The organism is Geodermatophilus sp. URMC 61 (assembly GCF_052931555.1).
This window is the reverse complement of the sequence record NZ_JBRFHZ010000002.1, coordinates 3023645-3080610: the sequence shown is the minus strand read 5'-3', so window position 1 is coordinate 3080610 and position 56966 is coordinate 3023645. Positions and strand designations below refer to the sequence as shown.

Here is a 56966-nt window from a genome sequence, read left to right as displayed (position 1 = left end):
CGCAGACCCTGCCGCAGTACCGGCCCAGGCAGATGGCCGTGACCGTCGACGGTGTGCTGCCCGAGGGGGTGTCGTCGAAGGACGTCATCCTGGCGGTCATCGCGAGGATCGGCACCAACGGCGCCGCCGGCCACGTCATCGAGTACCGCGGCAGCGCCATCGAGGCCCTCTCGATGGAGGCCCGGATGACGATCTGCAACATGTCGATCGAGGCCGGCGCCCGCGCCGGGCTGATCGCCCCGGACCAGACCACCTTCGACTTCCTGCAGGGCCGCCCGCACGCCCCGCAGGGTGCCGACTGGGACGCTGCGGTCGAGTACTGGAAGACCCTGCGCACCGACGAGGGCGCGGTCTTCGACACCGAGGTGGTCCTGGACGCCGCCGAGCTCACGCCGTACGTCACCTGGGGCACCAACCCCGGCCAGGGCCTGCCGATCGCGGAGTCGGTCCCGGACCCCGCGGCGATCCCCGACGAGGGGGAGCGCCGCGCCGCCGAGCAGGCGCTGGCCTACATGGGGCTGACCCCCGGCACGCCGCTGCGCGAGATCGAGGTCGACACCGTCTTCCTGGGTTCGTGCACCAACGGCCGCATCGAGGACCTGCGCATCGCCGCCGAGCTGCTGCGCGGCAAGAGGATCGACGCCAACACCCGCATGCTGGTCGTCCCCGGGTCGGTCGGCGTGAAGCTGCAGGCCGAGGCCGAGGGCCTGGACCGGGTGTTCACCGAGGCCGGCGCCGAGTGGCGCGGCGCCGGGTGCTCGATGTGCCTGGGCATGAACCCCGACCAGCTCAAGCCGGGGGAGCGGTCGGCCTCGACCAGCAACCGCAACTTCCAGGGCCGGCAGGGCAAGGGCGGGCGCACCCACCTGGTGTCCCCGTCGGTCGCCGCGGCCACCGCGCTGACCGGGCGGCTCACCGCCCCCGCCGACCTGCAGCCGGCCGAGCCCGCCGGCGTCTGAGACAGGAGCCCCAGATGCAGCCCTTCACCACGCACACCGGCACGGCCGCCCCGCTGCGCCGCAGCGCCGTCGACACCGACCAGATCATCCCGGCCGAGTACCTGAAGCGGATCACCCGCACCGGGTTCGAGGACGGCCTGTTCGTCGCCTGGCGGAAGAACGAGCCGGACTTCGTGCTCAACCAGCCGCAGTACGCCGACGCCTCGATCCTCGTCGCCGGCCCCGACTTCGGCACCGGCTCCTCCCGCGAGCACGCCGTCTGGGCGCTGATGGACGGCGGCTTCCGCGTCGTCATCAGCTCGCGGTTCGCCGACATCTTCAAGAACAACTCGACCAAGGCCGGGCTGCTCACCGTCGTCCTGCCGCAGGCCGAGGTCGAGGCGCTGTGGGCGGCGGCGGAGGCCGACCCCACCACGCCGGTGACCGTTGACCTGCAGGAGCGGCGGGTCTCCTACGGCGAGCGCAGCCTGTCGTTCGAGATCGACGACTACACCCGCTGGCGGCTGCTGGAGGGCCTCGACGACGTCGGGCTCACCGAGCGGAACCTGGCCGACATCGAGGCCTTCGAGGCCCGCCGCCCGGCCTGGCTGCCGAAGGCGCTCCCCGCCCTGCCCGCCTGAGGGAGCGGCTGTGCACCGGGTGCGGCGGTTGCCGACCTGCCCGGTGGCGGCGGCCCCGACCAGGGCTCCGTGGGTGGTCGGGAGGGTCTCGTGGTCGCGTACCGACGGCGGCACGTGGACGGCCAGGGGGACCCCGACACCTCGTACCGACGCCGTCGACGGAGACGCGTCAGTGGTGGTGGCCGTGCCGGCCGAGGGTCTGCACGGCGGTCGCGCCGGGGCGGGTCCACTGCGGCACGGGGCGGCTGGTCGGGCCCCAGGTGGCGTTCCCGTCGGCGTCCGAGCGCCAGTACCAGCACGCGTCGCGCCCCTCGGGCCAGCCCTCGGGGTTGTCCTCCCACGCCTCGCCGCGGCCGTAGGGCGTCCTGTCGAGCAGCCCGAAGGACCCGGCGACCGGCTCGTTGCCGCGGCCCGTCGTGGAGTAGGTGAGGAACACGCGGTCGCCGTCGCGCAGGAAGCAGGTGAGGTAGCCCATCTCCCCGCCGACCGGTTCCCCCACGTCGCGCACCGAGTACCAGGGCTGGGTGTAGCCCATGAACTCGACGTAGGCGGCCACCTCGTCCCACCGGCCCGTGGTCAGGACGGCGAACGAGACGCCGCGGGCGTTGAGGTACACGGTGTCCCTCAGCTGCCAGGTCGTCATGGTGCAGCCCTCGCACTGCCCCTGGTGCGGCGCGCCGTCGTACCACATGTGCTTGTAGACCACGAGCTCGTCGCGGCCCTGGAACAGGTGCAGGAAGGGGACCGGGCCGTCCGGTCCGACGACCTCGACCGTCCCGTCCAGCTCCACCATCGGCAGCCGGCGGCGGGCCGCGGCGAGGGCGTCGCCCTCGCGGGTGTGGGCCTTCTCGCGGACCAGGAGCTCGTTGCGGGCGGTCTGCCAGGTGGCCAGGTCGACGACGGGCGGGCGGCCGGGCAGTGCGGTGGTCGGGTCGTCCGGCGTGGTCGTCATGGTGTCCTCCCTGGGGTCTCGTGCCGGGCAACGGCGTGCGACGTCCGACGACGGTCACCAGAACTGACTCGCGACCCGGCCCGAACTCATCGCGGCAGGGGGCGTCCTCGGCCGAGCCGGCACGGACTCCGCCGGGCCGACGCGTCCACGGACGCGCTCCGAGGAGGATCCCGTCCTCCCCGTCCCTCCGCAGGCCCGGGGTGGGACCCGGGACGGGGCCTTCAGCGCAGGCCGGTGAAGGCCGGGTCCTCGGCGGCGCCGGCCGAGAAGTCCCGGTAGTAGTCGGCCGAGAGCGCGCCCGGCCGTCCGCCCAGCACCCACGTGCTGCCCTTCGCCGAGGGCGGGTGCACCGCGCCGGGCACGCCGGCGAAGCGGACACCGAGGGCTGCCAGCGCCGAGGGGATCGCGCCGCCCTGGCTGCAGACCACGGCCACCCCCGGGGCGTCGTGGTCCGCCCGCTCCAGCAGCTGCTCGATCGCGGCGAGGCCCGCCTGCGGGTCGGCGGCGAACTCCTCCTCGCCGAGCTCGGGCAGCGGGCTGATGCCGCGGCCGAGCCGGTCGGCCAGCGGCTCGAGGGTCTGCCGGCAGCGGACCCGCTCGGCGGTCAGCAGCTCCACGGGAGCGAACAGCGGCAGCACCCGCGCCAGCCGCGCCGCCTGGCGGCGCCCCTTGCCGTCCAGCGGGCGCAGCTCGTCGGGGCCGTCCCAGTCGGACTTGCTGCCGGCCTTGGCGTGCCGGACCAACAGCAGCGAGGGCTGCCGCGGGACGTCGGCGCGCGCCAGGTCGGCCAGCACGGCGCGGTCGTGGGCGTGGCTGACCAGCGCGCAGGCCTCCTCGACCGGCAGCCAGCGCAGCTCGTCGACCTCGTCGTTGGGCTCGAACGCCCCGCCGACGACCCGCATCAGCCAGTAGTCGACCCGCTTGGGGCCCTCCGGCACCTCGTACTCGGTGCGCACGCTGCGCCGTCCGACGACGACGTCCAGGCCGGTCTCCTCGGCCACCTCGCGCACCGCGGTCTCCAGCAGGTGCTCGTCCTCGTCGGGCTTGCCCTTGGGCAGTGACCAGTCGTCGTACTTCGGCCGGTGCACCAGCGCGGTCTCGATGCCGCCGTCCGCCGGGCGCCACAGGGCGCCACCGGCAGCACGGATCAGGTCGCCCGTCTCAGCCGACATGGTCGACCGCCGCCATCAGCCGGGCCTGGTAATCGCGCTCCCCGGTGCGGGTCCAGGCCCCGTCGCTGCCCAGCTCCCAGCAGCGCACGCCCTCGGCCATCGCCGCGTCGAACGTCTCCTGCAGCTCCCGCTCGGCGGTCTCGTCGCACACCCGCAGCAGCACCTCGACGCGGCGGTCGAGGTTGCGGTGCATGAGGTCGGAGCTGCCGAGCCACCACTCGCCGTCCCCGCCGCCGGCGAACCAGATCACCCGCGAGTGCTCGAGGAACCGGCCCACGATCGAGCGCACCCGCACGTTCTCCGACAGCCCGGGGACGCCGGGCCGCAGCGAGCAGATGCCGCGGATGAGCAGCTCCACCGGGACGCCGGCCGACGACGCCTCGTACAGGGCGTCGATGAGCTCCTCGTCGACCAGCGCGTTCACCTTGATCCGGATGCCCGCGGGCCGGCCCTCGCGGGCGTGGCGAGCCTCCCGGCGGATCTTCTCCACCAACCCCGGGCGGATGCCGTGGGGGGCGACCATGAGCCGCCGGTAGGTGGTCTGCCGCGAGTAGCCGGTGAGGGTGTTGAACAGGTCGGTGAGGTCGGCGCCCACCCGTGGGTCGGCGGTGAGGATGCCGAGGTCCTCGTAGAGCCGGGCGGTCTTCGGGTTGTAGTTGCCGGTGCCGATGTGGCAGTACCGGCGGATCACGCCGCCCTCGCGGCGGACGACGAGGGCGGTCTTGCAGTGCGTCTTGAGTCCGACCAGGCCGTAGACGACGTGGCAGCCGGCGCGCTCCAGCGAGCGGGCCCAGCTGATGTTGGCCTCCTCGTCGAAGCGTGCCTTGATCTCGACCAGGACCACGACCTGCTTCCCGGCCTCGGCGGCGTCGATGAGCGCGTTGACGATCGGCGAGTCGCCCGACGTCCGGTACAGCGTCTGCTTGATCGCCAGCACGTTCGGGTCGGCGGCGGCCTGCTCGATGAAGCGCTGCACACTGGTCGCGAACGAGTGGTACGGGTGGTGGACGAGCACGTCGCCCTCCCGCAGCGTCGCGAACACGCTCTTGGGCGTCTCGCCCTCCGACAGCCGCGGGTGGGTGGCCGGCACGAACGGCTCGTCCTTGAGCTCCGGCCGGTCGAGGCCGTAGAGCTCCCACAGCGCGGCGAGGTCGAGCAGGCCGGGCACGTGGACCACGTCGGAGCCGTCCACCTCCAGCTCGCTCATGAGCACGTCGAGGATCCGCTGGTCCATCGGCTCGGCGACCTCCAGCCGCACCGCCGGGCCGAAGCGACGGCGGGCCAGCTCGCGCTCCAGGGCCTGCAGCAGGTCCTCGTCGCGGTCCTCCTCGACCTCGAGGTCGGCGTTGCGGGTCACCCGGAAGAGGTGGTGGTCGATCACGTCGAGGCCGGGGAACAGCTGCGGGAGGTGCGCGGCGATCAGGTCCTCGAGCGGCAGGAAGGTGGCATCGCGGTCGGAGCTCGCGACCCGCACGAACCGGGGCACGTTGTTGGGCACCTTCAGCCGGGCGAAGCGCGGCCCGCCGGTGTCGGGGTCGCGCACCTGGACGGCGAGGTTCAGCGACAGCCCGCTGATGTACGGGAAGGGGTGTGCCGGGTCGACCGCCAGCGGGGTCAGCACCGGGAACACCTGGTCGCGGAAGTACTCCCGCAACCGCTTGGACTCGTGCTCGGCCAGCTCGCCCCAGTGCACGATCCGGATCCCGGCCTCCTCCAGGCGCGGGCTGATGTCCTTGGTGAAGACGTCGGCGTGCCGGTGCACCAGGTCGCGGGTCCGCTCGGTGACCCGGGCCAGCTGCTCGCGGATCGTCAGCCCGTCGGGGGAGCGCACCGTCAGCCCGGTGCTCTGGCGACGCTTCAGGCCGGCGATGCGGACCATGTAGAACTCGTCGAGGTTGCCGGCGAAGATCGCCAGGAACTTCACCCGCTCCAGCAGGGGCAGGGAGTCGTCCTCCGCCAGCTCCAGCACACGGGCGTTGAAGTCCAGCCACGACAGCTCGCGGTTGATGTACCGGTCGGAGGGGGCACCGGATCTGGTCGAGGGCACGGGCTCATCGTGCCGCAGTCGGGTTGCCGGTGGGTGCCCAGCAGCCGGTCAGCCGGGCGGCCGGGCGGCTCTGCCCAGCAGCGCCGCGGTGTGCGGGCCGACGCCCAGCGCGAGCGCGGCCTCGAGGTCGCCGGGGGTGTCGACGTCCCGCTGCAGACCCGGCCAGCCGCCGGCCAGCGGGACGGCGCCGCCGGCCGCGTGCCGCCGCGCCGACCCGGCCCCGAAGGCGGGGGAGAGGTCGGTGCCGACGGCGGTGAGCAGCGTCGTCCCGGTGCCCTGCGCGTCGGCCACGAAGCAGCGCGCCGACACCTGCGCCGCGGCGAGGGCGGCGGTCAGCTCCTCCGGGCGCAGCGCCGGCAGGTCGGAGGAGAGCGCGGCCACCGCGGCGGCCCCGGTGACGCGCGCGCCGTGGGCGAGCGCCGGGTTGAGGCCCCGGTCGGGCTCGTCGGGCACCGTGCGCGCGCCCAGCCGGGTCACCGTCCCGGCGGCCGCGGGGTCGTCGGTGACGACGAGGACGCCGGCGACGGCGGGCGAGGCCAGCGCCGCGGTCACGGTGTCGGCCAGCAGCGCCAGGACCAGCCGGTCGTGCGCGGCCTCCGGCGGACCGGCCAGGCCCGCGGGCAGCGGCGTGAGGCGGGTCTTGGCCAGCGCCAGCCGCTTCGCCGGGACGACGACCGACCACGCGCGCACGGCGACAATGTGAGCACACCGGCGCGGGGACGCCGACGGGCCGGACCGGACCCCGGTGCGCCCCGCGGACCGGTGCAGGCCACGATGGCCTCTCAGGACGTCCCGGCCCGACCAGGGCCGGGAGGGCAGGGAGGGAGGAACCGGTGACGCAGGACGGATCCCCGGGGACCGGGGTGTCGCGCCGCACCGGGACCCCGACGTCGCGGTGGCGCACCCGCCGGCCGCTGCCGCCGGCCCTGGCGCTGTGCGTCGCGGTGGTCTACCCGGTCACGGTGCTGCTGTTCCGGATGCGCTACCGGTACGCCGAGCGCTTCCCCCGCACCGGCCCGGTCCTCCTGGTGGCCAACCACGTGTCGGTGCTCGACCCGCTGGCCTGCGCCCGGCTGGTCTGGGACTGCGGCCGCGTGCCGCACTTCCTGGCCAAGGAGTCGGTCTTCACCGGGCTCGCGGGTCGGATCCTGCGCGCCGCCGGACAGATCCCGGTGGCCCGCGGCCGGGCCGACGCGCGCACCTCGCTGGCGGCCGCCGAGGCCGACCTCGCCGCCGGCAACGTCGTGGTCATCTACCCCGAGGGTTCGGTGACCCGCGACCCCGACTGGTGGCCCATGGAGGCCCGGACCGGGGTGGCGCGACTGGCCCTGACCACCGACGCCGTCGTCCTGCCGGTGGCCCAGTTCGGGCCGCAGCGGCTGCACGACTACCACACCAAGAAGCTGCACCCGCGGCTGCGCACGACCGCCGACTACCTGGTCGGCGAGCCGGTGGACCTCACCGACCTGCGCGCGCAGGTGCGCGCGGGCCGTCCCCTGACCGGGGACCTGCTGCGGGAGGTGACCGACCGGATGATGGCCTCCGTCCGTGACCAGCTGGCCGAGCTCCGCGGTGAGCCGGCGCCCACCACGACCACCCCCCACCCCCGGCGCACGCTGCCCGGCGACCTGCCCGGGAGCGCCGCGTGAGCCCCGGCGCCGGCACGCGGGCCGCCGTCCTGGGAGCCGGCTCCTGGGGGACGACCTTCGCCAAGGTGCTCGCCGACGCCGGCTGTGCGGTGGCGCTGCACGCCCGCCGCCCCGAGCTGGCGTACGCGATCGGCGAGACCCGGGAGAACCCCGACTACCTGCCCGGCATCCGGCTGCCCGACCGGTTGCGCGCGACGGCCGACGCCGCCGAGGCGCTCGCCGACGCCGAGATCGTGGTGCTCGCCGTCCCCTCCCAGTCGCTGCGGGACAACCTCACCGAGTGGGCGCCGCTGCTGCCCCCCGACGCGGTGCTGCTCTCGCTGATGAAGGGCGTCGAGCTGGGCACCACCAAGCGGATGAGCCAGGTGATCAGCGAGGTCACCGGCGCCGGGCCCGACCGGGTCGCCGCGCTCTCGGGCCCCAACCTGGCCCGCGAGATCGCCGAGGAGCAGCCGGCCGCGACCGTGGTGGCCTGCGAGGACCACGACCGTGCGGCGCAGGTGCAGGCCGCCTGCCACACCCCCTACTTCCGCCCGTACACCAACCAGGACCTGGTGGGCTGCGAGCTCGGCGGCGCGGTCAAGAACGTCATCGCGCTGGCCTGCGGCATCACCGAGGGCATGGGCTTCGGCGACAACACGCGGGCCTCGCTGATCACCCGCGGTCTGGCCGAGACCGCCCGGCTGGGCGCGGCCCTGGGTGCCGAGCCCGCCACGTTCGCCGGGCTGGCCGGCCTGGGCGACCTGGTCGCCACCTGCAGCTCCCCGCTGTCGCGCAACCGCACCTTCGGTGAGCGGCTGGGGCGCGGCATGTCGGTGGAGGAGGTGCAGCGGACCACCCGGCAGGTCGCCGAGGGGGTGAAGAGCTGCCAGCCCGTGCTGGACCTGGCGCGGGCGCACGGGGTCGACATGCCGCTGACCGAGGCCGTCGTCCGGGTGTGCCACGACGGTGTCCCGGTGGCGCAGATCGTGAAGGACATCATGTCCAGGGAAGCGAAGCCCGAGTGAGCGAGCTGCCGGAGGCGTGGGGCGACGGCACCCGCTCGGTGCGGGCCGGGGAGGAGCCGGCCCGGCCGGGTGCGCCGCTGCGCCCCTCACCGGTCTTCGCGGCTCCGTTCCACCTCGGGGACCGACCGCCGCGCGCCGGCGGGGCGGATGCCTACGCGCGGACCGAGCACCCCACCCTGCGGGCGTTCGAGGCAGCCGTGGGCGAGCTGGACGGCGGCCGCTGCCTCTCGTTCGCGACCGGCATGGCCGCGATCACGGCCGCGCTCATGGCCTGCGCGGGCGCGGGGGACCGGGTGGTCCTCCCCGCCGACGGCTACTACACGACCCGGCTGCTGGGACGCGAGGAGCTCGACCGGCTGGGCCTGCGGGTGGAGTACGTGCCCACCCCGGAGATCGAGGGTGTCGCCGCCCGTGGGGAGCTCCGGGGTGCCCGGCTGGTGCTGCTGGAGACGCCCAGCAACCCGCAGCTCGACGTCTGCGACGTCGTCGCGGTGGCCGAGGCGGCCCGGGACGCCGGCGCGCTGCTCGCCGTCGACAACACCACCGCCACCCCGCTGGGCCAGCGTCCGCTGGCCCTCGGTGCCGACCTCACCATCGGGGCGGACACCAAGGCGCTGACCGGGCACAGCGACCTGCTGCTCGGGCACGTGAGCACCACCGACGACGCGGTGTACGCGCGCCTGAAGAGCTGGCGGGACCACACCGGCGCGACCCCGGGGCCGTTCGAGGCGTGGCTGGGTCACCGCTCGATGGCCACGCTCGACCTGCGGCTGACCCGCCAGGCGGACAACGCCCGTGCCGTCGCCGAGCTGCTGGCCGCCCATCCCGGGGTGACCGGCGTCCGGTGGCCGTGGCGGCCGCAGGACCCCTCGTTCGCGTTGGCCTCGAGACAGATGGCCCGTCCGGTCGGCGTCGTCTCGGCGGTGCTGCCCGACGCGGCCGCCGTCGCACGGCTGGTGGCCGCCAGCCGGCTGTGGGCGGCGGCCACCAGCTTCGGCGGCCTGCACAGCACGCTGGACCGGCGGGCCCAGTGGGGCGGGGACGCCGTCCCGCCGGGCTTCGTCCGGTTCTCCTGCGGCATCGAGGACACCGCCGACGTGGTCACCGACCTCGCCACCGCGCTGGACACCGCCCTGGGCCAAGCCTGATGACGTGCTGGAACGGCCACCCTTCAGGGGCCCGCGCCGAGCTCGCGAGGCGTGGGGGGAAGGGTGGTCCTTATCCGGCCGCGGCGAACTCGCCCCGCCGGCGGCGGGCCCCCCGGGCGGTCAGCCACAGGCTCACCCCGACGTAGTAGCCGAGGTACGCCAGCGACAGGGCCACCACCACCGGGTGCGGGTCGGGCACCTGCACCAGCAGGACGGCGTAGGTGATCAACCAGACGACCGTCAGCGCCAGGCTCAGCCCGCGCAGGGCCTTCGTCCGCGACGGGTAGAGGTAGCGCACCGGCACGAACACCAGCGCCGAGCACACGACGAGCACCGTGGCGACCACGGCCGGGCCCAGGTCGAGCACGACGGCGTAGAAGGCGACCACGTTCCAGTAGCTCGGGAAGCCGAGGAAGGCGTGGTCCTCGGTCTTCGCGTCGACCCGGCAGAACTGGTAGCAGGAGGCCAGCAGCGGCAGTGCGGCGACGACCCAGCCCGCGGCGCCGCCGGGCAGCGACCCGGTCGTCCACAGCAGCACCACCGGCGCGAAGGCGTAGGTGAGGTAGTCGACGATGTCGTCGAGCCGGGCGCCGTCGAACCAGGGGATCGTCTCCTTGACCCGCAGCCGGCGGGCCAGCATCCCGTCGGTGCCGTCGACGACGAGGGCCACCAGGCCCAGCCACAGGGCGGTCACCGCGTCGCCGTCGAACGCGGCCAGCACGATGAGCAGCCCGAGCACCGAGCCGATCGCGGTGTAGAGGTGGACGGCGGCCCCCGCCAGGCGCAGCCTGCGCGAGGTCGTCGCCGTTCCGGCTGCGTCCATCGGGGTCGAGGTTCCCACATCCGGACGCGCCCGGTCCCTCCGCCCGTCGTCCGGGCGCGCCGGAGGGCCTCCACTAGGGTCGGCCGCGATGAGCGGACAGGCGGGCAAGCGGCGGATCGCGGTCGTCTTCGGCGGCCGCAGCGCGGAACACCCCATCTCCTGCGTCTCCGCCGGGGCCGTCCTCGCGGCGCTGGACCGGGACCGGTACGACGTCGTCCCCGTGGGCATCACCCGCGACGGTGGCTGGGTGCTGCCCGACCCGGGGCAGCGGTTGGCGATCGTCGACGGCGAGCTGCCGGAGGTCGTCGGCGGGACCCCGGTGACGCTGGTCGGCGACCCGAGCGGGCGCGGCCTGCAGCGCCTGGACGGCACGGGCGAGCGGATCGGCCTGGACGTCGTCTTCCCGGTGCTGCACGGCGCCTACGGCGAGGACGGCACGATCCAGGGGCTGCTGGAGATGAGCGGCATCCCCTACGTGGGCTCGGGCGTCTTCGCCAGCGCGGCGTCGATGGACAAGGAGTTCACCAAGAAGCTGCTCACCGCCGCCGGGCTGCCGCAGGGCGAGCACGTGGTGCTGCGCGACCCCTCCGGGGCGCTGTCGGCCGACCCCGCGGTGCTCGACGCCGCCACCCGGGAGCGCCTGGGCCTGCCGGTGTTCGTCAAGCCCTCGCGGGCCGGTTCCAGCATCGGGATCACGAAGGTCACCGACTGGGCGCAGTTCCCCCAGGCCGTCGCGACGGCCGCCGCCGTCGACGCCAAGGTGGTCGTCGAGGCCGCCGTCCCGGGGCGGGAGATCGAGTGCGGCGTCCTGGCCACGCCCGGCGGCGGGCTCCCGCAGGCGAGCCTCCCGGCGGAGATCCGGCTGCACCCGGGCACCGACTGGTACGACTTCGCCGCCAAGTACCTCGACGACGCCGCGGACTTCGACGTCCCCGCCGACCTCACCCCCGAGCAGACCCGGGCGGTGCAGGAGGCGGCCTGCCGCGCGTACCTCGCGATGGACTGCCGCGGCCTGGCACGGGTCGACTTCTTCCTCGGCACCGGCCCCGGCGGCGCCCAGCGGCTCGTGGTCAACGAGGTGAACACCATGCCGGGCTTCACCCCGATCTCGATGTACCCCCGGATGTGGGCGGCCACCGGCGTCGACTTCGCCACGCTGGTGGACCGGCTGGTCGAGGTCGCTCTGGCCGACGCGCCGACCGCCGCCGACCCGACGCTGGACGGCACCCGGGCGTGAGCCCGGCGGCGGTGGTCCGGCGCGGTGGGCTGGCGCTGCTGCTGGCCCTGCTGTCCGGCTGCGCCGGCCAGGCGGACGGCGACGCGCCCCCCGCACCGGCCGCGGCGACACCGGGCACGCCCCAGGAGCTCGAGGCACTCGTCATCCCCGAGGTGGCCTCGGGCCTGCCGCGCGTGCCCGACGACGCCCTGTCACCGCCGGCGGGGGAGAAGCTGGTCGAGGACGTCGCCCGCTACGCCGCGGACGCCGCCCGCGAGCGCGAGGTGCTCGACGACTACGGCTACCGCTTCGGCTGGGAGCGCTACTGGGGCTCGGGGTCCGGACCGCTGACCACCGTGGCCGCCCACCAGTTCGAGACGACCGACGGCGCGGCGGCGTTCACCGCGGACCTGGCTGCCCACGAGGCGGAGGTCTACGGCGGCCTGCTGCGCGAGGACCCGCCGGACCTGCCCGCGGGGTGCCGGCTGCTGCAGCTCGACGAGGGTGCCCCGGCGGCCGGGGTGGCCGCGCCGGCCGCCCTCGCCTGGTGCGCGCGCGGGACGTTCAGCCTGGCGGTCACCGCCGTCTCGGGGTCGGTGGAGTCGGCGACCGAGGAGGTGCGGGCCGTCGTGGCGGCCCAGCTGGAGCGGCTGCCGTCATCCTGACCCAGCGCTGCGGTTCCGTCCGGGGGTCCTCTGTCAGCCGCCGGCGTCGACCGGCTGGGCGGGCAGCGTCCCGGTGATGACCGGGCCGAGGGCGGTGACCGGCGCGGAGTCGGTGTCGGCGGAGACGGTCACCTGCACGTAGACCGGCCGGTCGACGGCGGTCCACACGATGCCGTCCGGGTCGGTCGTGTCCACCAGCCACTCCACACCGTTGACCTGGATGAGCGGGGACGTCGGCTCCAGCGCGGCGGGCCGCTCGACGCCGCACACCAGCACCACCGGCGGCTCGCCCCAGGCGTAGGCGTACGGGGAGTCGGACCGGACCGGGCGGGACTGCTCGCCGGCCAGCTCCAGCGGCAGAACGCCCATGAGCGCCGGGCAGTTCGCGTCGGCCTCCGGGGTCACCGGCGGCACCTCCACCGGCAGCGGCGGCAGGTCGGCCCGCCCGGGCGCCGGCGCACCCTCGACGTCGGCGACCGCGTCGTCGGCCCGGTCGCCGACGTCGTCCCCGCCGAGGACGCGGGTGAGCACCAGCAGCACCACCACCAGCGGCAGGACGACGGCGGTGACGACGAGCGCCACCCGCCGCAGCGGGTCGTCCGGCCGGGACGGCTGCGGCGGCGGACCGGGCTGCGGGGCGGGGTTCTCGGCCAGGACGCTCAGATGTTGACGACGGGGCAGGTCAGCGTCCGGGTGATGCCGTCGACCGACTGCACCCGGGCGACGACCAGCCGGCCGAGCTCGTCGACGGTCTCGGCCTCGGCCCGGACGATCACGTCGTAGGGGCCCGTGACGTCCTCGGCCTTGGTGACCCCCGCGATCTCGCTGATGGTCGAGGCGACCTGGGCGGCCTTGCCGACTTCGGTCTGGATGAGGATGTAGGCGTGGACCACGGGAGACCTTTCCTCGGCTGGCGCTGCTGGTGCGGCGTCCGCGCCGGTGGGCGGACAGTTGCGCAACCTACCTCAGCGACCTGGAGGGACCGGTGACTCGTCCTCGTCCGCTGGTCCCGCGCGAGGACCCCGCCGACAGCGTGCGGGTCGTCGGTGAGTTCGGCGTGATCGCCCGCGTCCTCGCGCGGTCCGGCGTCGCGCGGGTCGCCGAGGTCGGGCCCGGCGACGACGCGGCCGTGCTGCGCGCGCCCGACGGCCGCGTGGTCGCCACCACCGACGTACTGGTCGAGGGCCGGCACTTCCGGCGCGACTGGTCGTCGGCCGAGGACGTCGGCCACAAGGCGGCGGCGGCCAACCTCGCCGACGTGGCGGCGATGGGCGGGGTGACGACCGCGCTGCTGGTCGGCCTGGCCTGCCCGCCGGACACCCCGACGACGTGGCTGGAGGGGGTGGCCGCGGGGCTGGCCGAGGAGTGCGCGCCGCTGGGGGCGGCCGTCGTCGGCGGGGACACGGTGTCCGCGGCCCCGGACAGTGGCGGCGTCGTCCTGTCGGTGACCGCGCTGGGCGACCTGGGCGGCCGGGCGCCGGTGCTGCGCTCGGGGGCCCGACCCGGTGACGTGCTGGCCCTGGTCGGCCGGCTGGGCTGGTCGGCGTGCGGCCTGGCCGTGCTGCGGCGCGGGTTCACCAGCCCGGCCGCAGCAGTGGCCGCGCACCGCCGTCCGGCGCCGCCGTACGCGGCCGGCCCCGTCGCGGCCGAGGCCGGAGCGACGGCGATGTGCGACGTCAGCGACGGGCTGCTCGCCGACGCCGGGCACATCGCGGAGGAGAGCGGCGTGCTCGTCGACGTCGACCGGGCCGCGCTGGTCCGGGCGACCCTGGAGCTGCCCGGCCCGCTGCAGCAGGTCGCGGCCGCCCTCGGTGGGGACCCGATGGCCTGGGTGCTCACCGGCGGCGAGGACCACGCGCTGCTGGCCACCTTCCCGGCCGGTGCGGACCTGCCGGAGGGCTGGGCGCGGATCGGCACGGTGCGCGAGGGGGCGCCCGGCGTGCGTGTGGACGGCGAACCGGCCGAGGCGGCCGCCGCGGCCGTCGGGGCGGAGGCGACCGGTCATGCGCACTTCCGCTGAGGCCCGGCTGGCCGACGGCCGCCCGGTCGAGCTGCGGGCGGTGCCCTACGACGACCCGCTGGCCCACGAGCTCATCGGCCGGGTGCAGCAGGAGTACGTGACCCGCTACGGCGGGCCCGACGAGGCCGTGGTGGACCCGGCCGAGTTCGAGCCCCCGGCGGGACTGTTCCTCGTGGCCGAGGTGGACGGCGTCCCGGCGGGGTGCGGGGCCTGGCGGGTGCACGCGCCCGGCGTGGCCGAGGTCAAGCGCGTCTACGTGGAGCCGGCGTTCCGGCGGCAGGGGGTGGCCCAGCTGGTGATGGCCGCGCTGGAGGAGAGCGCGGCCGCGGCCGGCGCACGGTCGGTGGTGCTGAACTCCGGGTCCCGGCAACCCGAGGCGCTGGCGCTGTACGCCGCACTCGGCTACACCTCTGCACCCGGGTACGGCGTGTACGCCGGTATGCCCGGGGCGGTGTTCCTCGGCAAGCGCTTGACGGGTGAGGAGGAGCGGTGAGCGGAGCCGGTGTGGTGACGATCTCGGCCTCCTACGGCGCGGGCGGGGACCAGGTCGGTCCGGCCGTCGCCGCGCGGCTGGGCCTGGTCTTCCACGATCGCGCCATCCCCGCGCAGGTGGCCGGCCGGCTCGGCGTCCCGCTGGCCGAGGCCGAGGCCAACGACGAGACCGTCGCCCGCGGGCTGTGGCGGATCGTCGCCTCGCTGGGCACCATGCCCGACCCGATGGGCGGCGTCGTCCCGGTCACCGAGCAGCTCGACGAGCGGACGTTCCGGCTGCAGACCGAACGGGTGGTCCGCGAGATCGCCGAGGGAGAGGGCGGGGTGGTCCTCGGCCGGGCCGCCGCGCTGGTGCTGGGCGACCGGCCCGACGCGCTGCACGTCCGCTTCGACGGCCCCGAGCAGCGACGGCTCGACGCGGTGGTGGCGCGCACCGGACGCTCGCCCGACGAGGTGCGGCGGGAGCTGCGGGCCAACGACGCGGCCCGTGAGGGGTACGTGCGGCGGTCCTACCGGGTCGACCCGACCTCGCCGCGCATCTACCACCTGGTGATCGACAGCACGGCACTGCCGTTGCAGACGGTGGTCGACCTGGTGGTCGAGGCGGCCCGCGCCCGCGGCATCGGCTAGGGCCGTCTCGCCGGGGGAGGGCGGGAGTCAGCCGGCCCGGGACGCGACAGAGCCCGGGGGTCCGGGGACCTCCGGGCTCTGTCGCAGACGATCGGCCCCGTCCCGGGCCCCGCCCTCCTGCGAGGGGTGGGAGGACGGGTCCTCACTCAGGCGCGCACGACCTTGCCCGCGCGGATGCACGAGGTGCAGGCGTTGATGCGACGACGGTTGCCCGGGGCGACGAGCGCCCGCACGGACTGGATGTTCGGGTTCCAACGGCGCGGCGTCCGCCGGTGCGAGTGCGACACCGACATACCGAAACCGGGCCCCTTGCCACAGACATCGCACACGGCAGCCACGGTGGATCACTCCCAGGAGATTCGTTCACGGACGGCGGCACGCCGACGCGCCCGCACACAGACCAACGGAGAGTCTAACCGGTTCCCGGCGCGGACGTCGCAGAGGTGGGCAGGACCGCCCCTGGCGTCCGGTCGCCGACCCGGCGTCGTCGGTCCGCGTGGGTACCCTCCGGCCGTGGTGCCGGCCCTCGACGACGCCGCGGTCGGCCAGTGGTGCCGGGCCGCGGTCGTCGCCCTGTCCGCGGCCCGTGGCCGCATCGACGACCTCAACGTCTTCCCCGTCCCCGACGGGGACACCGGAACGAACCTGCTGGCCACCGCGGAGGCCGCCGCGGCCGCGCTCGACGAGGCGGACGACGGCGGCACCGGGTCCGCCTGGGCGCTGCTGGCCCGCGGCGCGGTGCTGGGCGCCCGCGGCAACTCCGGCACCATCCTCGCCCAGCTGTGGCGGGGGCTGGCCGACCAGCTCGCCGGGCAGCCCCCGGCCGACGGGCCGACGCTCGCCGCGGCCCTGCAGAAGGCCGCCGACACCGCCTACGGCGCGGTCGCCGACCCCGAGGAGGGGACCTTCCTCACCGTCGCGCGGGCCGGTGCGGAGGCGGCGGTCGCCGCGGTCGCCACCGGCCGTACCGCGCTGGGCGAGGTCGTGCGGGCCGCGGCCGACGGCGCCCGCGCGGCGCTCGAGGCGACGCCGGCGCAGCTGGCCGTGCTCCGCGACGCCGGTGTGGTCGACGCCGGCGGAGCGGGGCTGTGCCTGGTCCTCGACGCGCTGGTGACCACGGTGACCGGCGTCGAGCCCGCCCGTCCGTCGCTGGGCCGCCGGTCCGAGCGCGGGCACCCCCGACACGACCACGGCGACCTGCCGCACCAGCCGCCGGCCGGTCCCGGCAGCGAGGTGCAGTACCTGCTGGCCGACAGCGACGAGGGCGCCGTGGCGCGGCTGCACGAGCGGCTGGCCGCCCTCGGCGACAGCCTGGTGGTCGTCGGCGTCGACACCCCTGGCGGGCGGGAGTGGAACGTGCACGTGCACGTCGCCGACGTCGGCGCCGCGATCGAGGCCGGCATCGAGGCGGGCCGGCCGTACCGCATCTCGGTCAGCCCGCTGGCTCCGGTGCGGGCGCCGGCGCCGGTGGCCGACGCGCGGGCGGTCGTGGCGATCCTCCCGGACGGCGGTCTGGCCGAGCTGTTCGCCGACGAGGGCGCCGCCGTCGTCCCCTGCGGGCCCGACGGCGTCAGCGAGGACGACGTGCTCGCCGCCGTCCTGGGGTCCGGTGCGGCCGGCGTGGTGGTGCTGCCCAACGACCCGACGCTGACCGCACTCGCCGCCCGCGCTGCGGAGCGGGCCCGCGAGGAGGGCCGCGACGTCGCCGTCGTCCCCACCCGCTCCCCGGTGCAGGGCCTGGCCGCGCTGGCCGTCGCCGACCCCACCCGGCGTTTCGGCGACGACGTCATCACCATGGCCGAGGCGGCCGCGGCGACCCGCTGGGCCGAGCTCACCGTCGCCGAGCAGGAGGCGCTGACCAGCGCGGGTCGCTGCGCGCCCGGTGACGTGCTCGGCTCCGCGGAGGGCGACGTCGTGCTGATCGGCCCGGAGCCGGTCGCGGTGGCCTGCGAGCTGCTCGACCGGATGCTGTCGGCCGGCGGGGAGCTGGTCACCCTGGTCGTGGGCCCGGACGCCGGCCTCGCCGACGCCGTGTGCGCGCACCTCGCGGGCGCCCATCCCACGGTCGAGGTCACCCGCTACGACGGCGCACCCGAGGGGGTCTCGCTGCAGGTGGGGGTGGAGTGATGGCCGTGGAGATGACGACCCGACTGGACCGGGTGCTCGGTGCCAAGACCGCCAAGGCGATGGCCGAGACCCTGGGCCTGCACACCGTGCGCGACCTGCTGCGGCACTACCCGCACCGCTACGCCAAGCGGGGGGAGATGACCCGCCTCGACGACCTGCAGGTCGGCGACCGGGTGACCGTGCTGGCGCAGGTCCGGTCGGTCGACAGCCGCCCGATGCGGCAGCGGCGCGGCACCCTCACCGAGGTCACCGTCGGCGACGGGGCCGGGACGATGAAGCTCGTCTTCTTCAACCACCGGCACGCCCGCCTGGTGCCCGGCGCCTGGGGCCTGTTCGCCGGCACGGTCAGCGAGTACCGCAGCAAGCTGCAGTTCGCCCATCCCGACTGCCACCTCATGACCGGGGACGACGAGGACGTCGACTGGGCGCGCGCGCTCATCCCGATCTACCCGGCCAGCAAGGAGGTCTCCAGCTGGGTGATCCAGCGATCGGTGCGGTTGCTGCTCGACGCCTCCGGCGGTTTCGGCTTCGTCGAGGACCCGCTGCCCGAGGCGCTGCGCACCCGGCACGGGCTGCCGAGCCTCCCGGCCGCGCTGCTCGACATCCACCGGCCCACCTCCGACGACGACGTCGAGCGCGCCGAGTACCGGCTCAAGTGGGACGAGGCGCTCACCCTCCAGCTGACCCTCGCCGCCCGGCGCCGCGCCGCCGCGCTGGAGCCCGGCGTGGCCCGGCCCCGGCGGTCCGGCGGCCTGCTGGACGCCGTCGACGCGTCGCTGCCCTTCGCGCTCACCGAGGGTCAGCGCGAGGTGGGGGAGGAGCTGGCTGCTGAGCTCGCCCGCGAGCAGCCCATGCACCGGCTGCTCCAGGGTGAGGTCGGCGCGGGCAAGACCGTCGTCGCGCTGCGGGCCATGGCCCAGGTCGTCGACGCCGGCGGCCAGGCCGCGCTGCTGGCCCCCACCGAGGTGCTCGCCGCCCAGCACGCGCGCAGCATCAGCGCGATGCTCGGGCCCCTGGGGCGCGCCGGCGAGCTGGACGGCGACCCGGCCGGCACCCGCGTCGTGCTGCTCACCGGCTCGCAGAAGGCCGCCGCCCGACGGGAGGGGCGGGCTGCGGTCGCCGACGGCAGCGCCGGCATCGTCATCGGCACGCACGCGCTGCTGCAGGCGGGCGTGGACTTCGCCGACCTCGGCCTCGTCGTCGTCGACGAGCAGCACCGCTTCGGCGTCGAGCAGCGCGACGCGCTGCGGGCCAAGGGCAACCGGCCCCCGCACGTGCTGGTCATGACCGCCACGCCGATCCCGCGCACGGTCGCGATGACCGTCTACGGCGACCTCGAGACCTCCACGCTGCGCCAGCTGCCCGGTGGCCGCGGCGGCGTGGCCAGCTCGGTGGTCCCGGTCCGGGACAAGCCGGCCTGGCTCGACCGCGCGTGGGAGCGGCTGCGCGAGGAGGTGGCCGCCGGCCGTCAGGCCTACGTCGTCTGCCCCCGCATCGGCGAGGACGCCGCCACCGAGGAGGAGCCCGACGACGCCGACGGCGCGCCGGCCGAAGAGGGTCCGGGGCGCCGTCCGCCGCTGGCCGTCCTCGACGTCGCCGAGCAGCTGCGCGAGGGACCGCTGGCCGGGCTGCGCCTCGAGGTGCTGCACGGCCGGATGACGCCGGAGGACAAGGAGGCGCGGATGCGGGCCTTCGCGGCGGGCGAGGTCGACGTGCTGGTCGCCACCACCGTCGTGGAGGTCGGCGTCGACGTGCCCAACGCCACGGTGATGGTGGTCATGGACGCCGACCGCTTCGGCGTCAGCCAGCTGCACCAGCTGCGCGGCCGGGTGGCCCGCGGCAAGCACCAGGGGCTGTGCCTGCTGGTCTCCGAGGCGCCCACCGCCTCGGCCACCGGGCAGCGGCTGGCCGCGGTCGCCGGCACCTCCGACGGCTTCGAGCTGGCCCGGCTGGACCTCGAGACCCGCCGCGAGGGCGACGTGCTGGGCGCCGCCCAGTCCGGCCGCCGCTCGGGCATCAAGCTGCTGTCCCTGCTGGAGGACGAGCAGCTCATCGCCGAGGCGCGCGCCGAGGCCACCGCCCTGCTGGAGACCGACCGCGGCCTGGCCGACGTCCCCGGCCTGGCCATGGAGGTGGCCGCGCTGGCCACCGACGAGCGCGCCACGTACCTGGAGAAGGCATGAAGAGGGACCCCTCGACGGACCCCTCGCCCCCCGGGAACGGCCTTCCTGCCCCCCACCGCTCGCATGCTCGCGGCGGGACCCTGCAGGAGGGCCGTTCGCCGTTCGCGGCGGGCCCCTGCGAGGGGCCGCCCCGCACGCTCGGGGCGAGCCTCTGGACGGGGCCGAAGGCGTGACCAGGATCATCGCCGGCACGGCCGGCGGACGGCGGCTGAAGGTGCCGCCCTCGGGCGTGCGGCCCACCGGCGACCGCGCCCGGGAGGGGCTGTTCAACAGCCTCTCGACGCTGACCGCCCTCGACGGCGCCGCCGTGCTGGACCTGTACGCCGGCTCGGGTGCCCTGGGCCTCGAGGCGCTCAGCCGCGGCGCGGCCCAGGTGGTGTTCGTCGAGAACGGTCCGCGGGTGCTGCCGGTGCTGCGCGCCAACATCGACGCGGTGGGCCTGCCCGGCGCACGGGTGGTGTCCGGCTCGGTGCCCACGGTGGTCGCCGGGCCGCCGCCGGCCCGCTTCGACGTCGTGCTCGCCGACCCGCCCTACGCCACGCCGCTGCCCGAGGTCCTCGGGGTGCTCGAGGCGCTGGTCACGGGGGAGTGGCTGGCCGAGGACGCCGTGGTCGTCGTCGAGCGCGCCAGCCGCGAGGGGCCCTTCGAGTGGCCGACACCGCTGCGCGGACTGCGCGAGCGCCGCTACGGCGAGGCCGTGCTCCGGTACGGTCGCTGTCCGTGAGGCGAGCGGTCTGCCCCGGGTCGTTCGACCCCGTGACGAACGGCCACGTCGACGTCATCACCCGGGCGGCGGCCCTCTACGACGAGCTGGTCGTCGCCGTCCTGGTCAACCCCGGCAAGGCCGGGCTGTTCAGCGTCGACGAGCGCATGGCTCTGCTGCGCGACGCGGTCGCAGACCTCCCGAACGTGACCGTCGACAGCTTCCAGGGCCTGCTCGTGGACTACTGCCGCGACAACGACATCCCGGTGATCGTCAAGGGGCTGCGCGCGGTGAGCGACTTCGAGTACGAGCTGCAGATGGCGCAGATGAACCGCGAGCTGGCCGGGGTGGAGACGCTCTTCGTGCCCACCGCGCCGCAGGTCGGCCACCTGTCCTCCAGCCTGGTGAAGCAGATCGCCACCTTCGGCGGTGACGTGTCCGGGTTGGTCCCCAAGGCCGTCAACGAGCGGCTGACCGCGCACCGGGCGGAGGAGACGTGACCGAGCTCGCGAGGTCACGCGGGGACGCAGCACCGCCGGTCGCGGCTCCGACGAGCGACGGCGAGGAGGGGACGTGACCGAGGTCGTCTATCGGCTCTACGAGACCGTCGACGAGCTGAGCAGCGTCATCGAGAACGCCCGCAGCGTGCCGATGTCCGGCGGCTCGTGCATGGTGCCCCGCGACGTCGTGCTCGACCTGCTCGACGACCTCCGGGAGAACCTGCCCGCCGAGGTGCACAAGGCCGGCGCGATCGTCGAGCAGCGCACCGAGATCCTCCAGCAGGCGCAGGCCGAGGCCGAGCGGCTGACCGGTCGCACCCGCAGCGAGTCCGAGCAGGTCGTCGCAGCGGCCCGGCGGCAGCGCGAGGAGATCCTCGGCACGGCCCGCCGGCAGCGCGACGACCTCCTCGCCCGCGCGCAGGCCGAGGCCGAGGCCCTGCTCGCCCAGGCCGAGGAGGAGGCCGAGCAGATCGTCGAGGAGGCCCGCCGGCACCGCGAGGCGCTGATCGCCGACGCGCAGGCCGAGCACGAACGGCTGATCAGCGAGACCGAGGTCTACCGGGGTGCGGTCGCCCGCGCCGACGAGCTGGGCGCGCAGACCGCGGCGGACGTCGCCCGGATGCGGACCGAGGTCGACGAGTACGTCGACACCCGGCTGGCCGACTTCGGCGGCACGCTCGAGCGGATGCTGCGCTCGGTCGAGAAGGCGCGGGCCAACCTCCGCGAGTGAGGGGACCCCGTCCTCCCCACCCCTCGCAGGCCGAGGGCGGGACCCGGGGCGGGGCAGCGGGACCCGGGACAAGGCCACCTCCGCTCCGGAACGGCGTCGCTCCCCATCGGGTAGGCTGGGTCCCTGGTCCGGACCGCCGGAGGTCCCTGCACCCCGGCCGGCCACCTCCCCCGATCCCTACCGCGAGTACCGACATGCCTGCCGCACCGCCGCCCCGCCCAGGCGCCGCGTCCCCGGACGCCCGGCGTCCCGCTGGCAACCCCTGGTTCGTGGACCTGCGGGAGCTCGGCCGCCGCGCCGGCTCGATGCAGGAGATCGAGCGCACGCTCCCCGCGCCCGCCGGCTGGCGGGTCGAGCTCATCGGCGTCCCCGAGGGTGCCGAGGTCCGGCTGCGGCTGCGGCTGGAGTCGGTCATGGAGGGGGTGCTGGTCTCCGGGGAGATCGACGTCCCCGTCACCGGCTCGTGCGCGCGCTGCCTGGAGCCGCTCGAGGACACCCTCGAGCTCGACGTCCAGGAGCTGTTCGCCTACGAGGGCAGCACCACCGAGGCCACCAGCGAGGAGGACGAGGTCCGCCGCGTCGAGGCCGAGCACATCGACCTCGAGCCGATGGTCCGCGACCTCGTCGTCCTGAGCCTGCCGCTGGCGCCGACCTGCACCGAGGACTGCGCCGGCCTGTGCGTCGACTGCGGGCAGCGGCTCGACGACCTGCCCGCCGACCACACGCACGAGCGACTCGACCCGCGCTGGGCCGGGCTCGCCGGCCGTTTCGCCGCCGCACCGGGCACTCCCGGTGCGGACAACCCAGAGGAGAACTGACGTGGCCGTCCCGAAGCGGAAGATGTCCCGCGCCAACACCCGTGCCCGGCGCTCGCAGTGGAAGGCCTCCGCGCCGACCCTGACGCCGTGCCCGAACCGGGCCTGCGGCCAGCCCAAGCCGCCGCACCAGGCCTGCCCGAACTGCGGGCAGTACGCGGGCCGTCAGGTCCTCTCGGTCTGACCCCGGCAGGACCAGCCGTGGGGACGACGGCCACCGGTACCCAGCCCGCTCGGGGCGGGGCCGCCGGTCGCTCCCCGGCGGATGCGGTGCACGCCGACCGCGCGGCCGCCTGGCTCCTCGACGCCCTCGGTGTCGAGCTGCCCGGCGGCCTGCTGGCGTTGGCGCTGACCCACCGCTCCTACGCCTACGAGCACGGCGGGCTGCCGACCAACGAGCGGCTGGAGTTCCTCGGCGACTCGGTGCTCGGCCTGGTCGTCACCGACGAGCTCTACCGGCGCCACCCCGAGCTGCCCGAGGGCCGGCTGGCCAAGCTGCGCGCCTCGGTGGTCAACATGACCTCGCTGGCCGGCGTCGCCCGCCGGCTCGGGGACGGCGGTCTGGGCCCGCACCTGCTGCTGGGCCGCGGCGAGGAGACCACCGGCGGCCGGGAGAAGGACTCGATCCTCGCCGACGCGGTGGAGGCGCTCATCGGTGCCGTGCACGTCGGGCTGGGCCTGGACACCGCTGCGGAGATCGTGCACCAGCTGTTCGACCCGCTGCTCGACCTGGCCGCCACCCGCGGCGCCGGTCTGGACTGGAAGACCAGCCTCCAGGAGCTGGGCGCCCGGCTCGGGCTCGGTGCGCCGACCTACGTGGTCGAGGACACCGGCCCCGACCACGCCAAGACCTTCACCGCCGCCGTCGTCCTCTCCGGCGCCGTCCACGGCCGCGGGTCCGGGCGCACCAAGAAGGCGGCCGAGCAGGAGGCCGCCGAGGCTGCCTGGCGCGCGCTGTCCGACGGCGCCGGCCCGGACGGCGGTGCGGCCGGTGAGGTCGTCCCGGCCGAGTCCGGGGCGAGCTGACCCGTGCCCGAGTTGCCCGAGGTCGAGGTCGTCCGGCGCGGTCTGGAACGCTGGGTCGCCGGGCGCACCGTCGCCGCCGTCGAGGTGCGCCACCCGCGTGCCGTCCGCCGCCACCTCGAGGGCGTCGACCACTTCGTCGCCGCGCTGACCGGACGCACGCTGACCGCCGCGCACCGCCGCGGCAAGTACCTGTGGCTGCCGCTGGCCGAGGCCGACGGCACGCCCGTCGGTCAGGCGCTCGTCGCGCACCTCGGGATGAGCGGCCAGCTGCTGGTCGAGAAGCCGTCGCAGCCCGACGAGACGCACCTGCGCGCCCGCTTCACCTTCACCGACGGGGGCCGCGAGCTGCGCTTCGTCGACCAGCGCACCTTCGGTGGGCTCGCCGTCGAGGACGCCGACGGGGAGCAGATCCCGAGCCGGCTCGCGCACATCGCCATCGACCCGCTCGACGAGAGCTTCGACGCCGACGGGTTCAGCGCGGCACTGCGCCGCCGGCGCACCGAGGTCAAACGGGCGCTGCTGGACCAGACGCTGATCGGCGGGGTCGGCAACATCTACGCCGACGAGTCGCTGTGGCGGGCCCGGTTGCACGGCAACCGCCCGACCGACCGGCTGACCCGGGCCCAGGTCGCCGACCTGCTGGAGGGGGTGCGGGACGTGCTGACCGAGAGCCTCGCGCAGGGCGGCACCTCCTTCGACTCCCTCTACGTCGACGTCAACGGGCAGAGCGGCTACTTCTCCCGGCACCTCGCCGTCTACGGCCAGGCCGACCGGCCCTGCCCGCGCTGCGGGACGCCGATCGTGCGCGAGTCGTTCATGAACCGCTCGAGCTACAGCTGCCCGCGCTGCCAGCCGCGCCCGAGAGCCCGACGCCCGTGACGCGGCGCAGGGTCGTGGCCCTGGTCTCGGGCTCGGTGCAGGGCGTCGGCTACCGCTGGTTCGTCCGCGGGCGGGCCGAGGCGGCGGGCCTGGCCGGCTCGGCCACCAACCTGCCCGACGGGCGGGTCGAGGTCGTCCTCGAGGGTCCGGACGCCGCGGTGGACGCCGTCCTGGCCGACCTGCAGGGCCCGCGGGCGCCCGGTGCGGTGTCGCGGGTCGACGTCCGGGACGAGCCGGTCCAGGGGAGAACGGGCTTCACGACGGCGTGACCAACGTGACACCTCCCCGACACGGTGGCGTTGGAGTGTGCCCGTTGACCTGCGTGTCCGAGCCTGTCACCCTGGGAACACACGGACCGCGCCGACCGTCGTAAGGGGCGCAGGTCATATCCTCACGCAGTCGAAAGGCCGTTGTTGCCATGGCCAAGGCCCTGTTCGGTCACGTTGTCGCCCCCGCGGAGCTCCGAGTAGTCGAGGAGAACGCCGTCCTGCGAGCCCGGGTGCGCCGACTGGAGCAGGAACTGCAGGAGCTGCGCGCACAGCGCGAGGCCGCCATCGCCCACGAGCTGCTCAGCCTGGCCGGCGAGAACGCCCAGCCCGCGCTGGCCTGAAAGAGGACCCCTCTGCCCCCCGCCACTCGCGAGCTCTCGGCGGGACCCTGCAGAAGGGCCGCTCCGGCACCACACCCGCCTCGCCCGCCCCTGACTGTCCGGGGGCGGGCTCACCGCCGGGCTAGAGTCCCGAACCCGTGCACCTGTCGAGCCTGACACTGAAGGGCTTCAAGTCCTTCGCGTCCGCGACGACCCTGCGCCTCGAGCCGGGGATCACCGCCGTCGTCGGACCCAACGGCTCCGGGAAGTCCAACGTCGTCGACGCCATCGCCTGGGTGCTGGGCGAGCAGGGTGCCAAGAGCCTGCGCGGCGGCAAGATGGAGGACGTCATCTTCGCCGGCACCGCCGGCCGCCCCGCCCTCGGCCGGGCCGAGGTGACCCTCACCATCGACAACGCCGACGGCGCCCTGCCGATCGACTACACCGAGGTCTCGATCACCCGGCGGATGTACCGCTCCGGTGAGAGCGAGTACGAGATCAACGGGGACAAGGTCCGGTTGCTCGACGTCCAGGAGCTGCTCAGCGACTCGGGCATCGGCCGCGAGATGCACGTCATCGTCGGCCAGGGCCAGCTCGACGCCGTCCTCTCCGGCCGCCCCGAGGACCGCCGCGCCTTCATCGAGGAGGCCGCCGGCGTCCTCAAGCACCGCAAGCGCAAGGAGAAGGCGCTCCGCAAGCTCGACGCGATGCAGGCCAACCTCGACCGGCTGGCCGACCTCACCGCCGAGCTGCGCCGCCAGCTCAAGCCGCTGGGCCGGCAGGCCGAGGTCGCCCGCCGCGCGGCGGGGGTGCAGGCCGACCTCCGGGACGCGCGGCTGCGGCTGCTCGCCGACGACCTGGTGCAGCTGCGCGACGCGCTGGACAAGGACGTCGCCGACGAGACCGCCGCACGGGCGCGGCGCACCGTGGTCGAGGCCCAACTGGCCCGGACGTCGGCACGCGAGTCGGCGCTGGAGAGCGACCTCGCCGCGAACGCCCCCCTGCTGGCCACCGCCCAGGACACCTGGTACCGGCTCTCCGCCCTCACCGAGCGCTTCCGCGGGATCGCGCAGCTGGCCGCCGAACGGCACCGCCACCTCTCCGCCGCGCCACCCGCGGCCGCCGCCGGCCGGGACCCCGACCAGCTCGAGGCCGAGGCCGACCGGGTCGCCGCCACCGAGGCCAAGCTCGCCGCAGGGCTGGAGTCCGAGCGCGGCCGCCTGGCTGCCGCCGTCGCCGCCCGCACCGAGGTCGAGGCCGCGCTCGCCGAGGCCGAGCGGGCCTGGGTCGCCGCCGCCCGCGCGCTGGCCGACCGCCGGGAGGGCCTGGCCCGGCTCTCCGGCCAGGTCGCCGCCGCCCGCTCCCGCGTCGCCGCGGGTGAGTCGGAGATCGAGCGCCTGGCGCTGGCCGCCGGCGAGGCCGCCGACCGCGCCGAGGTCGCCGCCGAGCGGCTGGCCGAGCGCCGGGAGGCGGTCGCCGAGCAGGAGGACGGCGACGTCGCCCTCGTCACCGCGCACCAGGACGCCGTCGCCGCGCACGCCGAGGCCGCGAGGGTGGTGACCGAGCTGGTCGCCGCCGAGCGGGCCGCCGAGCGGGACCGCGCCTCCGCGCAGGCCCGGCGCGACACCCTCGCCCAGGGGCTGGCTCCTGCCGACGGCGCGGCCGCGGTGCTCGCCGGCGGGCTGCCGGGCGTGCTGGGCCCGGTGACCGAGCGCGTCACCGTCGCGCCCGGCGCCGAGGTCGCGCTGTCCGCGGCCCTCGCCGGCATGGCCGACGCGCTCGTCGTCGACTCCGTCGCCGGTGCCGCCGCCGCGCTCGCCCACCTCAAGGACGTCCAGGGCGGCCGGGCCGGGCTGGTGGTCACCGGCGGCCTGCCCGCGCTGCCCCGCGACGGCTGGCCGCAGCTGCCCGAGGGCGTGCGCTGGGCCCGCGACCTCCTCGACGCCCCCGAGGAGCTGCACCCGGCCCTGGACCGCGCGCTGGACCGGGTCGCCGTCGTGCCCTCGCTCGACGCCGCCGTCACCCTCGTCAGCCGCCACCCGCGGGTCCGGGCCGTGACCGCGGACGGCGACCTGGTCGGCTCCGACTGGTCGGTCGGCGGCCAGGCCGACGCGCCGTCCGGTCTGGAGGTCCGCGCCCGGGTGGACGACGCCGAGCGGGAGCTGGCCGCCGCGTCCGCGCGCGCCGCCGAGCTCGCCGACCGGCTGGCCGCCGCGCGGGAGACCGCCCGCGCCCGCTCCGCCGACGTCGATGAGGCCCTCGCCGCCCGCCAGGCCGCCGACCGCAGCCGCTCCGCCGTCGCCGCGCAGCTGGCCGAGCTGGGCGCGGCCGCCCGGTCGGCCAGCGCCGAGGCCGAGCGCTCGGCGGCCGCCCGGGTGCGCGCCGAGCAGGCGCTCGAGCAGGCGCAGGCCGCGCTCGCCGGGCTGGCGGAGCGGCTGGCTCACGCCGAGGCCGCGCCGGTGGAGGAGGAGCCCGACCCCGCCGAGCGTGACCGGCTTCGGCTGGAGGCTGCGGCCGCCCGCCAGGCCGAGACCGAGGCGCGGTTGGCGGTGCGCACCGCCGAGGAGCGGGCCCGGGCGCTGTCCGGGCGCGCGGAGTCACTGCGCCGGCAGGCCCGCCAGGAGCGGGCCGCCCGCGAGCGCGCCGCCGCGGCCCGCATCGCCCGAGAGCGCGGTGCGCAGGTCGCCGCCCGCGTGCGGTCCGGCGCGGAGACGGCGCTGACCGCGCTGGCGTCGTCCCTGGAGCGGGCGGCCGCCGAGCGCGACGAGCTCGCCCGCGTGCGCACCGCCCGTGAGGCCGAGCTGCTCGAGGTGCGCGCCGCCGTCCGGTCGGCCACGGCGGAGCTGGAGCGGCTGACCGACGAGGTGCACCGCGACGAGGTGGCCCGCGCCGAGCAGCGCTACCGCATCGAGGCACTGGAGGACCGGGCCGCCGAGGAGTACGGAGTCGACCTGTCCACCCTGCTGGCCGAGTACGGGCCGGCGGCCCCGGTGCCGCCCACTCCCGCGCAGCTCGCGGCCGCGCAGGACGCCGGCGAGCCCGAACCCGCCCCGGTGCCCTACGACCGGGCCGCGCAGGAGCGCCGCGCCGCGAGGGCCGAGCGCGACCTGGCCACGCTGGGCAAGGTCAACCCGCTGGCGCTGGAGGAGTTCGCGGCGCTCGAGGAGCGGCACGGCTTCCTCGCCACCCAACTCGAGGACCTCAAGGCCACCCGCCGCGACCTGCTCACCGTCGTCCGCGAGGTCGACGGGCGCATCCACGACGTCTTCGCCTCGGCCTTCGCCGACGTCCAGCGGGAGTTCGAGCAGGTCTTCGCGGTCCTCTTCCCGGGCGGGCACGGGCGGCTGCACCTCACCGATCCCGAGGACATGCTGACCACCGGGGTCGAGGTCGAGGCCCGCCCGCCGGGCAAGAAGGTCAAGCGGCTCTCGCTGCTCTCCGGCGGCGAGCGCTCCCTGACCGCCGTCGCGCTGCTCGTGGCCATCTTCCGGGCCCGCCCCTCACCGTTCTACGTGCTCGACGAGGTGGAGGCCGCCCTCGATGACGTCAACCTCGGCCGGCTGCTGACTCTCGTCGAGCAGTTGCGCGCGACCTCGCAGCTGATCGTCATCACGCACCAGAAGCGGACGATGGAGATCGCCGACTCGCTCTACGGCGTGAGCATGCGCGGCGACGGCATCACCGGCGTCATCAGCCAGCGCCTGCGCGAGGCCGAGCCGGCGTAGGCACCGGCGTAGGCATAGGAGGCAATACCTACGTCCTCGGCCCCGAGGACGTAGGTATTGCCTCCTATGCCTGGGTTTCAGCCCCCGCGTCGGACCTGGAGGTCGACGACCAGGGGCAGGTGGTCGGAGGCGCCGGCGCCGTCGAGCACGTGCGCGCGGGTCACACCGACGCCGGGGGAGACCCACACCTGGTCGATCCGCCGGCGCGGGCGCCGGGCCGGGTGCGTCTCGCCGTGCCGCGCGTGCCAGAACCGCCACCCGGCCCGGTCCTCGCGGTCGGTCGCCAGGTCCCACGCGTCGGTGAAGCGCCCGGCCAGCTCGGCCAGCTCGGGGGCCTTCCTGGGATCGGCGTTGAAGTCCCCGACCAGGACGCCGGTCTCCATCGGCTCGCTGTGCAGCTGCGCGATCGCGGCGATCTGCTCGGCGCGCTCCTGCGGCGAGTGGGTGGACAGGTGGGTGGTCGTCACCCACAGCGTGGCGCCGTCGAGCTCGACCATCGTCCGCAGCGCGCTGCGCGGCTCGCCACCGCCGGGCAGCGAGTGGACGTCGCTGGCGAGGATCGGCCGCCGGGACAGCAGCGCGTTGCCGTACTGGCGGCGCAGCCCCTCCTCCCGGCGCGGCTCGTCGATCGACGGGCCCCACGCCAGCTGCATGTGGAGCGCCCGCGAGAGCAGCAGCGCCTGGTCGACGTCCTCGCTGCGGTCGCCGTAGTGCCGGTCCACCTCCTGCAGGCAGATGAGGTCGGCGTCGGCCGCGGCGAGCACCGTGGCCAGCCTCGGCAGGTCGTGCCGACCGTCGTCCCCGACGCCGTGGTGGGTGTTGAAGGTGACCAACCGGACCGGGATCGGCGGCTGGTCGGGGCCCGGAGCGGGCCGTGCGCCGAGGGGGTCGCTCACCTTCGTCAGCCTGTCACCTCGGCCGGAACCGTGTCCGACAGCGGCAGGTCGGCGACCAGCTGGAGTCGGTCCTGGCCCGCGTCGTCCCGGTCGGTGACGAAGAGCCGGAAGGAGGCATCCCGGTCGTGCAGGACCAGCTCGCCGAGCTGGTTGCCGAAGTAGGGGCCGGCCTGCTTGGCCCAGTCCAGCTCCGAGGGACGGACCCGCGCCAGACGGGAGAGCCCCGCGGTCAGCCGGCGGGCCCAGCGGCTCCAGCCGATCCGGAAGCCCATCCGGATCGGGTGCGGCGCCTGGTTGTGCAGCGGCGACACGGTCAGCTGGTGCACCCGCGTGGTCAGACCGTCGGGTGCCACGAGCTCGGCGGCGTAGGCGTGGTGGACGTCGCCGGAGAGCACCAGCGCGGTCGCCGGCGCCCGGCCGTGCTCGCCGCGGGCGATCCCGACCAGGGCCCGGCCCAGCCGCTCGAAGGAGTCGCCGAACGCCGACCAGTGCTCGAGGTCGCCGGCCTGCCGCAGCTGCTCGGACAGCCAGCCGAGCGGACGGCCCAGGTGCCGCGTGGCGAGCGTCTCGTTCCACCGCTCCACCTCGTGGATGGCGTGCGGCAGCAGCCACGGCAGCGAGGTGCCCAGCACCAGGTGCTCGACGCCCTCGTCGACGGCGCGGCGCATCGCCGCCTCGACCCAGGCGAACTCGTCCTCGTCGAGCATCCCGCGGGCGGACTCGTCCAGCACCCGGCCGGCCCGGCTGTCGATCACGATCATCCGGGCCTCGCCCCAGTGCCGCACGTAGCTCCAGCGGACCGAGCGCGGATCCCGGTCTGCGGTCTCGGCCATGGCCTGCAGCACCGGCTCGGCGTCGTCCCGGTGCTGCTGCACCGCCTGCCAGGTGGCGTTCTCGGCCAGCTCCTGCGGGCTGAGGTTGCCCAGGTGCTGGTAGACCCAGTAGCTGACCAGGCCGCCGCAGATCCGGCGGGTCCACCAGCCCTGCCCGGTCACCTTCCGGCGCCAGGCGGCGGAGGTGTTCCAGTCGTCGATCATCTCGTGGTCGTCGAAGATCATCGAGGACGGGATGGTCGACAGCAGCCAGCGCACCTGGGGATCGCTCCAGGACTCGGCGTAGAGCCGGGTGTACTCCTCGAAGTCGTCGACCTGGGCGTCCCGGGGGGCCGCCTGCTGCCGGCGCAGCGACAGCCACTGACGGGTCGCGGGCGTCAGCTCGTCGGCGTAGACCTGGTCGCCGAGCAGCACCAGCGCGTCGGGCCAGGTGTCCTCGGGCTGTCCGGCCAGCCGCGCGGCGTAGCTGTCCAACGCGTCGGGCGGGATGCCCTCGGCGGCGTCGACGGTGCTCGGGGTGGCGTAGCGGCAGGAGCCGAACGCGATGCGGAAGGGTCCGGGCCGGCCCGGCGTCCGGATCCGGCTGGGCGGGAACGTGGAGGAGGCCTGCGGCCACACCAGCTCGCCGTCCAGGTGCACCTCGTAGGGCGTGACACTGCCCGGCTCGAGCCCCTCGACGATGACGAGGGCGTAGTGGTGACCGTCCACGCGGAAGGTGCGGGCGCGGCGGCCGAGCACCGCCACCTCGCAGGGCCGGTCGGTCTCCACCCACACCGTGGCCGACACCGGGTCGACGTGCCGCAACAGGGGACCGAGGAGGAGGACCGGGTTCGCCCGGCCGGGCAGCGGCATGCCGTCCAGGGTGGCCCAGCGCCGCGGGTTCCGCACCGACCCGGTACGCGGGGCTGGGAGACTGGAGGCCATGGAGTTCGTGCTGATCGCGATCGCGATCCTGCTCGTCGGGCTGGTCCTCGGGGTCAGCCTGCTCGTCGGTCGCGGCCGGCGGACCACCCGGCTGGACGACGACGCCGCGGCCGGCACCACGCTGACCCGGCCGCGCCCGCCCACACCGACGACCGAGGCGCCGCCGCGGCCCTCGGGGGCGACGGCCAGCGGGATGGGGACGACGGCCGAGCCGGACGCGGTCTCGCCCGAGGCACCCCCAGAGGTGGAGCTGCCCCCGGCCACCGCCGAGCCGGGCCTGGTCTTCGAGACCCCGCCGCCGTCGGCCGGCCGGATGACCCGGCTGCGCTCCCGGCTGGCCCGCTCGCAGTCCTCACTGGGCCGCGGCCTGCTCTCCGTCCTCGCCCGCGAGCGGCTGACCGAGGACGACTGGGAGGAGGTCGAGGAGACCCTGCTGGCCGCCGACGTCGGCGTCGCCGCCACCCAGCAGATCGTCGACCGGCTGCGCACCCAGTCGATGGTGCTGGCCACCGCGTCGGGCCAGGAGCTGCGCCAGCTGCTCGTCCGGGAGCTGACGACCGTGCTCGGCCCCGACCTCGACCGCAGTCTCGGGGTCGACCGGCACGACGGCCTGCCGGGCATCGTCCTGGTCGTCGGCGTCAACGGCGCGGGCAAGACGACGACGGTCGGCAAGATCGCCCGCGTCCTCGTCGGCGACGGCAAGAGCGTCGTCCTGGGGGCGGCCGACACGTTCCGCGCCGCCGCCGCCGACCAGCTGGAGACCTGGGGCGAGTGGGTCGGCGTTCTCACCGTGCGCGGCCGCGAGGGGGCCGACCCGGCGTCGGTCGCCTTCGAGGCGGCGCGCACCGGCGTCGAGGGCGAGGTGGACACCGTCGTGGTCGACACCGCGGGCCGGCTGCACACCAAGGGCGGCCTGATGGACGAGCTCGGCAAGATCAAGCGGGTCGTCGAGAAGGTCGCGCCGGTGACCGAGGTGCTGCTCGTGCTCGACGCCACGACCGGTCAGAACGGCGTCGTCCAGGCCCGCGTGTTCACCGAGGCGGTGACCGTGACCGGCGTCGTCCTCACCAAGCTCGACGGCACCGCCAAGGGCGGCATCGTCGTCTCGGTCCAGCGCGAGCTCGGCATCCCGGTCAAGCTCGTCGGGCTGGGGGAGGGCGCCGACGACCTGGCGCCCTTCGAGCCCGAGGCGTTCGCCGAGGCACTCGTCGGCGGGGCGGACTGAAGGAGGGACCCCTCCTCCCCGAGGAGGACCCTCGTCCTCCCCGCCCTGGGCAAGCTCAGGCCGGGGCCCGCGACGGGGCCGATCGGGCTCGGTGCGGTGCCCGGGACGGGGCCGCGGCGAGCTTCGGGACGGGGCCACCCGGAACGGGTCGGCGGGAGCCTGAAGGGAGGGCACGGGCAGGTGCGTGAGGGGATGCTCGGGGTGTGGGACCGCATCGCGGGCCCCGGTGCGGGGACCGCCGAGAACGCCGGCAGCCTCGGACTCGGCCTGACCGGCGCGGTCCTCGCCCCGGCGCTGGCTCCGCCCGCCGCTCGCGGGCGCGGCCGGGCGAGGGTGCTGCGGCTGCTCGCGCTCGACCTGTGGGGTGGGCCTGGTGCAACAACACCCCCGCGGCGGCGCGCTGGTACCACCGCGACGGACAGGGCGCCGCCCAGCACCTCGTGTTCTCGGCCGGGCACCTGCACCCCGTCCTCCTCGCCTGGCTGGACGGCGGGGCGCAGCGCCACCGACTGCGGTGGGGTCTCGCCCTGTACGGCTACCTGCTGGCCGCGACGGCGGTCGTCACGGCGTGCAGCGACCGCCGGGCCCGGCGTGCCGTCGGACTGGCGACCACGGTCGGCGGGGTGCTCCTCGACCGCGCGCTCGGCCCCTCGACCAGCGCACCGTGGTTCGCGCCGGTCTTCTACGTCAAGCTCCTCGCCGGCCACGCGGCCGGTGCCGCCCTGCTGCCCGCCGACCCGCTGCCCCCGTCCGGCGGCCAGGCGGCTCAGGGCACGGTGCGGGGGTCGAACCCGTAGGGCAGCTCCAGCCGGTGGCGGGCCAGCAGGTCGGGGTCGGCGAGCAGCTCCCGGGTCGCCCCGTCGGCGACCACGACCCCGCCGTCCAGGACGACCGAGCGCGGGCACAGCTGCAGGGCGTAGGGCAGGTCGTGGGTGACCATCAGCACCGTCACCGGCAGCGACTCGAGCACCTCGGCCAGCTCCCGCCGTCCGGCGGGGTCGAGGTTGGACGACGGCTCGTCGAGCACCAGGACCTCCGGGTGCATCGACAGCACCGTGGCGACGGCGACCCGCCGCCGCTGGCCGAAGGAGAGGTGGTGCGGCGGCCGGTCGGCGGCACCGGTCATGCCGACCTGCACGAGCGCGGCGGCCACCCGGGCCTGCACCTCGGGCTCGGGCAGACCGAGGTTCCGCGGGCCGAACGCGACGTCCTCCCCCACGGTGGGCATGAACAGCTGGTCGTCGGGGTCCTGGAACACGATGCCGACCCGCCGCCGGACCTCCTGCAGGGTGCGCCGCTCGACCGGCAGCCCGGCCACGTGCACGCGGCCGCGGCCGCCGGTCAGGATGCCGTTGAGGTGCAGCACCAGCGTGGTCTTGCCGGCGCCGTTGGGACCGAGCAGCGCCACCCGCTCGCCGCGCTCGATGCGCAGGTCGACGCCGTACAGCGCCTGGTGCCCGTCGGGGTAGGCGAAGGCGAGGTCCTCGACGAGCAGGGACGGCGCCTCCTGCGTGGCGCTCACCCGAGGAGCAGGCCCGTGGCCAGGACGGCGGCGGCACCCAGCGGGAGGGCGAGCGCGGTCAGCCACGCCCGGGCGGGCACCGCGGTGACCGGCGCACCGGGCATCCGGCCGGTGTAGCCCCGCGACAGCATCGCGAGGTGCACCCGCTCGCCGCGCTCGTAGGAGCGGACGAACAGCGAGCCCGCCGCCGGGCCGAGCACCCGCAGCGCCGACAGGTTGCGGCCCATGAAGCCGCGGGACTCCCGGGCCACCCGCATCCGGTGCAGCTCGCCCCCGACCACGTCGGCGTACCGGATCATGAACATCAGGATCTGCACGAGCAGCGCGGGCAGCCGCAGCCGCTCGAGCCCGGTCAGCAGCGCCCGCGGCTCGGTGGTCGCCGAGAGGACGACGGCGGCGAGCACCGACAGCGTCGCCTTGGCCAGCAGCCCGCCCGCGGCGACCAGGCCGCTCCCGGAGAGCGCGAGGCCGGCGACCTCCACGCGCGGCCCCTGGGCGACGAACGGCAGCAGCAGGGCGAACAGCACGAACGGCGCCTCGATCGCCAGCCCGCGGGCGAGCCGGGCCGGCCGCACGCCCGCCACGGCGGCGGCGAGGAGCGCCAGCACCAGGTACCCGCCGTAGGCCGCCCAGGCCCAGGGCGCGTGCACCGGGGTGGCGACGACGACGAGCGCGAAGCCGAGGACGGCGACGAGCTTGAGGTGCGGCTCGAGGCGGTGCACCGGGCTGGACCCGGCGAGGTAGACCGAGCCCAGGACGCCGCCGTGCACTGCGGTCACGTCAGTCCTCCGCGGTCGCGGGGGAGCGGCCGCGGCGGCGCAGCAGGAGGGTGAGGCCCCCGGCGAGCACCAGCGTCACCAGCACGCCGATGACGCCGGCCAGCCCGCCGGAGAGGCGCTCGGAGTCAACGCCGGAGACGCCGTAGTCGGCCAGTGGCGAGGTCGCGGCCGCGCTGTCCTCGGCGGTGTGCAGGAAGCCGGACCGCTCCGCGGCCCACTCCAGCCCGTCGGGGGAGGCGCTGGCGTAGTAGCTGACGACGCCCGCGACGACGAGGGCGGCGACCAGGCCGACGATCCAGAGCGTGCGGCCCCGGCGCGGGGTGCGCACGGTGCCGCCGCTCACCGGGCACCTGCCGGGGCCGACGCGGGCCGCTCGGCCAGCAGGGTGGCGCGGCGCAGCGCGCGGGCGCCGTACACCAGGTCGGGCCGGACGGCGAGGACCGCGCCGACGACCGCCACCGTGATCGCCGCCTCGCCGAGGCCGATCAGCACGTGCACGCCGCCCATGGCCGCGGCCACCGTGCCCACGGGCACGTCGGCGACCCCGCCGACCGCGAACAGACCGACGAAGACCAGCGCCGCCACCGGCACCGAGACGAAGGCGCCCACGCCGGTCGCGACCAGCACACCGGTGCGCGTCGTCGGCAGGACCCGCGCCAGCACGCGGAAGACCGTCCAACCCACGGCGACGGTGACCAGGCCCAGCAGGGTGATGTTGGTGCCGAGAGCGGTCAGGCCCCCGTCGGCGAACAACAGCGCCTGGACGATGAGGACGACGGTCATGCACAGCACCGCCGTCCAGGGGCCGACCAGGACGGCGGCGAGCAGCCCACCCATCAGGTGGCCGCTGGTGCCGGCGCCGACGGGGAAGTTGACCATCTGCACGGCGAAGACGAAGGCGGCGGTGAGGCCGGCCAGGGGAGCGGTGCGCTCGTCGAGCTCGCGCCGGGCGCCGCGGAGGGCGACCGCGACGCCGCCGGCGGCGACGGCGGCCGTGGCGGCGGACGTGGGGGCGTCGAGGAACCCGTCCGGTACGTGCACGCTGCCTCCTCGGGAGCTCGCCCAGCCCGGGACGACGGACGACTGACACGACCTTATTGCAGGCGACTCGCACTTGCACACGCCTTGCAACAAGCCGCAACGGCAGCGGGGAGCGACCCCGCAACACGGACGGAACACGGCGGCCGGACACGCGGCCGGGAGTTCACCGCCCGGAAACAGCGGCGTGCCGGTCGCGGAAACGTGTCGACGGCACGGTGAACGCCGACGTCGCCCGTCCCGCGGAGGGGCGACGGCCAGCCCGCCCTCGGCCCGGCGTCCCCCGACGTCCCGGCCCCACCCCGTGGCCCGCGTCCGGCGCCGGCCACACCGATCCGTCAGGAGGTTGCCGTGGACACCGGCGACACCGCATGGGTCCTGGCCAGTGCCGCCCTGGTGCTGTTCATGACCCCCGGCCTGGCGCTCTTCTACGGCGGCATGGTCCGCGCGAAGAGCGTCCTCAACATGATGATGATGAGCTTCGGCGCGCTCGCCCTGATCAGCGTGCTGTGGGTGCTCTACGGCTACTCGATGGCCTTCGGCAACGACCTCGGCGGCGGCCTGCTGGGCGACCCGCTGGAGTTCTTCGGGCTCTCCTCGCTGCTGGGCACCAGCGGTCTGGACGGCGGCTTCCAGCCCCAGAGCCTGGTCTTCACGGTGCCGTCGATGGCCTTCGTCGCCTTCCAGGCGATGTTCGCGATCCTCACCGTGGCGCTCATCTCCGGCGCCATCGCCGACCGGGCCCGCTTCGGCCCGTGGATGGTCTTCGCCGGCGTCTGGGCGACGCTGGTCTACTTCCCGGTCGCGCACTGGGTGTTCGCCTTCGACGGCGCGGAGTCCGAGACCGGTGGCTGGATCGCCAACGACCTGCTGGCCATCGACTTCGCCGGCGGTACCGCGGTGCACATCAACGCCGGTGCGGCGGGCCTCGCGCTGGCCCTGGTGCTGGGCAGGCGACGCGGTTTCGGGCGCGACCCGATGCGGCCGCACAACCTGCCGCTGGTGATGATCGGCGCCGGCATCCTGTGGTTCGGCTGGTTCGGCTTCAACGCCGGCTCCGCGCTGGCCGCCAACGGGCAGGCCGCCGAGGTCTTCGTGACCACGCTGGTCGCCACCGGCGCCGCGGCCCTGGGCTGGCTGCTGACCGAGAAGCTGCGCGACGGCCACGCCACCTCGCTGGGCGCCGCCTCCGGCGTCGTCGCCGGCCTGGTCGCCATCACCCCGGCCTGCTCGTCGGTGACGCCGGTCGGGGCGATCCTCGTCGGTCTGGTCGCCGGTGTCCTCTGCGCCCTGGCGGTGGGCCTGAAGTACCGCCTGGGCTACGACGACTCGCTCGACGTCGTCGGCGTCCACCTCGTCGGCGGCCTGTGGGGCACCCTGGCCGTCGGGCTGTTCGCCTCGGCGTCCACCACGGCCGGCGTGGACGGTCTCTTCTACGGCGGCGGGCTCGACCAGCTGTGGCGTCAGGCGCTGGGCGCCGGCGTCGTCCTGGTCTACTCCTTCGTCCTCACCCTGGTGATCGGCGTCGTCATCGCCAAGACCATGGGCTTCCGGGTGGCCGAGGAGGACGAGGTGACCGGTATCGACTCCGTCGTGCACGCTGAGACCGGTTACGACCTCGACTCCCTCGGCGGCGGACGCAGCGCTCCTGTGACGGTCGGCGCCCAGGCGCCCGCCATGCCGCACGACCCGGCGGGTACCGACAGGGCCCGGGGCACCACCGTTCCCACCGAGAGGAGCCGGGCGTGAAGCTCGTCACCGCCATCGTCAAGCCGTTCAAGCTCGACGACGTCAAGAACGCCCTCGAGCTGATCGGCATCGCCGGGCTCACCGTCAGCGAGGTCCAGGGCTTCGGCCGCCAGCGGGGCCACACCGAGGTCTACCGCGGGGCGGAGTACCAGGTGGACTTCGTGCCGAAGGTCCGCATCGAGGTCGTCGTCGGTGAGATCGACGCCGCCCGCGTCGTCGACGCGATCGTCGAGGCGGCCTCCACCGGCCAGATCGGCGACGGCAAGGTGTGGGTCACCACGATCGACGAGATCGTGCGCGTCCGCACCGGTGAGCGCGGCGCCGACGCCCTGTGAGACCCGGCCCCCTGCAGGGGCCCGCGGCGAGCTCGCGAGCCGTGGGGGGCAGGGGGTCCTTCAACGGCCGGGGTGGTGGGGAGAGCACCTGCCGCCCCGGCCGACGCCGTCCCGGGGGACGTCTCAGAGGAGCGAGGGGGGAACGTGCTGGACACCGGGTCACTGCCCGCACTGCCGCGTGCCGAACGCACCGAGGTGCTCGACACCTGGCTCGCCGGCCTGCTGGACGAGGCGGTCGCGGGCACCCCGCCGCCCCGCTCGCGTCGAGGTGGTCCGCCGCCGCGTACCGGGACCGACGGTGTCGCCCTGGTCGCGGTCGGCAGCCTGGGCCGCCGGGAGCCCCCGCCGCACGGCGACCTCGACCTGGTCCTCGTCCACGAGGGGCGCCCGGAGATCGCCGCCCTCGCCGACGCGATCTGGTACCCCGTCTGGGACACCGGACTGCGCCTGGACCACTCGGTGCGGACCGTCGCCGAGGCCGTCGGCGTGGCCTCCACCGACGTCAAGGCCGGCCTCGGGCTGCTCGACGCCCGCCTCGTCGCCGGGGACGCCGGACTCGCGGCGACCCTGCGCGCCGCCACCCTCGCCAGCTGGCGGCAGTCGGCGTCCCGGCTGCTGCCCCAGCTGCGCGACCTGCGCCGCGGCCGTGCCCGGCAGGTCGGGGAGCTGGCCTTCCTCCTCGAGCCCGACCTCAAGGAGGCCTACGGCGGTCTGCGGGAGGGGCAGGTGCTGCGCGCGGTGGCCGCCGCCCAGCTGGCCGACGAGCCCACCGCCGAGGCCGAGGAGGCCTACGCGTTCCTGCTCGACGTCCGCGACGAGCTGCGCCGGCGGTCCGGTCGGCCGGCCGACGTGCTGGTCCGGCAGGAGCAGCGCCCGGTCGCCGTGGCGCTCGGCCTGCCCGACGAGGACGCGCTGCTGCGCGAGGTGAGCCTGGCCGGGCGCCGGCTGGCCTTCGTCGCCGACGAGACGTGGCGGCGGGTGGAGGCCATGCTGGTCCGCCGTCCCCGCGGCCGGTACCACCGGGTCCGCCGCGAGCCGCTGGCCGAGGGCGTCGTCCGCCAGGGCGACGAGGTGGTGCTCGCCCGCGACGCCCGCCCCGCCGCCGACCCCGGCCTCGTGCTGCGCGGCGCGGCCGCCGCCGCGCGCGAGGACCTGCTGCTCTCCCCGTACACGCTCAAGGTGCTCGCGGTGCACTCCCCGCCGGTGCCCGAGCCGTGGCCGGCGGAGGTGCGATGGTCCTTCCTGCGGCTGCTGGCCAGCGGTCGGTCCGCGGTGGCGGTCCTGGAGCAGCTGGACCAGGAGGGGCTGCTGTCCCGGCTGCTGCCCGAGTGGGACCGGATCCGCTCGCTGCCGCAGCGCCACCCCTGGCACCGGTTCACCGTCGACCGGCACCTGGTCGAGGCCGCCGCGGCCGCCGCGGAGCTCACCCACGACGTCGACCGGCCCGACCTGCTCCTGGTCGGGGCGCTGCTGCACGACGTGGGCAAGGGCTGGCCCGGCGACCACAGTGAGGTCGGCGAGCCGATCGCGGCCCGGATCGCCACGCGCATGGGCTTCGTCGAGGCCGACGTCGCCACGCTGGCCGCGATGGTGCGCCACCACCTGCTGCTGCCCGACACCGCGACCCGGCGCGACATCGACGACCCCGCCACGATCGACCGGGTGGCCGCGACCATCGGTCACGACCCCGCGCTGCTGCAGCTGCTGCACGCCCTGGCGCAGGCCGACGGCGCCGCCACCAGCTCCTCGGCCTGGTCGCCCTGGAAGGCGCACCTGGTCGCCGCGCTCGTCGCCCGCGTGCAGGCCCGGCTCGGCACCCCCGCGCCCGAGCCCGAACCGGTGCTGCACCCCGGGGAGCCGCAGGTGAGCACCGGTGCCCCGGCCGACGCCGACACCGGCATCTCGGTCGGGGTGGAGGACGTCGCCGACGGCCAGCAGGTGACGATCGTCGCGCCCGACCGGCACGGCCTGTTCAGCAAGCTCGCGGGGGTGCTGGCCCTCAACCAGCTCGACGTCCGGGCCGCCAAGGTCAACGTCGTCGGGGACTGCGCCACCGCCGTCTTCGCCGTCCGGCCGCGGTTCGGGCGGGCGCCGGTGGCCTCGATCCTGGCCGACGCGGTGCGCGCGGCCCTCGAGGGGACGCTGCCGCTGGCCGACCGGCTGCGGCAGCGGGAGGCCGACTACCGGCAGGACGCCGCCCGGGCGACGCCGCCGCGGGTCTCCTGGCACAACGGCGAGGTGACCGGCGACGCCACCGGCATCGTCGAGGTGCGCGCGGGGGACCGGGCGGGGCTGCTCTACCGGCTGACCGCGGCGCTGGCGACCGAGGGCCTCGACGTGACCTCGGCGCGGATCGAGACCCTCGGCGCCGACGCCGCCGACCACTTCTACGTCACCAACCCCTCGGGGGAGCCGATCGGCACCGACCAGCGGGCCCGCGTGGAGGCCGCGCTGGCCGCCGCCGTCCGCGGTGCGGTGCCCGACCCGGTGGCCGGTCGGGGGGACACACCGGGCTGACGTCCGCGGTCCTGTCGTACCCCCGTGCCACCGTCGAGGGGGAGCGGGACGGAACGGTCCCGACGACGACCGCAGGGAGGCACCCCGCATGACCGGCACGTCCTTCGAGGCCGCCGCAGCCGAGGGCAGGGTCTGGCCCTGCCCCTCCTGCGACGGGGACCGGGAGTTCGTCCAGCCGCCGTGCGTCGACGGGCACACCGAGGACGGCGACGAGTGTCCCGAGTGGGCCTGCGCCGACTGCGGGACGGCGGTGTTCTCGGCCGCGCCGGTGGCCGCCGTGGCCGCGTCCGCCCGCCGCGCCGCCTGAGAAAGGTGGGAGGACCCGTCCTCCGCACCGGGAGGGGGCCCCGGCCCCTCGCAGGGTCCCGCCGCGAGCTTGCGAGCGGTAGGGGTGAGGGGGTCCTTGCGCCACCCCCCCCGCAGGCCCGGGGCGGGGCCCCGGCGAGCCTCTGGACGGGGCCACCGGGACGGGGCCGCCGGGACCCTGGAGGGCGGCCGTTCCCGTGCGTCCCCGTCCCGCGCGCCGGTCCGGCCGGTCGATCCCGACGTCTCCGGCCCTGCGCTCGTTAGGCTGGTCGGGAGGTGGCGCGACGGCCCCGGGGTCCCCCGGACGCCGGAGGCCGAAGAGCCGGTCGGAGCGACCGGCCGGCCGCGCCCGCGAGCTCTGCGAGGACGTGCTGTGTTCGAGACCCTCTCCGACCGCCTGGACAAGGTCTTCAGCGGCCTGCGCGGCAAGGGCCGGCTCACCGACGCCGACATCGACGCGACCGCGCGCGAGATCCGCATCGCGCTGCTGGAGGCCGACGTCGCCCTGCCGGTGGTGCGGGCCTTCATCAACGCCGTCAAGGAGCGGGCGCGCGGGGCCGAGGTGTCCCAGGCGCTCAACCCCGCCCAGCAGGTCATCAAGATCGTCAACGAGGAGCTCATCGAGATCCTCGGCGGGGAGACCCGGCGGCTGCGCTACGCCAAGCAGTCGCCGACGGTCGTCATGCTCGCCGGTCTGCAGGGCTCCGGTAAGACGACGCTGGCCGGCAAGCTCGGCCGCTGGCTGAAGGCCCAGGGCCACACGCCGCTGCTGGTGGCCGCCGACCTGCAGCGGCCCAACGCGGTCAACCAGCTCTCCATCGTCGCCGGCCAGGCCGGGGTGGACGTCTTCGCGCCCGAGCCGGGCAACGGCATCGGCGACCCGATCCGCGTCGCCGCCGACTCCATCGACCACGCGCGGCGCACCATGCACGACGTCGTCGTGGTCGACACCGCCGGCCGGCTGGGCATCGACGCCGAGCTGATGGCGCAGGCCGCCGGCATCCGCGACGCCGTCCGGCCGGACGAGACGCTGTTCGTCGTCGACGCGATGATCGGTCAGGACGCCGTCACCACCGCGGAGGCCTTCCGCGACGGCGTGGGCTTCACCGGCGTCGTCCTCACCAAGCTCGACGGTGACGCGCGCGGTGGTGCGGCGCTCTCGGTCCGGTACGTGACCGGTCAGCCGATCATGTTCGCCTCCACCGGCGAGAAGCTCACCGACTTCGACGTCTTCCACCCAGAGCGGATGGCCTCGCGCATCCTCGGGATGGGCGACGTGCTCACGCTCATCGAGCAGGCCGAGCAGGCGTTCGACGCCGAGCAGGCCGAGAAGATGGCCGGCAAGCTCGTCAGCCGCGAGGGCTTCACCCTCGAGGACTTCCTCGAGCAGATGATGGCCATCCGCAAGATGGGCCCGATCGCCAACCTGCTCGGCATGCTGCCCGGCGCCGGGCAGATGAAGGAGCAGCTCAAGCAGGTCGACGACCGCGACCTCGACCGCACCGCGGCGATCATCCGCTCGATGACGCCGGAGGAGCGGGTCAACTCCAAGATCATCAACTCGTCGCGGCGGGTGCGCATCGCCAACGGCTCCGGCGTCACCGTCACCGAGGTCAACCAGCTGCTGGAGCGCTTCGCGCAGGCCCAGAAGATGATGGGCCAGATGGCCGGCAGCATGGGACTGCCCGGCATGGGCCCGATGTCGAAGAAGGCCCGTGGGCGGCAGATGCAGGCCCAGTCGAAGAAGGGCAAGAAGGGCAAGGGGAAGGGCAAGGGCGGCCCCGCCCGCCGGCCCGTCGGCGCCCCGGCCCTGCCGCCGGGGGCGGGCAACCCCTTCGGTGGCGGGTTCCCGGGCGGTGGGATGCCGGGTGGTCTGCCCGGGCTGCCGCCGGGGCAGGGGCTGCCCGACCTGACCAAGCTGGACTTCAACCAGTCCGGGGACGAGCGGCCCTCCCGGTGAGCGCGTCGGCGGTGCACCTCTCCGGTGTCGTGCTGCCCGAGGGGGAGCACCGCGACCTGTGGGTCCGCGACGGCCGGATCACGTTCGAGCCGGTGCCCGGCGCCGAGACGGTCAGCCGCGGTGGCTGGCTGGTGCCGGGCCTGGTCGACGCGCACTGCCACGTCGGGATCGGCCGCGGCGGCGTACCCGTCGAGGACCTCGCCGGCCTGCGCGAGCAGGCCCTGACCGAGCGCGCCGCGGGCGTCCTGGCGCTGCGGGACTGCGGCTCCCCGGCCGACACCCGGGCCCTGGACGACGAGCCGGACCTGCCGACGATCGTCCGCGCCGGCCGGCACATCGCCCGCACCCGCCGCTACATCCCCGGCCTGGCCACCGAGATCGAGCCGGACGCGCTGGTCGAGGAGGTCCGCGCGCAGGCCCGCCGCGGCGACGGCTGGGTGAAGCTGGTGGGGGACTGGATCGACCGCGGCGTAGGCGACCTCGCGCCGGAGTGGCCGGCCGACGTCCTGGCGGCCGCGATGGCCGCCGCGCACGAGGAGGGCGCCCGGGTCACCGCGCACACCTTCGGCACCGACGCGCTGCCCGACCTCATCGGCGCGGGCATCGACTGCATCGAGCACGGCACCGGCCTGACCGAGGAGCTCGTCGCGCAGATGGCCGGCCGGGGCACCGCCGTCGTCCCGACGCTGGTCAACGTCGAGAACTTCCCGGACTTCGCCGCGCAGGGGGAGCGCAGGTTCCCCTCGTACGCGAGCACGATGCGGCGGCTGTACGCGTCGTCGGGCGCCGTCGTCCGGGCGGCGTTCGAGGCGGGGGTGCCGGTGTTCGCCGGCACCGACGCCGGGGGCGGCATCGACCACGGCCGGATCGCCGACGAGGTGCGCGCCCTGCACGCGGCGGGCATCCCGGCCGAGGCGGCGCTGGCCGCAGCCTCGTGGTCGGCGCGCTCGTGGCTCGGGCTGCCGTGCATCGAGGAGGGTGCCCAGGCCGACCTGGTCGTCTACGACGCCGACCCCCGCGCCGACCTCGACACCCTGGCCCGCCCGCAGCGCATCGTCCTCCGCGGCCGCGTCGTCTAGCCCGGGGGTCCCAGCTCGAGGGCCACCGCGGTGCCGGCGGGGGAGGAGTCGATCCGCAGCCCCCCGCCGGCGCCCTCGGCGGTGCGCCGCGCGATGTCCAGCCCGAGGCCGGTCGAGCCCCCGCCGCTGCGCCCACGCACCACCCCCGCCACCGGCAGCCCCGGGCCGGCGTCCCGCACCACGACGAGCGCGCCGCCACCCTGGCGCGGCCCGACGGACACGGCGCACCCGGTGCCCTCGGGGGTGTGCGCGAAGACGTTGCCCAGCAGCGCGTCGACCGCCGCGCCGAGGTCGGCCTCCGCCACCCGCACCGGCACCGCCCCGGTGGGGACGTCGACGGTGAGCGGGCGGTGCTCCTCCTCGGCCAGCACCGACCAGAACCGCACCCGCTCGGCGACCACGGCCGCGGCGTCGGACCCCGCGCCCAGCCCCTCGCGCACCGGGCGGCGGGCCTCGGCGACGACCTCGTCGACGCCGCGGCTCAGCGCGTCGACGTCCTCCTGCAGGCGCTCGCGGTGGCCGGGTGGCAACGCCTCGACGTCCAGGCGCAGCGCGGTCAGCGGGGTGCGCAGCCGGTGGGCGAGGTCGGCCGCGGCCTCCCGCTCGTCGGCGAGCAGTTCACCGATCCGCGTGGCCAGCCGGTTGAGCGCGGTGCCGACCTCGCGTACCTCGTCCGGGCCGTCCGGGACCACGCGAGCGCTGAGGTCGCCGCTGCCCAGCCGGTGCGCCGTGCGCGCCAGGTCGGTCACGGGCCGGGTGAGGGAACGGGCCACCCGGTCGGCGACGCCGAGGGCCAGGAGCAGCAGCACCAGCCCGAGACCGCCGAGCACGAGGCGGGTCTCGGCGACACCGGCGCGCAGCTCGGCCTCCGGGACGAACACCTCGAGCACCGCCGTCCCGCCCTCGCGGCGCACCGGCTGCAGGAGGTGGGTGCCGTCGTCGGTCTCGCGGACCTCGGCGCCGGCCGGGGCCGGGTCGTCCCCGAGCACGCCCTCCGCGCCCAGCCAGGTCCCGTCGCTCCACCGCACCGCCAGGCGCCCCCCGTCGGAGAGGGCGACCGGGCCCGCCGCGACCTCCGCCCGGCTGTCGAGGCCCACGGCCGGCACCAGCAGCTGCAGCTGGACCCGGGCGGCGTCCAGTGCCCGGGCCTCGGCGACGCGCGCGACCAGGGCGGACGCCGGGAGCAGGAAGGCCAGCAGCACCACCGACGTCGTGGCGGCCACCAGCAGGCTGACCCGGCGCCTCACGGGTCGGGCTCGGCCAGGCGCACGCCGACCCCGCGGACGGTCTGCAGCAGCCGCGGCTCGGCGGCGGACTCCCCGAGCTTGCGGCGCAGCCAGGAGAGGTGGACGTCCACGGTCTTGTCCGACCCGCCGTAGGGCAGGTGCCACACCTGGGTGAGCAGCTCCCGCTTGGAGACGACGGTGCCGACGCGGGCGGCGAGATGGGCCAGCAGGTCGAACTCCTTCGGGGAGAGCTCGACCGGCCGGCCGGCGTGGGTCACCCGGCGGCTGCGCGGATCGACGGTGAGCTCCCCGACGGTGACCGGGGCCGGGCTGGCGTCGGTCCCCGCGACCCGCCGCAGCACGGCGCGGACGCGGGCCTCGAGCTGCCCCGCGGAGAAGGGCTTCACCACGTAGTCGTCGGCGCCGGCGTCCAGGGCCTGGACGGCGCTGCCGTCGTCGTCCCGTGCGGTCGCCACGATGACCGGGACGGCGGACACCGCCCGCAGCATCCGCAGCAGCTCCCTGCCGTCGAGGTCGGGCAGCCCCAGGTCGAGGACGACGAGGTCCGGTCGCTCCGCCACGGCCGCCTGCAGGCCCGACAGCGCGGTGCCCGCAGAGCTCACCGCGTGCCCCCGTTCGCGCAGGGCGCGGATGACGGCGGTGCGGATGCGCTCGTCGTCCTCCACGACCAGGAGCTGGGCCACACCGAGATGGTGACGTGGCGGCCTCCCTCGACGGCCTCCCCAAGTCGGGGGGATGAGCAGGCAGGGCAGCGTTGTCAGTCTCTTAGCGTGGCCTTGACCGACCCGGCGAGAACGTCTGCGGCATGAAGCGAACCGTTGCATTCGGTGCCCTCTGGACCGCCTCCGCCGCCTCGGCGGTCGGCCTGGGGTTCCTCGCCGTGTCCCTCGTCGACGCCGGTGCGTCGACCGTCGCCGACCCGGTCTCGGCGACCAGGGCGTCGTCGGCCGCACCGTCGGCCTCCGAGGACGTCCCTCTGCCCGCGTCGGCGCCCGAGCCGCCGGTCGCCGCCCCGGCCTCGGGTGAGCACGCCACGGTCGGCGGGACGGTCTTCGCCTCGTGCGACGGCGGGGTCCTGCAGGTCGCGGCCGCGCCCGCGGTCGGCTGGTGGCTCGACGACCAGGACCAGCACGGTGAGGTCGAGTTCGAGAGCGCCACCCAGAAGGTGGAGCTGCACGTCGTCTGCGTCGACGGCGCGCCGGTGTTCCGCGACGAGGGCGTGCGCGCCGACGACAACCGGCCGGAGGACTCCTCCGGTGCCGGCACGGCGCCCGCCGGGGGAACGCCCTCCACCGACGACTCCGCGGGCCGGGTCGGCGGCGGGCACGGCTCGGACGACCCGCCCGGTGACGACTCCGCCGGCCGGGACGACGACTGACAGTTCCCCCAGACCCACGGCCGGGCTCGGTGACCCCCCGCACCCAGCCCGGCCGTGTCCTCCGTGAGCCGGCCGGCCGAGCGGGCAAACCCGGGGGCGATCCCGAGGGGCCGCCTGGGAGACTCGTCGGCGTGCTGTTGCGGATGTCCACGCTGTTCCTGCGCACCCTGCGCGACGACCCGGCCGACGCCGAGGTCCCGAGCCACCGCCTGCTGGTCCGGGCCGGCTACATCCGGCGGGCCGCGCCCGGCGGCTTCACCTGGCTGCCGCTGGGCTACCGGGTGTTCCGCAACGTCGAGCGCGTCGTCCGCGAGGAGATGGACCGGATGGGCGCGCAGGAGGTGCACTTCCCGGCGCTGCTGCCGCGCGAGCCCTACGAGGCCACCAACCGCTGGACCGAGTACGGCCCCAACCTCTTCCGCCTCCAGGACCGCCGGGGTGCCGACTACCTGCTCGGTCCGACCCACGAGGAGATGTTCACGCTCCTGGTGAAGGACCTGTACTCGTCGTACAAGGACCTGCCGGTCACGCTGTACCAGATCCAGACCAAGTACCGGGACGAGGCGCGTCCCCGGGCCGGGCTCTTCCGCGGTCGCGAGTTCACGATGAAGGACAGCTACTCCTTCGACGTCGACGACGCCGGGCTGGACAAGAGCTACGCCGCCCACCGCGACGCCTACATCCGGGTCTTCGACCGGCTGGGCCTGGACTACGTCATCGTCTCGGCCATGTCGGGGGCCATGGGCGGGTCCAAGAGCGAGGAGTTCCTGCACCCGACGCCGGTCGGTGAGGACACCTTCGTCCGCTCGCCCGGTGGGTACGCCGCCAACGTCGAGGCGGTCAGCACCGTCGTCCCCGAGCCGATCCCGCTCGAGGGGCTGCCCGAGGCCCACGTCGAGGACACGCCGGACACCCCGACCATCGAGACGCTGGTCGCGGTCGCCCAGCAGATGTTCCCGGACGCCGGCTACACGGCCGCCTCGACGTTGAAGAACGTCGTGGTCACGCTCGTGCACCCCGACGGCACCCGCGAACCGCTGATCGTGGGCATCCCCGGTGACCGTGAGCTCGACACCAAGCGGCTCGAGGCCCAGGTCTCGCCGGCCGAGGTGGAACCGTTCACCGACTTCGAGGGCCACCCCGAGCTGGTCAAGGGCTACATCGGCCCGCAGGTGCTCGGTGCCGGGAGCGCGTCGGGCATCCGCTACCTCGTCGACCCGCGGGTGGTGACCGGCACCCGGTGGATCACCGGCGCCAACGAGCCGGGCAAGCACGTCTTCGACCTGGTGGCCGGCCGGGACTTCACCTGGGACGGCGTCATCGAGGCCGCCGAGGTGCTGCCCGGCGATCCCGCCCCCGACGGCTCCGGCCCGCTGGAGCTCGCCCGCGGCGTGGAGATGGGGCACATCTTCCAGCTGGGCCGCAAGTACGCCGAGGCGCTCGGCCTCCAGGTGCTCGACGAGAACGGCAAGCTGGTCACGGTCACCATGGGCTCCTACGGCATCGGCGTCTCCCGGGCCGTGGCCGCGATCGCCGAGTCCACCCACGACGAGCTGGGCCTGGTCTGGCCGCGCGAGGTCGCGCCGGCCGACGTGCACGTCGTCGCCACCGGCAAGGACGCCGCGGTCTTCTCGGCGGCCGAGGCCCTCGCCCAGGAGCTGGTCGCCGCCGGGCTCACCGTGCTCTACGACGACCGGCCGAAGGTCTCGCCCGGGGTCAAGTTCAAGGACGCCGAGCTGCTCGGGATGCCCACCATCGTCACCGTCGGCCGCGGGCTGGCCAACGGCGTCGTGGAGCTGCGCGACCGGGCGACGGGGGAGCGCGAGGAGGTGCCCGTCGGCGAGGCCGCGGCCCGGGTGCTGGCCGCCGTCCGCAGCTGAGGAAGGACCCCGTCCTCCTCACGCCTCGCACGCTCGGCGCGAGCCTCTGGACGGGGCCGGACGGCGCTGGCGCGCCTTCTGGCACAATGGTCGGTCGAACACGGCGGTGGGCGGCCCTCTCACCGTTGCCGGCCGTGTCCAGCCGCACCGCCCCCGGCGTACCCCCACGCGTCGCTCCGGGCGGGCACACGACCTGCGTTCGAGGAGAACACCACACACCGTGGCCACCAAGATCAAGCTCATGCGCCTGGGCAAGATGCGCGCGCCGTACTACCGCATCGTCGTCGCCGACTCCCGCACCAAGCGCGAGGGCCGCGTCATCGAGACGATCGGCAAGTACCACCCGAAGGAGGAGCCCTCCTTCATCGAGGTCGACTCCGAGCGGGCGCAGTACTGGCTCGGTGTCGGCGCGCAGCCGACCGAGCCGGTCGCGGCCATCTTCCGGGTCACCGGTGACTGGCAGAAGTTCAAGGGCGAGCCGGCCCCGCCGCCCATGAAGGTCGCCGCCCCGAAGCCGGACAAGAAGGCCCTCTACGAGGAGGCCGTCCGCAACTCCGGTGAGGAGCCGGCCGCCGGCGCCACCACCCCGAGGAAGAAGGCCGCTCCCAAGGCCGACGACGCGGCGGCGAGCGACGCCCCCGCCGAGACGCCCGCCGAGTAAGACGTGCTCGAAGAGGCGCTCGAGCACCTGGTCAAGGGCATCGTCGACCACCCCGAGGACGTCACGGTCGACCTGCTCACCAACCGTCGTGGCAAGACCCTGGAGGTCCGGGTGCACCCCGACGACCTGGGCAAGGTCATCGGCCGCGGTGGTCGCACCGCCAAGGCGCTGCGCACGGTGATGACCGGTGTCGGCGGCCGCGGCCTGCGGGTCGACGTCGTCGACACCGACGGGCGCTGAGCGCCTCCTCCTGAGCACCACCGCTGGTGAGCGCAGCACCGAACGACCCCACCGACACCGTGGTGGTCGGCCGCATCGGCCGACCCCACGGTGTCGGTGGTGAGGTGACCGTCGAGGTCCGCACCGACGACCCGGACCTCCGGTTCGCGACGGGTGCGGTCCTGCGCACCGACCCCGCCGACCGCGGGCCGCTCACCGTGGCCGGCCGACGCTGGCACCGCGAGGTCCTCCTGCTCGCCTTCGAGGGCGTCGGGAGCCGCGAGGCGGCCGAGGAGCTGCGCAACACCGAGCTGCACGTCCCCGTCGCCGAGCTCCCCGCGCTCGAGGACCCCGACGTCTTCTACGACCACCAGCTGGTCGGCCTGGCCGCCCACCTGCCCGACGGCACCGAGCTGGGCACAGTGGACGCCGTCCGCCACGAGGGCGCCGACCTGCTCGTCGTCCGCCGGGTGGAGGGCGGTGAGCTCCTGGTGCCGTTCGTCACGGCGATCGTCCCGACCGTTGACCTCGCCGGCGGGTCCCTCGTGGTCGACCCGCCCGAGGGGCTGCTCGACCTGTGAGCGCACCGTTCCGGGTGGACGTCGTCACGATCTTCCCCGAGTACATGGCGCCGCTGCGGCAGTCGCTGCTGGGCAGGGCCGCCGAGCGCGGCCTGGTCAGCGTCGGCGTGCACGACCTGCGGCAGTGGACCGACGACGTCCACCGCACCGTCGACGACGCCCCCTACGGTGGCGGCCCGGGCATGGTGATGAAGCCCGAGCCGTGGGCCCGGGCGCTGGAGGCCGTCCGCCCACCGGGCACCCGTCTGGTCGTGCCGACCCCCGCCGGCCGCCCGTTCACCCAGGCCGTGGCCGCCGAGTGGGCCACCGAGCCCGGCCTGGTCTTCGCCTGCGGCCGCTACGAGGGGATCGACCAGCGGGTCGCCGACTGGGCCGCCGCGTCCGGGCCGGTGTCGGAGGTCTCGATCGGCGACTACGTGCTGGCCGGCGGCGAGTCCGCGGTGCTGGTCATGGTCGAGGCCGTGACCCGACTGCTGCCCGGCGTCGTCGGCAACCGGGAGTCCGTCGAGTACGACTCGCACGCCGACGGCCTGCTCGAGGGCCCCGCGTACACCCGCCCGGCCTCCTGGCGCGGCCACGACGTCCCGCCGGTGCTGCTCTCCGGCGACCACGCCGCGATCGCCCGCTGGCGGCGCGCGGAGTCCCTGCGGCGGACCGCGGCCCGGCGTCCGGACCTGCTGGCAGCGCTGCCCGAGAGCGCGCTCACCGCCGCCGACCGCGCCGTCCTCGACGAGTGAGCGACCGCCGAGCGGTGGTGCGGCCGACCGCGCGCGTCGTCGTCCTCGACCCGTGCGGGCGGGTGCTGCTGCTCGGCGCCCGGCTCACCGACCCCGCCGTCCCGCCGGGGGACGTGCTGTTCTGGTACACACCCGGCGGCGGCGTGGAGCCGGGGGAGGCTGTGCGGGAGGCCGCCGCCCGGGAGCTCGCCGAGGAGATCGGCCTGGTCGTCGGCCCCGCCCAGCTCGAGGGGCCGGTGTGGTTCCGGCGACACGTCGGCCCGTTCGCCGGCGTGCAGATCGACTCGCGGGAGACCTTCTTCGTGCTGCGCGACGTGGTGCACGAGGTGGACGCGAGCGGTCGCACGGAGCTCGAGCTGCTCGGTGCCGAGCCGCACCGCTGGTGGAGTGCCGAGGAGGTCGCCACGAGCGCCGAGACCTTCGCGCCCAGCGACCTCGCCGACCTGCTGCCGGAGCTGTCCGCCGGCCCGTGGACGGGGCCGCCGCGCTTCGTCGGGTGAAGATGTGGCACAGTAGAGAGCTGCTGCGGACGCATCGCCTCGTCGACGCCGGCTCCCCCCGGAGCGCAGCTCCCCGGATCGGACAGCCGGGGGCGCCTGCTGTCCGCACCGCAACGACATGACCGCTAGGACAGGACTGCCGCGATGAACACCCTGGACGTACTCGACGCCGATTCGCTGCGCGACGACATCCCCGAGTTCCGGCCGGGCGACACCGTGAAGGTGCACGTGCGCGTCATCGAGGGCAACCGCTCCCGCATCCAGGTCTTCCAGGGCGTGGTCATCCGCCGGCAGGGCGGGGGCATCCGCGAGACCTTCACCGTCCGCAAGATCAGCTTCGGTGTCGGTGTCGAGCGCACCTTCCCGGTGCACACCCCGGTCGTCGAGAAGATCGAGGTGCTCACCCGCGGTGACGTGCGCCGCGCCAAGCTGTACTACCTGCGCGAGCTGCGCGGCAAGGCCGCCAAGATCAAGGAGAAGCGCGAGACCGTCTCGCGCTGACACTGCGCGCTGACACGTCGCAGGCCGGCCGGTCCGGCCTGACCACGGCGGGTCTCCCGCGGCCGTACCCTGGCTCCGATGAGCAGTGACCGGCCCGGGAGGCCCGCCGACGTCGTTCCGGAGCCGGAGGAGCCCCAGGCGACCGGGTCCGCCGCCGGCGCCGGCCCCGCCCGCCGTCCCGGCGGCCGCGCCGCGCGCCGGCGCGAGGAGGCGGCCAAGAACGGCTCGCTGATCCGCGAGCTGCCGGTGCTCCTCCTCATCGCCTTCGTGCTCGCCCTGCTGGTGAAGACATTCCTGGTGCAGGCGTTCTTCATCCCGTCGGGTTCGATGGAGCGGACGCTGCACGGCTGCCCGGGCTGCACCGGCGACCGCGTCCTGGTCAACAAGGTGCCCTACTGGTTCGGCGAGCCCGAGCCCGGCGACATCGTCGTCTTCGAGGGTCCGGAGAGCTGGTCGCCGGAGGTGGACGTCCAGGAGCCGGGCAACTGGCTCTCCAGTGGCCTGCTGTGGCTGGGCCGCGCCATCGGGGTGGCCCCGCCCAGCGAGGACGACTTCGTCAAGCGGGTCCTCGCCACCGGCGGCCAGACGGTGCAGTGCTGTGACCCCGAGGGCCGGGTCACCGTGGACGGCGAACCCCTCGACGAGCCCTACGTCTTCGAGAACACCCCGCTGGAGAGCCGGGTGTTCGGTCCGGTCACCGTCCCCGAGGGCCGGCTGTGGGTCATGGGCGACCACCGCTCGGCGTCGGCGGACTCCAAGGCGCACATCGGCGACGAGTGGTCCGGAACGGTCGCGGTGGACGACGTGGTCGGGAAGGCCGCGCTGATCGTCTGGCCGCTCGACCGTTTCGGCACGCTCGGCTCCCCCGACATCCAGGGGACCGAGGCGGCCGGTGTGCCGGTCTCCGGTGCCACGGCGGTCGCCGCCCCGTACGCCATGGGGCTCGTGGGCGCCGTACCGCTCACCGCCTGGCGACGGCGACGGCGCCGGTCCCGCAGCGGCTGACGGATCCCGCGCTCCTCCCTCGACCCGCACCCCCGGCACCCGGGGCGTGCGGGTCGAGTCGTCCCGGGGCCTCCTGCGGAATTGTCGTCGTCGTGTCGACACGAATGCGGCGGGTCACCATTCCGGTGTTTTCCGTGTGACTCGGCGCCACTCGGAGGGGCGTCGAACAATTCTTGCGAAAAATGCTGAAAAGCGTTCAAGCACCCGTCTCACCCGTCCGATGGAGAACGTGAGAAGTTCCCCGAACGTGTGAAACGGAGTCTGTTGTGTCCGCACCCATGGCGAGCGCCGCCCGCGGCGTCACCCGCGTGCTCATCCTCGCCGACGCGCCCGTCCTGCGCCGTGGGCTGGTGAGCATGGTGAACGAGACCGCCGGCATGCAGTCGGTCGGGACTCCGGGGGAGCTGCGCCGCGCCCTCACGCTGGTCGAGACCGCCCGCCCCGACGCGGTGGTCGTGGAGCTGGGCCCGGGCCGGGCCGCGACCCTCAACGCCTGCCGCGACCTGCGCCGCCGGTACCCCCGGGTGACGATCGTGGCCCTGGGCACCTCCGAGGACCCGGCCGTGGTGAACGAGGCGCTGGCCGCCGGCGTCCGCGGCTACCTGATGATCAACACCTCGCCGACCCTGCTCGGCTGGGCGATCCTGGCCGCCCGCGCCGGCCGCACCGTCGTCGACCCGCAGATCCGCCGGGTCGAGCCGTCGGCCGCTCCGGCCGCCAAGCCGTTCACCCCCGAGGTGCCGCTGACCCGCCGTGAGTCCGACGTCCTCGACGAGCTGATCCAGGGCCAGTCCAACCGGCAGATCGGCCGCAACCTGTTCATCAGCGAGGACACCGTCAAGTCGCACGTCAAGGCCATCCTGCGCAAGCTGGGCGCCCGCGACCGGGCGCACGCCGTCTCGCTGGTGCTCTCCTCCCGCAACCCGGCCGCCTGCACCTGCGGCTCCCACGCCCTGGCCCCGGCCGAGGCCTGAAGAAGGACCCCGACTCCCGAGCCCTCCCGGGCCCGGGACGGGGCCGCCCCTGCCCCCCGCCGCTCGTAGCAGGACCCCGTCCTCCCGCTCCTCGGAAGAGGACCCCCTGCCTCCCGCCGCCCGCAGGCTGGCCTCGCCCGGGAGGCTCAGCCCGAGCTTGCGAGGGCTGAGTGGGGCGAGGTCCTTCTCCTGCAGAGGAGCTGTGCGGACCGTCCGCCTCCTCGGCGGTCCGCACGGGCGCCTCTCCGGCCGCTCCGGCGGCCGACCGTCCACGGGCCGGCCTCCCTGACCCCGGGGCCGGCCCCTGGCGTTCCCCCCGGCGACGGTCCGCCCGCCGGGTCGCGCCGGCGTCGTACTGTCGGACCGCGATGGCTGTCCGTACCACCCCCGCTGCTCCCGGGCCGCGGAACCGGGCCCGCGCCGTTCCGGCCGCCGACGACCGGCTCGACGCCCTGTGGGACATGGAGCGCTCCCTGCGCCGCCGCGGCTTCGCAGCGGTCGCCGGCGCCGACGAGGCCGGCCGTGGTGCCTGTGCCGGCCCGCTCGTCGCCGCCGCCTGCGTGCTCCCGGCCGGCCGCCGGGGGAGGGTCCCCGGCCTCGCGGACTCCAAGCTGCTGACCGCCGCGACCCGCGAGCGGGTCTACGAGGAGGTCGTCGACCGGGCCGAGGCGTGGTCGGTCGTCGTCATGCCGGTCGCCGACCTCGACGCCCGCGGCATGCACGTCACCAACATCGAGGCGCTCCGCCGCGCGGTGTGGGCCCTCGACCCCGGCGCGGACTACGTGCTCACCGACGGCTTCCCCGTCCCGGGGCTGGCCCGGCCGACCCTCGCGGTGTGGAAGGGCGACCGGGTGGCGGCGTGCGTGGCGGCGGCGTCGGTGCTGGCCAAGGTCACGCGGGACCGGATCATGCTCGACCTGCACGAGCGCTGGCCGCAGTACGACTTCGCCGTCCACAAGGGCTACACCACCGCGGCGCACGACGCCGCCCTGCAGAGGTACGGGCCCTGTCCGGAGCACCGGAAGCGCTTCGTCAACGTGGTCCGGGCCCGCGACGCACACGCCGCTCGGGGACTCCAGCTGACCGGCTCCGGCGGGATGGTCGATGATGGGGCCATGCGCCCTGTGTCCGGAGAGCCGCGATGAGCACCGAGGACCTGGAGAAGTACGAGACCGAGATGGAGCTGCAGCTCTATCGCGAGTACCGGGACATCGTCCGGCAGTTCACCTACGTGGTGGAGACCGAGCGGCGCTTCTACCTCGCCAACTCCGTCGACCTCCAGGTCCGGGAGGCCGGCGGCGAGGTGTACTTCGAGCTCAAGCTCTCCGACGCCTGGGTGTGGGACATGTACCGGCCGGCCCGGTTCGTGCGCAACGTCCGGGTGCTGACCTTCAAGGACGTCAACGTCGAGGAGCTGGACAAGCCCGACCTCGAGCTGCCCGACGGTCCCCGGCTGACCTGATCCGCGTCTCACGCGCCGGAGGCTGACCCCGCCCGCCAACGGTCCGGGACCCGGCGTCCACAGGCGCCGCCCCGGTCCACAGATCCGCCGGGCGGCTGTCCCGGCCGGTGTGGGCGGACGACGGTCGGCCGGTGCGAACGACATCGGACCTCGGCGCCCACGGCGAGCGCATCGCCGCCGCCTACCTGACCGACCGCGGCCTGCGCGTCCTCGACCGGAACTGGCGCTGCCGCGACGGTGAGCTCGACATCGTCGCCCGCGACGGCGACGCACTGGTCTTCTGTGAGGTCAAGACCCGCCGCGCGGTCGGCTTCGGCCACCCCGTGGAGGCGGTCGGGCACGTCAAGCAGCGCCGGCTGCGCACCCTGGCCCAGCGCTGGCTGGCCGCCCACGACGAGCACGCGCCGGAGCTGCGGTTCGACGTCGTCGGCGTGCTGGTGCGGCCGGACCGGCCGGCGCTGGTCACCCACCTGCGGGCGGCCTTCTCGTGACGCTCGCGCGGACCTGGTCGGTCGGCCTGGCCGGGGTGCACGGCGCGATGGTCGACGTCGAGGTGGACCTGTCGGCCGGCGTGCCCGGCGTGGTGCTCGTCGGACTGCCCGACGCGGTCGTCCGCCAGTCGGTCGACCGGGTACGGGCGGCGGTGGCCAACGCCGGCGGCAGGTGGCCGCTGCGCCGGATCACCATCGGGCTCTCCCCGGCGTCGATGCCCAAGCAGGGCAGCGGCTTCGACCTGGCGCTGGCCACGGCGGTCCTGGCGGCCGACGGCGCGGTCCCGGCCGAGTCGGTGGGCCGCCTGGTCCTGCTCGGCGAGCTGGGGCTCGACGGCTCCGTGCGCGCCGTCCGCGGGGTGCTGCCGGCCGTGCTCGCCGCCGCCCGCGCCGGCCACCCGACGGCGGTGGTCCCCGCGGGCAACGCGGAGGAGGCCGCGCTGGTGGAGGGGGTCGAGGTGCTGGCCGCCGGCACGCTCGCCGAGGTGGTCGCCCACCTGAAGGGCCGGACGCCGCTGCCCCGGCACACCCGCCGCACCCTGCCGCCGGCGCCGCCCGGACCGGACCTGGGCGACGTCGTCGGCCAGCCGATCGGCCGCCGAGCGGTGGAGGTCGCGGCCGCGGGCGGACACCACCTGTTCCTCAGCGGGCCGCCCGGGGCGGGCAAGACGATGCTCGCCGAGCGGCTGCCCGGGCTGCTCCCCGCACTGGACGAGCAGGAGGCGCTCGAGGTCACCGCCATCCACTCGGTCGCCGGGACCCTGCCGCCGGACGCCCCGCTGGTGACCCGCCCCACCTTCGAGGCGCCCCACCACTCGGCGACGATGGCCGCCCTCGTCGGCGGCGGCTCGGGGCTGATCCGCCCCGGGGCGCTGTGCCGCGCCCATCGCGGCGTGCTGTTCCTCGACGAGGCGCCGGAGTTCCCGCGAGCGGTCCTCGACACCCTGCGCCAGCCGCTCGAGCGCGGCTCGGTGACCATCTCCCGGGCCAGCGGCGCAGCCACCTTCCCGTGCCGCGCGCAGCTGGTGCTCGCGGCCAACCCGTGCCCGTGCGCCAGCGCCGCCGGCGACGCCGCCTGCACCTGCAGCCCGCTGGAGCGGCGGCGCTACCAGGCCCGGCTCTCGGGGCCCCTGCTCGACCGGATCGACCTGCGGGTCGACCTCCCGGCGGTCACCCGGGCCGCCTGGCTGGAGGGTGGGACGGCGCCCGAGCCGACCGCCGTCGTCGCCGGCCGCGTCGCGCAGGCCCGGGCGCTCGCGGCGGCGCGGCTGTCCGGCACGGGCCTGCACCTCAACAGCCAGGTGCCGGGTCGACTGCTGCGCGAGCGGTGGTCCCCGCCGCGGTCGGCGTTGCGGCTGGTGGAGCGGGCACTGGAGCGCGGGGCGCTGTCGGTCCGCGGCTACGACCGCGTGCTGCGGGTCGCGTGGACCCTGGCCGACCTGGCCGGACGCACCGTCCCGGGGGCGGACGACGTGGCCGAGGCCCTCGGG

Annotated in this window: 60 protein-coding genes (2 of these 60 running past the window's edge); 44 read left to right on the top strand and 16 right to left on the bottom strand. The window is 75.4% G+C overall.

The genetic code is table 11. From position 1 onward, the window contains the following. A protein-coding gene (gene leuC, locus ACU610_RS14320) for a 3-isopropylmalate dehydratase large subunit (RefSeq protein ID WP_446768378.1) crosses the window boundary here: on the top strand, positions 1 to 959 show its 3' portion. It extends 463 nt beyond the left edge of the window; only the last 959 of its 1422 coding nucleotides appear in the window; its start codon lies beyond the left edge, outside the window; it ends in the stop codon at positions 957 to 959. Between the two features lie 14 nt (positions 960 to 973). Then, positions 974 to 1579, top strand: a complete 606-nt coding sequence (leuD, locus tag ACU610_RS14315; protein WP_446768377.1) for a 3-isopropylmalate dehydratase small subunit — start codon at positions 974 to 976, stop codon at positions 1577 to 1579. A gap of 169 nt (positions 1580 to 1748) precedes the next feature. Here the strand turns inward: leuD and ACU610_RS14310 are convergent, their stop codons facing one another. The 4 genes from ACU610_RS14310 to cofC form a co-directional block, all read right to left on the bottom strand. Further along, positions 1749 to 2531 (bottom strand): DUF899 domain-containing protein, encoded by a 783-nt coding sequence (locus tag ACU610_RS14310; RefSeq protein ID WP_446768376.1) that lies wholly within the window; start codon positions 2529 to 2531, stop codon positions 1749 to 1751. Positions 2532 to 2752: 221 nt separating this feature from the next. Continuing rightward, positions 2753 to 3703: an NUDIX hydrolase gene (locus tag ACU610_RS14305; RefSeq protein ID WP_446768375.1), complete on the bottom strand. Its 951-nt coding sequence runs from the start codon at positions 3701 to 3703 to the stop codon at positions 2753 to 2755. Then, positions 3693 to 5750 carry an RNA degradosome polyphosphate kinase gene (locus tag ACU610_RS14300; RefSeq protein WP_446768374.1) on the bottom strand — a complete coding sequence of 686 codons (2058 nt, stop codon included), beginning with the start codon at positions 5748 to 5750 and terminating at the stop codon, positions 3693 to 3695. The genes ACU610_RS14305 and ACU610_RS14300 overlap by 11 nt, the downstream gene beginning before the upstream one ends. A gap of 48 nt (positions 5751 to 5798) precedes the next feature. Beyond that, positions 5799 to 6440 carry a 2-phospho-L-lactate guanylyltransferase gene (gene cofC / locus ACU610_RS14295; protein WP_446768373.1) on the bottom strand — a complete coding sequence of 214 codons (642 nt, stop codon included), beginning with the start codon at positions 6438 to 6440 and terminating at the stop codon, positions 5799 to 5801. Between the two features lie 143 nt (positions 6441 to 6583). Here cofC and ACU610_RS14290 point away from each other — a divergent pair, with 143 nt between their 5' ends. The 3 genes from ACU610_RS14290 to ACU610_RS14280 are packed head-to-tail and all read left to right on the top strand — an operon-like array spanning position 6584 to position 9554. Further along, a complete protein-coding gene (locus tag ACU610_RS14290; RefSeq protein WP_446768372.1) occupies positions 6584 to 7399 on the top strand; it encodes a lysophospholipid acyltransferase family protein in 816 nt (271 codons plus the stop codon). Further along, a complete protein-coding gene (locus ACU610_RS14285) occupies positions 7396 to 8406 on the top strand; it encodes an NAD(P)H-dependent glycerol-3-phosphate dehydrogenase (protein WP_446768371.1) in 1011 nt (336 codons plus the stop codon). Before ACU610_RS14290 ends, ACU610_RS14285 begins: the two co-directional genes overlap by 4 nt. Further along, positions 8403 to 9554: a cystathionine gamma-lyase gene (locus tag ACU610_RS14280; RefSeq protein WP_446768370.1), complete on the top strand. Its 1152-nt coding sequence runs from the start codon at positions 8403 to 8405 to the stop codon at positions 9552 to 9554. Before ACU610_RS14285 ends, ACU610_RS14280 begins: the two co-directional genes overlap by 4 nt. 70 nt (positions 9555 to 9624) lie before the next feature. Here ACU610_RS14280 and ACU610_RS14275 read toward each other — a convergent pair whose 3' ends face one another. Beyond that, positions 9625 to 10377 carry a CDP-alcohol phosphatidyltransferase family protein gene (locus ACU610_RS14275; protein WP_446768369.1) on the bottom strand — a complete coding sequence of 251 codons (753 nt, stop codon included), beginning with the start codon at positions 10375 to 10377 and terminating at the stop codon, positions 9625 to 9627. Positions 10378 to 10465: 88 nt separating this feature from the next. Between ACU610_RS14275 and ACU610_RS14270 the strand changes: the two genes are divergently transcribed. Then, complete coding sequence (locus ACU610_RS14270; RefSeq protein WP_446768368.1) at positions 10466 to 11614, top strand: D-alanine--D-alanine ligase family protein; 1149 nt, start codon at positions 10466 to 10468, stop codon at positions 11612 to 11614. Beyond that, positions 11611 to 12258, top strand: a complete 648-nt coding sequence (locus ACU610_RS14265; RefSeq protein WP_446768367.1) for a hypothetical protein — start codon at positions 11611 to 11613, stop codon at positions 12256 to 12258. Before ACU610_RS14270 ends, ACU610_RS14265 begins: the two co-directional genes overlap by 4 nt. A gap of 33 nt (positions 12259 to 12291) precedes the next feature. Here the strand turns inward: ACU610_RS14265 and ACU610_RS14260 are convergent, their stop codons facing one another. Beyond that, on the bottom strand, positions 12292 to 12840 hold the full coding sequence (locus ACU610_RS14260) for a DUF3515 domain-containing protein (protein ID WP_446768366.1): 549 nt from the start codon (positions 12838 to 12840) through the stop codon (positions 12292 to 12294). 77 nt (positions 12841 to 12917) lie between these two features. Continuing rightward, the gene (locus ACU610_RS14255) at positions 12918 to 13151 is read right to left on the bottom strand and encodes an Lrp/AsnC ligand binding domain-containing protein (RefSeq protein WP_091212468.1); all 234 of its coding nucleotides are present in this window, start codon (positions 13149 to 13151) and stop codon (positions 12918 to 12920) included. Between the two features lie 92 nt (positions 13152 to 13243). On the opposite strand from ACU610_RS14255, the gene ACU610_RS14250 reads away from it, so the two are divergent. From ACU610_RS14250 to ACU610_RS14240, 3 genes are read left to right on the top strand one after another with little or no spacing between them, the layout of a single operon-like run. Next, a complete protein-coding gene (locus ACU610_RS14250; RefSeq protein ID WP_446768365.1) occupies positions 13244 to 14278 on the top strand; it encodes a thiamine-phosphate kinase in 1035 nt (344 codons plus the stop codon). Continuing rightward, entirely contained in the window at positions 14262 to 14771 is a 510-nt protein-coding gene (locus tag ACU610_RS14245) for a GNAT family N-acetyltransferase (protein WP_446768364.1), read from the top strand. The genes ACU610_RS14250 and ACU610_RS14245 overlap by 17 nt, the downstream gene beginning before the upstream one ends. Continuing rightward, positions 14768 to 15400: a cytidylate kinase-like family protein gene (locus ACU610_RS14240; protein WP_446768363.1), complete on the top strand. Its 633-nt coding sequence runs from the start codon at positions 14768 to 14770 to the stop codon at positions 15398 to 15400. Before ACU610_RS14245 ends, ACU610_RS14240 begins: the two co-directional genes overlap by 4 nt. A gap of 146 nt (positions 15401 to 15546) precedes the next feature. Here ACU610_RS14240 and rpmB read toward each other — a convergent pair whose 3' ends face one another. Next, positions 15547 to 15729 (bottom strand): 50S ribosomal protein L28, encoded by a 183-nt coding sequence (gene rpmB / locus ACU610_RS14235; protein WP_425283681.1) that lies wholly within the window; start codon positions 15727 to 15729, stop codon positions 15547 to 15549. Between the two features lie 184 nt (positions 15730 to 15913). On the opposite strand from rpmB, the gene ACU610_RS14230 reads away from it, so the two are divergent. From ACU610_RS14230 to smc, 12 genes are all read left to right on the top strand, one after another. Then, positions 15914 to 17527 (top strand): DAK2 domain-containing protein, encoded by a 1614-nt coding sequence (locus tag ACU610_RS14230; RefSeq protein WP_446768362.1) that lies wholly within the window; start codon positions 15914 to 15916, stop codon positions 17525 to 17527. 11 nt (positions 17528 to 17538) lie between these two features. Continuing rightward, the gene (recG, locus tag ACU610_RS14225) at positions 17539 to 19710 is read left to right on the top strand and encodes an ATP-dependent DNA helicase RecG (RefSeq protein ID WP_446768361.1); all 2172 of its coding nucleotides are present in this window, start codon (positions 17539 to 17541) and stop codon (positions 19708 to 19710) included. Between the two features lie 169 nt (positions 19711 to 19879). Further along, the gene (gene rsmD, locus ACU610_RS14220; RefSeq protein ID WP_446768360.1) at positions 19880 to 20434 is read left to right on the top strand and encodes a 16S rRNA (guanine(966)-N(2))-methyltransferase RsmD; all 555 of its coding nucleotides are present in this window, start codon (positions 19880 to 19882) and stop codon (positions 20432 to 20434) included. Beyond that, entirely contained in the window at positions 20431 to 20913 is a 483-nt protein-coding gene (coaD, locus tag ACU610_RS14215; RefSeq protein WP_446768359.1) for a pantetheine-phosphate adenylyltransferase, read from the top strand. Before rsmD ends, coaD begins: the two co-directional genes overlap by 4 nt. 73 nt (positions 20914 to 20986) lie before the next feature. Continuing rightward, a complete protein-coding gene (locus tag ACU610_RS14210) occupies positions 20987 to 21643 on the top strand; it encodes a hypothetical protein (protein WP_446768358.1) in 657 nt (218 codons plus the stop codon). 269 nt (positions 21644 to 21912) lie between these two features. Then, positions 21913 to 22461: a YceD family protein gene (locus ACU610_RS14205; RefSeq protein ID WP_446768357.1), complete on the top strand. Its 549-nt coding sequence runs from the start codon at positions 21913 to 21915 to the stop codon at positions 22459 to 22461. Position 22462: 1 nt separating this feature from the next. Further along, a complete protein-coding gene (gene rpmF, locus ACU610_RS14200) occupies positions 22463 to 22642 on the top strand; it encodes a 50S ribosomal protein L32 (protein ID WP_012950020.1) in 180 nt (59 codons plus the stop codon). A 17-nt stretch (positions 22643 to 22659) separates the two neighbouring features. After that, positions 22660 to 23484, top strand: a complete 825-nt coding sequence (gene rnc / locus ACU610_RS14195; RefSeq protein ID WP_446768356.1) for a ribonuclease III — start codon at positions 22660 to 22662, stop codon at positions 23482 to 23484. Positions 23485 to 23487: 3 nt separating this feature from the next. Then, positions 23488 to 24363 carry a bifunctional DNA-formamidopyrimidine glycosylase/DNA-(apurinic or apyrimidinic site) lyase gene (mutM, locus tag ACU610_RS14190; protein ID WP_446768355.1) on the top strand — a complete coding sequence of 292 codons (876 nt, stop codon included), beginning with the start codon at positions 23488 to 23490 and terminating at the stop codon, positions 24361 to 24363. After that, complete coding sequence (locus ACU610_RS14185) at positions 24360 to 24632, top strand: acylphosphatase (protein WP_446768354.1); 273 nt, start codon at positions 24360 to 24362, stop codon at positions 24630 to 24632. The genes mutM and ACU610_RS14185 overlap by 4 nt, the downstream gene beginning before the upstream one ends. Positions 24633 to 24781: 149 nt before the next feature. Continuing rightward, entirely contained in the window at positions 24782 to 24973 is a 192-nt protein-coding gene (locus ACU610_RS14180; RefSeq protein WP_446768353.1) for a hypothetical protein, read from the top strand. A 137-nt stretch (positions 24974 to 25110) separates the two neighbouring features. Then, a complete protein-coding gene (smc, locus tag ACU610_RS14175) occupies positions 25111 to 28677 on the top strand; it encodes a chromosome segregation protein SMC (RefSeq protein WP_446768352.1) in 3567 nt (1188 codons plus the stop codon). A gap of 77 nt (positions 28678 to 28754) precedes the next feature. Here smc and ACU610_RS14170 read toward each other — a convergent pair whose 3' ends face one another. Both ACU610_RS14170 and ACU610_RS14165 read right to left on the bottom strand, forming a co-directional pair. After that, entirely contained in the window at positions 28755 to 29573 is an 819-nt protein-coding gene (locus tag ACU610_RS14170; protein WP_446768351.1) for an endonuclease/exonuclease/phosphatase family protein, read from the bottom strand. Between the two features lie 5 nt (positions 29574 to 29578). Then, complete coding sequence (locus tag ACU610_RS14165) at positions 29579 to 31258, bottom strand: alkaline phosphatase D family protein (protein ID WP_446768350.1); 1680 nt, start codon at positions 31256 to 31258, stop codon at positions 29579 to 29581. A 70-nt stretch (positions 31259 to 31328) separates the two neighbouring features. Between ACU610_RS14165 and ftsY the strand changes: the two genes are divergently transcribed. Continuing rightward, the gene (ftsY, locus tag ACU610_RS14160; RefSeq protein ID WP_446768349.1) at positions 31329 to 32555 is read left to right on the top strand and encodes a signal recognition particle-docking protein FtsY; all 1227 of its coding nucleotides are present in this window, start codon (positions 31329 to 31331) and stop codon (positions 32553 to 32555) included. Between the two features lie 359 nt (positions 32556 to 32914). Then, positions 32915 to 33352, top strand: coding sequence for a hypothetical protein (locus ACU610_RS14155; RefSeq protein ID WP_446768348.1), 438 nt, complete (start codon positions 32915 to 32917; stop codon positions 33350 to 33352). On the opposite strand, the gene ACU610_RS14150 is transcribed toward ACU610_RS14155, so the two are convergent. The 4 genes from ACU610_RS14150 to ACU610_RS14135 are packed head-to-tail and all read right to left on the bottom strand — an operon-like array spanning position 33322 to position 35897. Further along, positions 33322 to 34077, bottom strand: coding sequence for an energy-coupling factor ABC transporter ATP-binding protein (locus ACU610_RS14150; RefSeq protein ID WP_446768347.1), 756 nt, complete (start codon positions 34075 to 34077; stop codon positions 33322 to 33324). The genes ACU610_RS14155 and ACU610_RS14150 overlap by 31 nt on opposite strands. Then, positions 34074 to 34856 (bottom strand): cobalt ECF transporter T component CbiQ, encoded by a 783-nt coding sequence (cbiQ, locus tag ACU610_RS14145; protein WP_446768346.1) that lies wholly within the window; start codon positions 34854 to 34856, stop codon positions 34074 to 34076. Before cbiQ ends, ACU610_RS14150 begins: the two co-directional genes overlap by 4 nt. A gap of 1 nt (position 34857) precedes the next feature. Further along, complete coding sequence (locus ACU610_RS14140) at positions 34858 to 35199, bottom strand: PDGLE domain-containing protein (protein WP_446768345.1); 342 nt, start codon at positions 35197 to 35199, stop codon at positions 34858 to 34860. Further along, positions 35196 to 35897: an energy-coupling factor ABC transporter permease gene (locus ACU610_RS14135; RefSeq protein ID WP_446768344.1), complete on the bottom strand. Its 702-nt coding sequence runs from the start codon at positions 35895 to 35897 to the stop codon at positions 35196 to 35198. Before ACU610_RS14135 ends, ACU610_RS14140 begins: the two co-directional genes overlap by 4 nt. A gap of 348 nt (positions 35898 to 36245) precedes the next feature. On the opposite strand from ACU610_RS14135, the gene ACU610_RS14130 reads away from it, so the two are divergent. From ACU610_RS14130 to ACU610_RS14105, 6 genes are all read left to right on the top strand, one after another. Continuing rightward, a complete protein-coding gene (locus ACU610_RS14130; RefSeq protein ID WP_446768343.1) occupies positions 36246 to 37643 on the top strand; it encodes an ammonium transporter in 1398 nt (465 codons plus the stop codon). Further along, the gene (locus tag ACU610_RS14125; RefSeq protein WP_097208882.1) at positions 37640 to 37978 is read left to right on the top strand and encodes a P-II family nitrogen regulator; all 339 of its coding nucleotides are present in this window, start codon (positions 37640 to 37642) and stop codon (positions 37976 to 37978) included. Before ACU610_RS14130 ends, ACU610_RS14125 begins: the two co-directional genes overlap by 4 nt. Before the next feature lie 144 nt (positions 37979 to 38122). Further along, on the top strand, positions 38123 to 40495 hold the full coding sequence (locus tag ACU610_RS14120; RefSeq protein ID WP_446768342.1) for a [protein-PII] uridylyltransferase: 2373 nt from the start codon (positions 38123 to 38125) through the stop codon (positions 40493 to 40495). Positions 40496 to 40583: 88 nt separating this feature from the next. Beyond that, positions 40584 to 40802: a hypothetical protein gene (locus ACU610_RS14115; protein ID WP_446768341.1), complete on the top strand. Its 219-nt coding sequence runs from the start codon at positions 40584 to 40586 to the stop codon at positions 40800 to 40802. 372 nt (positions 40803 to 41174) lie between these two features. Beyond that, the gene (gene ffh / locus ACU610_RS14110) at positions 41175 to 42761 is read left to right on the top strand and encodes a signal recognition particle protein (protein ID WP_446768340.1); all 1587 of its coding nucleotides are present in this window, start codon (positions 41175 to 41177) and stop codon (positions 42759 to 42761) included. Beyond that, the gene (locus tag ACU610_RS14105) at positions 42758 to 43840 is read left to right on the top strand and encodes an amidohydrolase family protein (RefSeq protein WP_446768339.1); all 1083 of its coding nucleotides are present in this window, start codon (positions 42758 to 42760) and stop codon (positions 43838 to 43840) included. Before ffh ends, ACU610_RS14105 begins: the two co-directional genes overlap by 4 nt. Here ACU610_RS14105 and ACU610_RS14100 read toward each other — a convergent pair. Both ACU610_RS14100 and ACU610_RS14095 read right to left on the bottom strand, forming a co-directional pair. Continuing rightward, positions 43837 to 45087, bottom strand: coding sequence for a sensor histidine kinase (locus ACU610_RS14100; RefSeq protein ID WP_446768338.1), 1251 nt, complete (start codon positions 45085 to 45087; stop codon positions 43837 to 43839). The two genes, ACU610_RS14105 and ACU610_RS14100, sit on opposite strands and share 4 nt — an antisense overlap. Then, complete coding sequence (locus ACU610_RS14095; RefSeq protein WP_446768337.1) at positions 45084 to 45770, bottom strand: response regulator transcription factor; 687 nt, start codon at positions 45768 to 45770, stop codon at positions 45084 to 45086. The genes ACU610_RS14100 and ACU610_RS14095 overlap by 4 nt, the downstream gene beginning before the upstream one ends. A gap of 122 nt (positions 45771 to 45892) precedes the next feature. Here ACU610_RS14095 and ACU610_RS14090 point away from each other — a divergent pair, with 122 nt between their 5' ends. The 14 genes from ACU610_RS14090 to ACU610_RS14025 form a co-directional block, all read left to right on the top strand. Next, positions 45893 to 46465, top strand: a complete 573-nt coding sequence (locus ACU610_RS14090; protein ID WP_446768336.1) for a hypothetical protein — start codon at positions 45893 to 45895, stop codon at positions 46463 to 46465. A gap of 131 nt (positions 46466 to 46596) precedes the next feature. Beyond that, positions 46597 to 48345: a proline--tRNA ligase gene (locus ACU610_RS14085; RefSeq protein WP_446768335.1), complete on the top strand. Its 1749-nt coding sequence runs from the start codon at positions 46597 to 46599 to the stop codon at positions 48343 to 48345. A 220-nt stretch (positions 48346 to 48565) separates the two neighbouring features. Beyond that, positions 48566 to 49006 (top strand): 30S ribosomal protein S16, encoded by a 441-nt coding sequence (gene rpsP / locus ACU610_RS14080; protein ID WP_446768334.1) that lies wholly within the window; start codon positions 48566 to 48568, stop codon positions 49004 to 49006. Between the two features lie 3 nt (positions 49007 to 49009). Then, the gene (locus tag ACU610_RS14075; protein ID WP_091153035.1) at positions 49010 to 49246 is read left to right on the top strand and encodes an RNA-binding protein; all 237 of its coding nucleotides are present in this window, start codon (positions 49010 to 49012) and stop codon (positions 49244 to 49246) included. Positions 49247 to 49272: 26 nt separating this feature from the next. Next, complete coding sequence (rimM, locus tag ACU610_RS14070) at positions 49273 to 49806, top strand: ribosome maturation factor RimM (protein WP_446768333.1); 534 nt, start codon at positions 49273 to 49275, stop codon at positions 49804 to 49806. Continuing rightward, positions 49803 to 50543 carry a tRNA (guanosine(37)-N1)-methyltransferase TrmD gene (trmD, locus tag ACU610_RS14065; RefSeq protein ID WP_446768332.1) on the top strand — a complete coding sequence of 247 codons (741 nt, stop codon included), beginning with the start codon at positions 49803 to 49805 and terminating at the stop codon, positions 50541 to 50543. The genes rimM and trmD overlap by 4 nt, the downstream gene beginning before the upstream one ends. Then, the gene (locus ACU610_RS14060) at positions 50540 to 51043 is read left to right on the top strand and encodes an NUDIX hydrolase (protein ID WP_446768331.1); all 504 of its coding nucleotides are present in this window, start codon (positions 50540 to 50542) and stop codon (positions 51041 to 51043) included. Before trmD ends, ACU610_RS14060 begins: the two co-directional genes overlap by 4 nt. A 144-nt stretch (positions 51044 to 51187) precedes the next feature. Continuing rightward, complete coding sequence (rplS, locus tag ACU610_RS14055) at positions 51188 to 51544, top strand: 50S ribosomal protein L19 (protein WP_446768330.1); 357 nt, start codon at positions 51188 to 51190, stop codon at positions 51542 to 51544. 78 nt (positions 51545 to 51622) lie between these two features. Then, entirely contained in the window at positions 51623 to 52549 is a 927-nt protein-coding gene (gene lepB / locus ACU610_RS14050; protein WP_446768329.1) for a signal peptidase I, read from the top strand. Between the two features lie 266 nt (positions 52550 to 52815). Next, entirely contained in the window at positions 52816 to 53523 is a 708-nt protein-coding gene (locus tag ACU610_RS14045; RefSeq protein ID WP_446768328.1) for a LuxR C-terminal-related transcriptional regulator, read from the top strand. 368 nt (positions 53524 to 53891) lie between these two features. Then, complete coding sequence (locus tag ACU610_RS14040; RefSeq protein WP_446768327.1) at positions 53892 to 54668, top strand: ribonuclease HII; 777 nt, start codon at positions 53892 to 53894, stop codon at positions 54666 to 54668. Then, positions 54665 to 54985: a DUF2469 domain-containing protein gene (locus tag ACU610_RS14035; protein ID WP_012949990.1), complete on the top strand. Its 321-nt coding sequence runs from the start codon at positions 54665 to 54667 to the stop codon at positions 54983 to 54985. The genes ACU610_RS14040 and ACU610_RS14035 overlap by 4 nt, the downstream gene beginning before the upstream one ends. 131 nt (positions 54986 to 55116) lie before the next feature. Further along, positions 55117 to 55476: a YraN family protein gene (locus ACU610_RS14030; protein WP_446768326.1), complete on the top strand. Its 360-nt coding sequence runs from the start codon at positions 55117 to 55119 to the stop codon at positions 55474 to 55476. Continuing rightward, positions 55473 to 56966: the 5' portion of a YifB family Mg chelatase-like AAA ATPase gene (locus tag ACU610_RS14025; RefSeq protein WP_446768325.1), read on the top strand. It continues 27 nt past the right edge of the window; only the first 1494 of its 1521 coding nucleotides appear in the window; the start codon lies at positions 55473 to 55475; its stop codon lies beyond the right edge, outside the window. The genes ACU610_RS14030 and ACU610_RS14025 overlap by 4 nt, the downstream gene beginning before the upstream one ends.

Bases quoted from the DNA above. Each gene is read 5' to 3' on its own strand.
- ACU610_RS14090 (WP_446768336.1), top strand. From the start codon at position 45,893: ATGAAGCGAACCGTTGCATTCGGTGCCCTCTGGACCGCCTCCGCCGCC.
- ACU610_RS14305 (WP_446768375.1), bottom strand. From the start codon at position 3,703: ATGTCGGCTGAGACGGGCGACCTGATCCGTGCTGCCGGTGGCGCCCTG.
- ACU610_RS14270 (WP_446768368.1), top strand. From the start codon at position 10,466: ATGAGCGGACAGGCGGGCAAGCGGCGGATCGCGGTCGTCTTCGGCGGC.
- ACU610_RS14275 (WP_446768369.1), bottom strand. From the start codon at position 10,377: ATGGACGCAGCCGGAACGGCGACGACCTCGCGCAGGCTGCGCCTGGCG.
- leuD (WP_446768377.1), top strand. From the start codon at position 974: ATGCAGCCCTTCACCACGCACACCGGCACGGCCGCCCCGCTGCGCCGC.
- ACU610_RS14115 (WP_446768341.1), top strand. From the start codon at position 40,584: ATGACCGGCACGTCCTTCGAGGCCGCCGCAGCCGAGGGCAGGGTCTGG.
- ACU610_RS14180 (WP_446768353.1), top strand. From the start codon at position 24,782: ATGGCCAAGGCCCTGTTCGGTCACGTTGTCGCCCCCGCGGAGCTCCGA.
- ACU610_RS14165 (WP_446768350.1), bottom strand. From the start codon at position 31,258: ATGCCGCTGCCCGGCCGGGCGAACCCGGTCCTCCTCCTCGGTCCCCTG.
- ACU610_RS14040 (WP_446768327.1), top strand. From the start codon at position 53,892: ATGGCTGTCCGTACCACCCCCGCTGCTCCCGGGCCGCGGAACCGGGCC.
- recG (WP_446768361.1), top strand. From the start codon at position 17,539: ATGACGACCCGACTGGACCGGGTGCTCGGTGCCAAGACCGCCAAGGCG.
- ACU610_RS14245 (WP_446768364.1), top strand. From the start codon at position 14,262: ATGCGCACTTCCGCTGAGGCCCGGCTGGCCGACGGCCGCCCGGTCGAG.
- lepB (WP_446768329.1), top strand. From the start codon at position 51,623: ATGAGCAGTGACCGGCCCGGGAGGCCCGCCGACGTCGTTCCGGAGCCG.
- ACU610_RS14310 (WP_446768376.1), bottom strand. From the start codon at position 2,531: ATGACGACCACGCCGGACGACCCGACCACCGCACTGCCCGGCCGCCCG.
- rplS (WP_446768330.1), top strand. From the start codon at position 51,188: ATGAACACCCTGGACGTACTCGACGCCGATTCGCTGCGCGACGACATC.
- ACU610_RS14035 (WP_012949990.1), top strand. From the start codon at position 54,665: ATGAGCACCGAGGACCTGGAGAAGTACGAGACCGAGATGGAGCTGCAG.
- ftsY (WP_446768349.1), top strand. From the start codon at position 31,329: ATGGAGTTCGTGCTGATCGCGATCGCGATCCTGCTCGTCGGGCTGGTC.